Below are 55,970 nucleotides of genomic sequence, written 5' to 3' on the forward strand. Positions count from 1 at the left end.
CGGCTGGGGCAGGCCGGGACGGTGCCCGCGGGCCTCGGCGCGCTCCCGGCCGTCGAGTTCCCGCCGCTGCCCGGCGGCCTGGCCGAGGCACGGGCCCTGCTGCGGGCGGCCCTCGCCGAGGAACTGGGCCCGGCCGGGGGCCTGGGCGCCGCCGGGGCCCTCGGCCCGGCCGCCGTACCGGCCGGCGACGGCGACCGCGGGGAGGCCGGGGACGAGCCGGCCGGGGACCCGGCCGCGCTGGAGGAGAGCGGTCCCGGTCTGCTGGACCTGGCGGTCGCGGCCGAGACCGAGATGGAGGCGATGGCCGAGGACATGGCGATGGTCGAGGCGGCCTTCCTGGACCTGGGGGCGATGGGCGAGCTGTTCACCGAGGACGTGGTGCGGGCCAACATGCCGGGCGCCCCGATGAGCGCCCGGCTGGCCGTCGTCAACCGGTTCGCCAAGTCCATCGAGGGTCCCTCGGACGAACTGGAGGCGGCGGCCTGGCGCCTGGCCTCGCGGATGGAGCTGACGATCGGCGCGCTGCGCGCCTTCCTGGAGTGGGCAGGCAGCACCCCCCGCTCCGAGTGGCCCGACTTCGTGGACGCCCAGCTCGACCAGGTGATCGAGCAGACGCGGGAGATGCGGGAGTCGGCCACCGGCGTCGAGGGATTCGGGCCCATGCTGCTGTTCCTGGGCAGGACCAGCAGCCGGCTGCGCGGGCCGAGCCGGAAGATCGCCACCGCGCTCCGGACGCTGCTGGGCATCCTGTCGCCGATGGAGGAGTGCGCGCGCATGGCCCACACGCTGAAGGAGGCCTGACCGTCCGGTCGCCCGGCCCCCGTGCCGACCGGCGCGACCGACGGGTCCGTGCCGGCCGCGGTGCGGGGCGAGTCGTCCGGTGCGTCCGGGAACACCCCGGCCGGGCCGGACGTTGGTCGTCGTGCGGCAGGAACGGAGGCGCGGGAAGTGCACGGTGAGTACAAGGTGCCCGGCGGCAAGCTCGTCGTCGTGGACGTGGACGTCGAGGACGGCGTGCTGCGGCGGGTGCGCGTGGCGGGGGACTTCTTCCTGGAGCCCGACGAGGCGCTGGACGCGGTGAACGGCGCGCTGGAGGGCGCCCCCGCGGACACGGACGCGGCCGGGCTGGCCGCGCGGATCGACGCGGCGCTCCCCGCGGGGACGGTGATGTACGGCCTGACCTCGGAGGGCGTCGGCATCGCGGTGCGCCGGGCGCTCGCCCACGCCACGGACTGGACGGACTACGACTGGCAGCTGATCCACGAGGCCGCGCAGCCGCCGGCCCTGCACATGGCGCTGGACGAGGTGCTGACCGCCGAGGTCGCCGCGGGCCGGCGGCCTCCGACACTGCGGGTGTGGGAGTGGGGCGCCCCTGCGGTGATCATCGGCAGCTTCCAGTCGCTGCGCAACGAGGTGGACCCGGAGGGTGCCGCCCGGTACGGCATCGAGGTGGTGCGGCGGATCTCCGGCGGCGGCGCGATGTTCGTGGAGCCGGGCAACACGATCACCTACTCGCTGTCGGTGCCCGAGTCCCTCGTCCAGGGCCTGTCCTTCCAGGACAGCTACGCCTATCTGGACGACTGGGTGCTGGGCGCCCTCGGCGACATGGGGATCCGCGCCTGGTACCAGCCGCTGAACGACATCGCCACGGACCAGGGCAAGATCGCGGGTGCGGCGCAGAAGCGGATCGTCGGACCGGACGGCGGTCCGGGCGCGGTGCTGCACCACGTGACCATGTCGTACGACATCGACGCGGACAAGATGGTCGAGGTGCTGCGGATCGGGCGGGAGAAGCTGTCCGACAAGGGGACGAGGAGCGCGAAGAAGCGGGTCGATCCGCTGCGGCGGCAGACGGGGCTGCCCCGGGAGACCGTCATCGACCGGATGATCGAGTCCTTCCGCGCGCGCTACGGCCTGTCGCCGGGCGAGGTGACCGACGCGGAACTGGCCCGCGCGCAGGAGCTGGCGCGCACCAAGTTCACCTCTCCGGAGTGGACGGCGAGGGTGCCGTAGCCGGCTGACGACGGGCAGGGGCGCGGTGGATAAAGGGCAAAGACGGACAGCGGGCGCGGGCCGTCGTGACCGCCCGGGCACGGAGCGCGTTGGCACTTCCGCCCCACAGGCAGGCATGTGACACTGTCGTCCCCGTCCACCCTGCGGACCCCTCCGCACCCCCTCCCCCACGAGAAGTGCGCCGTGCGTTCCCTTCCTCTGCCGCTCACCCTCACCGCGCGTCTGTCGCCGGTCGCGGTGCTCGCCTGCGCCGGCTGGGCGCTGTCGTCCGGCCCGGCCGCGCCGTCGGCCGCGGCCGGGCACCAGACGGCCCCGAAGGTGCCCGCCGCGTCCTCCGCCGCCGCCCCGTCGTCGTCCTCCGGGACGGCGAGGACGTACTCCGCCGCGCCCTCCCCCTGCGCCGCGGTGCCCGCGGCCACGGTCAAGTCGCTGGTGCCGGGCGCGAAGACGGCCGGCAAGGAGATCCCGTCCACCGACACCGCGCTGCGCCGCACCTGCTCCTGGAACGCCCTCAAGGGCTACGACTACCGCTGGCTCGACGTGTCGTACGAGATCGTCGAGTCGGACGAGGCGGCCAGGAAGGAGTACGGGCAGCGGGTCGCCGAGAAGAGCGGCGGCGGGGCCGTGCCGGGGCTCGGGGACGGTGCCTACTCCGTCGTGAACCTCACCACGGAGGACAAGCAGCAGACCCGTGAGGGCGTGGTCATGGTCCGCGCCGCCAACGCCCTCGTCGTCGTCACCTACAACGGCAGCGACTTCGAGACCAGGAAGGCCCCCGACACGGACGAGATCAACAAGGGAGCCATCAAGGCGGCGAAGTCCGCGGTGGCCGCGCTGGGCGGCGGCCAGGGGTGAGTTCGTGAGACGGCCGCGCGGTCAGGGCGCGGCCGGCCTCGGTGGGGCGAGCCGGGTCAGGGTCAGGTACAGCACCAGTGAGGTGGCGAGGCCCACCGCCCAGCCGTAGTCGGCGAGGGGGGCCAGCGCGGGGACGGGGCGTCCGTCGATCAGGGGCCGGAAGCTCGCGCCGCCGACCGCGAGGACTCCGCCCGCCAGGAAGGCGACGACCGCCCGCCAGTTCCAGCCGCCCGCGTACCAGTACCGTCCGCCCTCCCGGTAGAGGTCGGCGAGGTCCAGCCGGGTGCGGCGCAGCAGCCAGTAGTCGGCGACGAGGATGCCCGCGACCGTGCCGAGGAGCCCGCCGACCAGGCCCAGCCAGGTGAAGATGTAGCCCTGCGGGTCGGAGTACAGCTTCCACGGGAGGATCAGCACCGCGAGGACCGCGGTGATCAGGGCGCCGGTGCGGAAACCGACCTTCCGGGGGGCGACGTTGGAGAAGTCGAAGGCCGGGGAGACGAGGTTCGCCGCGATGTTCACGGACAGCGTGGCCACCAGGACGGTCACGAGCGCGTAGAGCAGCCCGGCCGGGTTGTCCGTCTTCGCCGCCAACTGCACCGGGTCCCAGACCGGTTCGCCGTACACGGCCTGCGAGCCGGAGGTGACCAGCACGGAGAGGAACGCGAAGAGGGTCATCGTGGTCGGCAGGCCGAGGGCCTGGCCCCAGGTCTGCGCCCGCTGGCTCCTGCCGTAACGGGTGAAGTCGGGGATGTTCAGCGACAGCGTGGACCAGAAGCCGATCATGCCCATGAGGGAGGGCCAGAACAGCTTCCAGAAGTGGCCGCCCCAGCCCAGCTTCGACGGCTGGTCGAAGAGCGGGCCGAATCCGCCGGCCTTGCTGCTCATCCACCCCAGCATGACGAACGCGCCGACGAGGACGAAGGGCGCGGCCCAGTTCTCGAAGCGGCGGACGGTCTCCATGCCGCGGTGGATGATCGCGACCTGGATCGCCCAGAAGAGCGCGAAGGACAGCCACATGGTCCAGGCGTGTCCGCCGATGTGCGAGGCGTTCCGCCAGCCCTCGCCGATCAGTTTCCCGGCGAGGAAGTAGATCGCCTCGCCGCCGATCCAGGTCTGGATGCCGAACCAGCCGCACGCCACCAACGCCCGCACCACGGCGGGCAGGTTGGCACCGCGCACACCGAAGGAGGCCCGGGCGAAGACCGGGAAGGGGATGCCGTACTTGGGGCCCGCGTGCCCGGTCAGCAGCATCGGCACCAGGACGACCAGGTTGGCGAGGGCGATGGTGAACACCGCCTGCTTCCAGTCCATGCCCACCGCGATCAGCCCGGACGCCAGGGTCCAGGAGGCGGTGTTGTGGGCCATGCCGACCCACAGGGCGGAGAAGTTGTACGTGGTCCAGGTGCGCCCCGCGGCGGGGACCGGGAGGAGGTCCTCGTTGGCGTAGGGGCCGCCGGGCGGGGGTGTGCCGGGGGCGAGTTCCACGCGCCCGTCGGGGAGGGTGACCTGGCCGGATATCGGTACGGCGGGGGGAGCGGTGTCGGTCATGGGCTGGCCAATCGGGGAGAGGGGTCGGGAATGGCCGTGGGGGCACCGGCCCCCTCCCCGGGACGGCGGGGAGGGGGCGTGGGGGGCGTGGGGGGCGCGGGGAGCGGGGTCAGGCGTTGACGGCCGGGATCACCTGCGCGCCGTAGGCGTCGATGGTGGCTTCCTGGGCGTCGTGCATGTCGTACACCGCGAACTGGTCGACGCCGAGGGCGCGCAGCGCGGTGAGTTTCTCGATGTGCTTCCGGACCGGGCCGATGACGCAGAACCGGTCCACGATCTCGTCGGGCACGAACGCGGTGTCCGGGTTGCCGCTGCGTCCGTGGTGGGCGTAGTCGTAGCCCTGCCGGGCCCTGATGTAGTCGGTGAGTTCCCCGGGGACCCGGCCGGAGTGCTCGCCGTACCTGGCGACCAGGTCGGCGACGTGGTTGCCGACCATGCCGCCGAACCAGCGGCACTGGTCGCGGGCGTGCGCGAGGGCCTCGGGCGAGTCGTCCTCGGTGACGTAGGCCGGGGCGGCGACGCAGATCGTCACCTCGGACGGGTCACGGCCGGCGGCCACGGCGGCGTCCTTGACGGCCTTCACCATGTACTCGGTCAGGTACAGGTCGGCGAGCTGGAGGATGAACCCGTCGGCCTCCTCGCCGGTCATCCGCAGCGCCTTCGGCCCGTACGCGGCCATCCAGACGGGGAGTTCGGCACCCTCCCTGATCCACGGGAAGCGGATCTTCGTGCCGCCGAGGTCGGCCTCCTCGCCGCGGCCGAGGGCGCGGATGACCTTCATGGCCTCGCTGATCCGGGCGAGGGTGTTGGGTGTGCGGCCCGCGACGCGCATCGCGGAGTCGCCGCGGCCGATGCCGCAGACGGTGCGGTTGCCGAACATGTCGTTGAGGGTGGCGAACGTGGAGGCGGTGACCTCCCAGGTGCGGGTGCCCGGGTTGGTGACCATCGGGCCGACCTTCAGTTTCTGCGTGTTCGCCAGGATCTGGCTGTAGATCACGAACGGCTCCTGCCACAGCACGGCCGAGTCGAAGGTCCAGCCGTAGCGGAAGCCGTTGCGCTCGGCCCGTTTCATCAGGCTGACGACGCGCGAGGCGGGCGGGTCGGTCTGGAGGACGAGTCCGAAGTCCATGGGGCGTCACTCCTAGTTCAGGTACTGACAGGTGGAGCGCGGGGTGAAGACGCCGTGTCCGGCGCGTCCGGTGTACTCCCGCCGGTCGATGACGGGTTCACCGCGCGACAGCACCGTCTCGACACGGCCGGTGACCCGCTTGCCCTCGTAGGCGGAGTAGTCGACGTTCATGTGGTGGGTCGCGGCGGACATCACCTGTTCGGCGTGCGGGTCGTAGATGACGACGTCCGCGTCGGCGCCCGGGGTGATGGTGCCCTTCTTCGGGTACAGGCCGAACATCCGGGCCGGGGTGGCGCAGGCGATCTCGATCCAGCGGCGGCGCGAGATGTGTCCGTCCACGACGGCCTGGTGGAGCAGGTCCATGCGGTTCTCGACGCCCGGCAGCCCGTTGGGGATCTTCGAGAAGTCCCCGCGGCCGAGTTCCTTCTGGCCGGTGAAGCAGAAGGGGCAGTGGTCGGTGGAGACCACCTGGAGGTCGTTGGTGCGCAGGCCCTGCCACAGCCTGGCCTGGTGGTCGCGGGGGCGCAGCGGGGTGCTGCACACGTACTTGGCGCCCTCGAAGCCGGGTTCGGCGAGGTTGTCGGTGGACAGGAAGAGGTACTGCGGGCAGGTCTCGCCGAAGACGTTCAGTCCCTCGTCGCGGGCCCGCGTCAGCTCGGCGACCGCCTCCATGGCGGAGACGTGCACGACGTACAGGGGGGCGCCGGCGACCTGGGCGAGGCGGATGGCCCGGTGGGTGGCCTCGGCCTCCAGCAGGGCCTTGCGGACCTCGCCGTGGTAGCGGGGGTCGGTCTCGCCCCGGGCCAGTGCCTGTTCCACGAGCACGTCGATGGCGATGCCGTTCTCGGCGTGCATCATGATCAGCCCGCCGTTCCCGGCGGCGCGCTGCATGGCGCGCAGGATCTGCCCGTCGTCGCTGTAGAAGACCCCGGGATACGCCATGAACTGTTTGAACGAGGTCACGCCCTCCTCGATCAGGAGATCCATCTCCTTGAGCGTCTCCTCGTTCACATCGGAGACGATCATGTGGAAGGCGTAGTCGATGGCGCAGGTGCCCTCGGCCTTGGCGTGCCAGGTGTCCAGGCCCTCGCGCAGGGTCTGGCCGACGCTCTGCACCGCGAAGTCGACGATGGTCGTCGTACCGCCCCAGGCGGCGGCCCGGGTGCCGGTCTCGAAGGTGTCGGAGGCGTGCGTGCCGCCGAACGGCAGCTCCATGTGGGTGTGGGCGTCGACGCCGCCCGGGATGACGTACCTGCCGGTGGCGTCGATGGTGCGGTCCGCGCTCCAGCTCTGGGAACCGGGCGTGGCGAGGGCGGCGATGCGGCCGTCCTCGATGAGGACGTCGGCGTGGATCTCGTCGGACGCGGTGATGACGAGTCCACCGCGGATGACGGTACGGCTGCTCATGCTGCTCCCTTGGTCGACGGTGCCGTCAGGGCGCGGTCAGCGGTCCGTAGGCCCCCGGCGCCCGGTCGCGGTAGAACTGCCAGCGGTCGCGGACCTCGCGGAGCCTGGCCAGGTCCAGGTCGCGGACGACGAGTTCGGTCTCCTTGTCGCCGGCGACCTCGCCGACGAACTGGGCCTCCGGGTCCACGAAGTACGTGGTGCCGTAGAAGTCGTTGTCGCCGAGGTCCTCCACGCCGACCCGGTTGATCGCGCCGACGAAGTACTCGTTGGCGACGGCCGCCGCCGGCTGTTCCAGCTGCCACAGGTAGCGGGAGAGGCCGCGTGAGGTGGCCGAGGGGTTGAAGACGATCTCGGCGCCGGCGAGGCCGAGCGCCCGCCAGCCCTCCGGGAAGTGGCGGTCGTAGCAGATGTAGACGCCGATGCGGCCGGCGGCGGTGTCGAAGACGGGCCAGCCGCTGTTGCCGGGCCGGAAGTAGAACTTCTCCCAGAATCCCCGGACCTGCGGGATGTGGGTCTTGCGGTACTTGCCGAGGTAGGAGCCGTCCGCGTCGATCACGGCGGCGGTGTTGTAGAGGACGCCCGGCTGCTCCTCCTCGTACATGGGCAGGACCAGGACGATGCCCAGTTCGCGGGCGAGGGACTGGAAGCGCTGCACGGTCGGGCCCTGCGGGATCCGCTCGGCGTACTCGTAGAACGCCTTGTCCTGGACCTGGCAGAAGTAGGGGCCGTAGAACAGCTCCTGGAAGCAGAGGACTTGGGCGCCCTGGGCGGCGGCGTCGCGGGCCGCCTGCTCGTGCACCCGGATCATGGACTCCTTGTCGCCCGTCCAGGCGGTCTGGAAGAGGGCGGCACGGATCACTCGGCTCATCGGGACCTCCGGTAGCTCGGTGTGCGCTGAGCGTAGGAAGTCCGGACGGCCGGTTGGACGGGCAGCGTGTCACGTTCGCGGGTGGTCGGCGTGCCACCGTGTCACGCGTGCCCGGGCCCATGTTTCACCGCCGTTGTCGCAGGTCGTCGCATGTGTCATCCCTGTTGCGCGTCGTGCGCGAGGAGCGCGATGTGCACGGAGGCCGCCTGTTCGAAGTCGTCCAGGTCGACGCCGAGGCGGGTCTGTATGGCCTCCAGGCGGCGGTAGAGGGCGGGCCGCGAGACGTGGTGGAGCTGGGCGGTGCGGGACTTGTTGCGGCCCGTGGCCAGATAGGTGCGCAGGACGTTCAGCAGCTCCGGTTCGGCCTCGCACAGCAGCCCGTCCAGCTCGCGTTCGGCGAAGGACTGCACCTGGGGGTCGTCGCGCAGCAGCCGGATCAGGCCGCGCAGGTGGACGTCCTTGAGCCGGACGACGGCCGGCAGGTCGAGGGCGGCCGTGGAGCCGGCGACGGCGTCGGCGACGTGCCGGGCCTCGCGCAGTCCGGCCGGCACGTCCTCCCAGGCGGTGCGGGGGTCGGCGGCGGCGACCACGGTCTCGGACCCGGCCCGCAGCCGCGTCGCGAAGTGCGTGGTGAGCGCCCCTGCGTCCTGGTCGCGAGCGAGGCTGAGCAGCACGGCGGCGGTCCCGTCGGCGAGTTCGGCGGCGATGCCGGGCAGCCCCAGCAGGCGCAGCACCCGGTCCAGCTGGTCCGGGCCGCGGCCCTGGACCACGAGCGGCACGAACGTCCGCCGGTTCACCGGCAGTCCGGCCGCGCGGGCCCGGGGCAGCAGCTGCCGGGCCGGTACGACGCCGGAGACGAGGTCGGTCAGCAGGCTCTGCGCGGACTGCTCCTCCCAGCTGTGCGCGGCGGTGCCGCCGAGCATCCGGTGCAGTACCAGGGCCTCGGCGGCCCGGTCGGCGAGCAGCCGCCCGCTGGCCGGATCGCCCCGGTAGCCGCACAGCAGCAGCCGGCCCCAGCGCTCGCCGCGCCCGCCGAGTTCGGCGCGGACCCAGCCGTCGCCCGCGGTGCCGCCGGCCTGCCGGGCGATCCGCTCCCAGTCGCGCAGCACGTCGTCCACCGCGGGGCGCTCGCCCGCCGTGCCGAGGACGCGGTGGGCGAGGTTGGTGACGACGACCGGGCAGCCGCTGTGCCGGGCGATCTCGTCGAGGAGCCGTTGCAGCGGGGCGCCGGCCGTGATCAGTCCGGTGAGCGCGGTGCGCACGGTCTCCGACAGGCTGATCGCGGCGTACTTCCGCCGGACCAGCCGGGACTGGACCTCCTCGGTCAGTTCGGCGAAGGGGAACGGCCGGTGCAGGACGACCAGGGGAAGCCCGCACCGCTCGGCGGCCCGGCGCATCACCTCGGGCGGCGCGGGGAAGGCCCGGCCGAGACCGAGGACGACGGCCGCCGCCTCCGCCCGGTGCAGGGACTGGATGTACTCGGCCTGCCGGGCCTCGTCGCCGGCGAGCAGCACACCGGTGGTGAGGACCATCTCGCCGCCGCTGAGCATCACCCCGACGTCGGCGGCCTCGGCGACGTGCACCCAGCGCACCGGCCGGTCCAGCTGGTCCCGGCCCGCCACCACCTCCGGTTCCCCGGCGAGCACCCGCTCCAGGGTGAGCACCTGGCGCACGGACAGGGCGGGTTCCGGGGCGTGCCGGGACTCCGGGGTGATGCTCATGGCCGTACACCTGTTCTCTCGTACGTGCTCCTCGGCTGTGCTCTCGTACGTGCCCCTCGGCTGTTCTCTAGTACGTGCTCCTCAGGGCGTGTTCCAGGATCGCCGCGCCCTCCTCGGCCTCGGCGACGGTCAGCGACAGCGGCGGGGTGATCCGCAGGGCGGTGGTGCTGTGGCCGCCGCCCTTGCCGAGGAGCAGCCCGCCCTCCCGTGCCGCCTCCAGTACGGCGGCGACGGCCTGCGGATCGGCCTCGTCCGTGCCCGGCCGGACCAGTTCGACGCCGATCATCAGCCCGCGTCCGCGCACCTCGCGCACCCCGGGCAGCTGGGCGGCGACCGCCCGCAGCCGCTCGATGAGCAGCCCGCCGACGCGCCGGGCGTTGCCCTGGAGGTCGTGTTCCAGGAGGTAGGTGAGGTTGGCGAGGCCGGCGGCCATGGTGACCTGGGTACCGCCGAAGGTGGAGATGCTCTGGGCGTCCAGGCAGTTCATGATCTCGGCGCGGGCGACGACCCCGCCGACGGACATGCCGTTGCCGATGCCCTTGGCGAAGGTGACGATGTCGGGCGGGCCGCTGCGGGCGTGTGCCTGCCAGCCCCAGAAGTGGTCGCCGGTGCGGCCCCAGCCGGTCTGCACCTCGTCGGCGATCCACAGGATGCCGTGGTCCCTCAGGACGTCGTGGAAGGCGGCGTAGAGACCGTCGGGCGGGGAGGTGAACCCCCCGACGCCCTGGACGGGTTCGGCGATCAGCGCGGCCGGCGGGCGGATGTGGCCGAGGACGTCCTTGAGGTCGGCGACGCAGGCCTCGACGAACGCGCGGTCGTCGAGGTGGGCGAAGGGTCCGCGGGTGCGCACGCCGCCGTGGACGTAGTGGGTCTGCAGCGGGGACAGGGAGGTCGGGGACCAGACGCGGTTGCCGGTGATGCCGACCGCGCTGAAGGAGCGGCCGTGGTAGCTGTTGCGCATGGCGAGGACGGTGTTGCTGCGCCGGTAGGTGGTGGCAAGCAGCAGGGCGGTGTCGTTGGCCTCGGTGCCGGAGGTCGTGAAGAACACCCGCGGGTCCGGGACGCCGCTCACCTGGGCGATGCGTTCGGCGAGTTCGACCATCGGCCGGTTGAGGTAGAGGGTCGAGGAGTGGATGATCCGGCCGGCCTGCTCACCGACCGCCTTGGTGACCTCCGGCAGCGCGTGCGCGGTGAGCGTGGTGAGGATGCCGCCGAAGAAGTCCAGGTAGCGGCGTCCGGCGGAGTCCCAGACGTACCGCCCCTCGCCGTGGGTGATCTCGATCGGGTCGTCGTAGTAGAGGGCGAGCCAGTCGGGCATGACCCTGCGGTGGCGGGAGTGGAGGTCGGTCACGGCCGTACCAGCCCTTCGTAGGCGTCGGGGCGGCGGTCACGGTAGAACGCCCACTGCTGCCGGACCTCCTCGATGAGGTCGAAGTCCAGGTCGCGGACGAGGAGTTCCTCGCTCTTGTCGTCGGCCACGTCCCCCACGAACCGCCCCCTCGGGTCCACGAAGTACGAGGTCCCGTAGAAGTCGTTGTCGCCGTACTCCTCCTGCCCCACGCGGTTGATGGCGGCGACGAAGTACTCGTTGGCGACGGCCGCCGCGGGCTGCTCCAGCCGCCACAGGTAGGCGGACAGGCCCCGGTGGGTGGCGGAGGGGTTGTAGACCAGCTGGGCGCCGTTCAGTCCGAGTTGCCGCCAGCCCTCCGGGAAGTGCCGGTCGTAGCAGATGTAGACGCCGACCTTGCCGACGGCGGTGTCGAAGACGGGCCAGCCCAGGTTGCCGGGCTTGAAGTAGTACTTCTCCCAGAATCCTCTGACCTGGGGGATGTGGTGCTTGCGGTACTTGCCGAGGTAGCTTCCGTCGGCGTCGATGACGGCGGCGGTGTTGTAGTAGAAGCCGGACTGCTCGACCTCGAAGACCGGTACGACGATCACCATGCCGGTCTCGCGGGCCAGCTCCCGCATCCGGTGCACGGTCGGGCCGTCGGGGACCGGCTCGGCCCAGCGGTAGTGCTCCGGCTCCTGGACCTGGCAGAAGTAGGGGGCGTTGAAGACTTCCTGGAACCCGATGATCCGGGCGCCCCGGCGGGCCGCCTCGCGGGCGTGCTCCTCGTGTTTCGCCACCATGGACTCGGTGTCGCCGGTCCAGGTGGCCTGGACCAGAGCGGCGCGGACGACGTTGGCCATGAGCTGCTCCTTCGACACGACGTCAGAGCCTCTACGCCCGTAGAGCAGACCGTAGAGGGACGAAAGTAAGCCTCCGCGCGGGTCTTGCCAAGACCATCGTCGCCAACCCGCTGAGTCGATCTCGTTTCACACTCCTGCGGGTGACAGGTCCGACCCCTCGCCGTGACATACCCACCCACACCGGGACACTACTCTCCCCCGCCCGTCACGTGCCGTACCCGGCGACGCGCACCGCGTGCACGAGGTCCCAGTGCCGCTCGGCGGAGACCCCGAGCGCGGCCTGGAGCAGCAGCGGGACCAGGCGCCGGGGGTCGGCGGCGGCACACCGGGCGGCCTCCTCCGGCGTACGGACCCGCACACAGGCGTCCAGCAGGGCCCGCGCCTCCCGGCCCCGCCCCTCGCCGTCCAGCCGCAGCACGGCCTCGCCGATCTGCTCCGCGGGCCGCACCACCCCCTGGCGCAGCAACTGCCGCCCGTCGTCGTCGCGGCCCGCCGCGGCGAGCGCGTCGGCGGCGGCGACCAGCTGTTCGGGGGGCAGTGCGGCGGCCTCCCACAGCAGCGTGGCCCAGTCGGCGCCGAGCCCCGCCCGGTGCAGGGCGTCCGCGAACAGGGGCAGCCGCCCCACGGGCCACCGGACCGCCTCCGCCAGCAGCACGTGCGCCTCCCCGCTCCGCCCCTCGGCCCGCAGCCTCGCCAACCGCGCGACCGCGCGCGCGACGGCCTCTGCGCCCCCTCGGTCCACGGCGACCGGCTCCGCCCGCACCGGCTCCCCCGCCTCCTCGACCCCGGCGAACCGGGCCCCCCGCGGGGTACGCCGTCCCGCGCCGGCGTCCGCCCCGCCGCCCCCGCCCGCCCGCGGCACGACGACCGGGGCTTCCCCGTCCCCCTCCCCGGCCCCGGCGAACCGGGCACTGCCCCGACGGCGCTTCCGGGATCCGCCGGAGGTACCCGTCGCCTGCCGGCCGGGGCCGGGGCCGGACCAGGCAGCAGGGCCGACGGGCGGGGCGTCGGCGACCGCTTCAGCCGCTTCAGCCGGTCCAGCCGGTCCAGCCGGAGCGGGACGGCCGGCGGGGGTACCGGCGGGGTGCGCCGGGCCCGCGACGGAGACGGGGTCCCGTGTGCGCGGGGGGCTGCCGGCGGCCGCTCCGGTCCCGGCCCCTCGGTCCAGGCGCCGCAGGCGCGCCTGGAGTTCGGTGCAGCGGGCCGCGGCGCGGCGGTGGTCGTCCTCGGCCCAGGCGAGGTCGCGGTGGAGGGACTCGGCTTGCTCCGGGGAGAGCGGGGCGGAGAGGAGGCGCGTCAGGCCGGCCCGGCGTTCCGCGGCGTAGCGCTGTTCGCGGAGCATGACGTCGAGCCGGTCGGCCAGCGCGTCACGGGCGCCGGGCCGGGCGTCGTACACGGTGAGCGCGGCCGCGTGCAGCGCGCGCACCCGTTCCCGTTCGGCCGCCGCGGCGGCGGTGCCGTACGCCACCCCCAGGTCCTCCAGTAACGCCTCCACCACGTCCCAGGGCGGCACCTCACGCCCGTCCAGGCAGGCGCGCATGCCCTCGGGATCCCGCTGCCAGAACACCGCGCTCCAGCCGCCGCGCGGGTCGAGGCGCGCCAGGAGGGCGTCCAGGTGGTGCGCGAACTCCCGCACCGCCTCGGGGAGTCGATCCACAGCCATCGCCCAGCTCCCGCCCGACCGCCAGCACTCCGACCGGTAGGCAACACCAGTCGTGTTACGGGCTTGCTACGCAGAGTTTTCGGGCAGTGCGCGGACCGCTCAGCACGGGAACCGGGCGGGTGCGCGGCGCGGCGCCGCGCCCGGCTGCCTCAGACGGGCACCAGGGCGCACCGGGCGACCAGCTCGTCCATCGACAGACCGAGGACGCCCGCCAGCGCGGCCACGGTGAAGAACGCCGGCGTCGGCGCCCGCCCCGTCTCGATCTTGCGGAGCGTCTCCGCGGAGACTCCGGCCCGGGCGGCGACCTCGGCCATGCTCCGGGCGCCGCGCGCCTCACGCAACAGCAGCCCGAGCCGCTCGCCGCGTTCGCGCTCTTCCGGGGTGAGGGGGGTGCGCACCATGCGCCCATTCTAATACCGGCCTCCGCGGCCGCACCGAGGTCGACCCCATTTAAATACCGGTATAGTAATTGGCATGACGGAACTGAAGACCACCACGTCGATCGACGCGATGCACGAGGCCGGCCGGGTCGTCGGCCGGGCCCTGACCGCCGTGCGGAACGCCGCCCGCGTCGGCGTCACCCTGCTGGAGCTGGACGAGGTCGCCCGGGAGGTGCTGCGCGAGGCGGGCGCGTCCTCACCGTTCCTCGGCTACCGCCCCTCCTTCGCCCCGACCCCCTTCCCCGCGGTGATCTGCGCCTCCGTGAACGACGCGATCGTGCACGGCATCCCGACCGGCTACCGGCTGCGCGACGGCGACCTGCTCTCCGTGGACTGCGGTGCGGAACTGGACGGCTGGGTCGGCGACTCGGCGATCAGCTTCGTGGTGGGCCGCCCCCGCCCGGCGGACCTCCGGCTGGTCGAGACCGCCGAGCGGGCGCTGGCCGCGGCCGTCGAGGCGGCCGTGCCCGGCAACCGCATCGGCGACATCGCCCACGCCGTCGGCCGGGTCTGCCGTACGGCCGGCTACGGCATCCCGCAGGGCTTCGGCGGCCATGGCGTGGGCCGCCGCATGCACGAGGAGCCGGAGGTCCCGAACGAGGGCCGCCCCGGCCGCGGCCTCCCCCTGCGCCCCGGCATGGTCCTCGCCATCGAGCCCATGCTGATCGCGGGCGGCACGGACGGCTACCACGCGGCGGCGGACGGCTGGACCCTGCGGACCGACGACGGCTCCCGCGCCGCCCACGTCGAGCACACCGTGGCGATCACGGAGTCCGGTCCGAGGATCCTGACGGCCCGAGACACGCCCTGACGGGTCACGGGAGGCGCGCCTCGCGCCGAGCACGGTGAGCGCGCGGGTCCCACCGTCGCCGGCTCCCGGGAGGACCCGGCCCGCCGGCGCCTTCGTGTGATCGCCAGGAACCCCGTCGCCTCCTGTTCCGCCGGTCTGTCCGGGGAGCCCGGTGACGGCCGTTGCCATCGGTCGGGCCCGACACCGAAACCGGTGACGGCCTGGCACCATGGGCCGCTGCCCGCACCCCTCGAACGTCGCGTCATCCCCCGGCGGAACCTGGCCGCGCTGCTGCGCGGCCTGGCGGACAACCCCTCCGCGCGGCCGGAGGTCATCGTTCGCCTCACGGCAGCGGACATCGACCGGAGCCGGCTCGCACGGCGCCGCGACCTGCCCGCTGGCCGCGCTGATCCTCGCCGGCGACGAGGACCCGAACCTGCGGTCGGAGCTGGCTGCTCATCCGGATCTCCTCCGGTACCGGAGCAGGATCGCCGGGCCCGCGACGGGACCCGCGCCGGGGCCCGTGACGGGGCCCGTTCGATGACACCGCACCGTGTCGGCCGCAACCGCTGATCCCCGGCTCCGGTGCCCCGTGGGCGAACATGCCCACCCCCACGGATCGTGTCATCGTGGGCATGAGCAACCCACCCGCGGGTTACCCGGCCGCTCCGCATGTCGTCAGCGAAGGAACCCACGCCATGACCAACGGCTACCCTCCTGACCCGTTCGGCGAATTCCTGGCCCGCTTCTTCGGCGGAGCCACCGGCGGAGCGCCACGGCACATCGACATCGGCCGCCTGCTCAGCCAGCCGGCCCGGGAGCTGGTCAGAGGAGCGGCCCTGTACGCCGCCGAGCACGGCAGCCGGGACCTGGACACCCAGCACCTGCTGCGCGCGGCCGTGTCGACCGAGCCCACCCGGAGCCTGCTCAGCCGGGCGGGCGCGGACCCGGACTCGCTCGCCCACGAGATCGACGACCGGGCGGGCCCGGTGCAGCACCCGCCGGGCGAGGCACCGCCGCCGACCTCGCTGTCGCTGACCCCGGCGGTCAAGCGGGCGCTGCTGGACGCGCACGACATGGCGCGGGCGAGCGGCGCCGGGTACATCGGCCCGGAGCACGTGCTGAGCGCGCTGGCGGCGAACCCCGACTCGGCGGCGGGGCACATCCTGCACGCGGCCCGGTTCTCGGCGGGCGGCCTGCCGCCCGAGGCCCCGGAGAGCACGCAGACCCGCCCGGAGCGGCAGCGGCAGCGGCCCACCGGCACGCCGACGCTGGACAAGTACGGCCGCGATCTGACCGATCTGGCCCGGCAGGGCGGGATCGACCCGGTGATCGGCCGGGACACGGAGATCGAGCAGACCATCGAGGTGCTGTCGCGGCGCGGCAAGAACAACCCGGTGCTGATCGGTGACGCGGGCGTCGGCAAGACGGCCATCGTGGAGGGCCTGGCCCAGCGGATCGCGGACGGGGACGTCCCGGACGTCCTCGCCGGCCGCCGGGTCGTGGCCCTGGACCTCACCGGGGTGGTGGCCGGCACCCGCTACCGCGGTGACTTCGAGGAACGCCTGAACAACATCGTGGAGGAGATCCGCGCCCACTCCGACCGGCTGATCGTGTTCATCGACGAACTGCACACCGTCGTCGGCGCCGGCTCCGGCGGCGAGGGCGGCGCGATGGACGCCGGGAACATCCTCAAGCCCGCCCTCGCCCGGGGGGAGCTGCACATCGTCGGCGCGACCACGCTGGAGGAGTTCCGCCGGATCGAGAAGGACGCGGCGCTGGCCCGCCGATTCCAGCCGGTCCTGGTGCCCGAGCCGACGGCCGCGGACACGATCGAGATCCTGCGCGGCCTGCGCGACCGGTACGAGGCCCACCACCAGGTCCGCTACACCGACGAGGCGCTGGTCGCCGCCGTCGAGCTGTCGGACCGGTACCTCACCGACCGGCGGCTGCCGGACAAGGCGATCGACCTGATCGACCAGGCGGGCGCCCGGGTCCGGCTCGGCGCGAGGACGAAGGGCACGGACGTGCGCGCGATGGAGCGCGAGACGGAGCAACTGGTCCGGGACAAGGACCAGGCGGTCGCCGACGAGGACTACGAGCAGGCCAAGCAGCTGCGGGACCGGGTCGCCGAGCTGAAGCAGCGGATCGCCGAGGCGTCCGGCGGCGACCGGGCCGACGAGGGCCAGGACCTGGCGGTGACGGCGGAGGCCATCGCCGAGGTGGTGTCACGGCAGACCGGTATCCCGGTCAGCCGGCTGACCCAGGAGGAGAAGGAGCGGCTGCTCGGCCTGGAGGACCACCTGCACCAGCGGGTGGTCGGCCAGGAGGAGGCCGTCGCCGTGGTGTCCGAGGCCGTGCTGCGCTCCCGCGCCGGGCTTGCCAGCCCCCGCCGGCCCATCGGCAGCTTCCTCTTCCTCGGCCCGACCGGCGTCGGCAAGACCGAGCTGGCCCGGGCACTGGCGGAGGCGCTGTTCGGCAGCGAGGACCGCATGGTCCGGCTCGACATGAGCGAGTACCAGGAGCGGCACACCGTCTCCCGGCTGGTCGGCGCGCCGCCCGGGTACGTGGGCCACGAGGAGGCGGGCCAGCTCACCGAGGTGGTGCGCCGGCACCCGTACTCGCTTCTCCTGCTGGACGAGGTGGAGAAGGCGCACCCGGACGTCTTCAACATCCTCCTCCAGGTGCTGGACGACGGCCGGCTGACCGACTCCCAGGGCCGCACGGTGGACTTCACCAACACGGTCATCGTGATGACCAGCAACCTGGGCTCCGAGGCGATCACCCGGCGCGGTGCCGGGATCGGGTTCGGGCCCGGGGGCGCGGACGCCGACGAGGAGGCGCGGCGCGAGCAGATCCTGCGGCCGCTGCGCGAGCACTTCCGGCCGGAGTTCCTCAACCGGATCGACGAGATCGTGGTCTTCCGGCAGCTGACGGGCGAGCAACTGCGGCGGATCACCGAGCTGCTGCTGGAGAGCACCCGGCGGCTGCTCGAGGGGCAGGACGTGTCGGTGGAGTTCACGAGCGCGGCCGTCGACTGGCTGGCCGAGCGCGGGTACGAGCCGGAGTACGGCGCCCGGCCGCTGCGCCGCACCATCCAGCGGGAGGTGGACAACCAGCTGTCCCGGCTGCTGCTGAACGGCACGATCACCGCGGGCAGCCGGGTGACGGTGGACGTGGCGGACGGGCGGCTGGCCTTCCGCACCGGGGAAGTACAGCCGCCCGCGCCGGAGTTGTGAGGGCGCACCGTGAGCGTCCGGCGCCTCAGGGCGCCGGGTCCACCACCATCGCCGAGCCGCCGCCGCGCCGTGTCCTCTCGGCGGCGGCCAGCCACTTCCCGTCGGGCAGCCGCTGCACGCCGGTGGCCGCGCCGATCTCGGGGTTCTCCTTGAAGCTGTGCCCGATGGCCTCCAGCTGTTTCCTCAGGCCGCTGTCGTACAGCCCGGGTTCCAGCTCGGTCTGGGCCGCGTTGCGCTGGCTGGCGCGGGGTGCGGCGATCGCGTCGACGAGCGGCAGGTGCCGGTCCAGGAACCCGGTGAGGGTTTGCAGGACGGTGGTGATGATGGTCGCGCCGCCCGGCGAACCGACCGCCACCACCGGCCTGTCGTGCCGGTCCAGGACGATCGCCGGGGAGATCGAGGAGCGCGGACGCTTGCCCGGGCCAGGGAGGTTCGGGTCGTGCACCGCCGGGTTGGCCGGGGCGAAGGAGAAGTCGGTCAGCTCGTTGTTGAGCAGGAAGCCCCGGCCCGGGACGGTGATGCCGCTGCCGCCGGTCTGCTCGATGGTGAGCGTGTAGGCGACGACGTTGCCCCACTTGTCGGCGACGGTGAGGTGGGTGGTGTTCTCCCCCTCGTAGGTCGTCGGGGCGGCCGTACCGCCCTGGCCGCAGCGCGCGGGGTGGCGCGGGTCGCCGGGTGCGAGCGGGCTGCCGAGCACCGCGTCGTCCTTGATGAGGCACGCCCGCGAGTCGGCGTAGCGCTGCGAGAGCAGCTGCCGGGTGGGGACGTCCTCGAAGGCGGGGTCGCCGACCCAGCGCCCGCGGTCGGCGAAGGCGATCCGGCTGGCCTCGATGTAGCGGTGCAGGTACTGCGCCTCGCTCGCCTTGGAGAGGTTCGTGCGCTCCAGGATGTTGAGCGCCTCGCCGACGGTGGTGCCGCCGGAGGAGGAGGGTGCGATGGAGTACACGTCCAGGCCGCGGTACGACGTCCTGGTGGGCGCCTGGACCTTGGCGCGGTAGACGGCCAGGTCCTTTTCGGCCAGCTTGCCGGGGCGGGCCTTCCAGCCGGAGGCGGGGTCCACGGGCGGGTGTTCGGCCGTCCGGACGATGTCGTCGCCGATGTCACCGTGGTAGAGCGCGCCGACACCCTGCCGGCCGAGCTGCTCGTAGGTGCGGGCCAGTTCGGGGTTCTTGAACGTGGAGCCGACGACGGGCAGCCGTCCGCCCGGCAGGAACAGCTTCGCGGTGTCGGGGAAGTAGCGGAAGCGAGTCTCGTTGGCCGCGGTCTGCGCGCGGAAGGTGTCGTCCACCGTGAAGCCGTCGCGGGCGAGCCGCTCGGCCGGCTTCAGCACGGTGCGCAGCGTGCTGCTGCCCCACTCGTCCAGGGCCTTCTGCCAGGTGGCGGGCGTGCCCGGGGTGCCGACGCTGAGGCCGCTGCTGACGGCGTCGGCGAAGGCGAGCGGCCTGCCGTTCTCGGTGAACAGGTCGGCGTCGGCGCTGAGCGGCGCGGTCTCGCGTCCGTCGATGGTGTGCACCGTGCGGGTTCTCGCGTCGTAGTAGACGAAGTAGCCGCCTCCGCCGATGCCGGCCGAGTAGGGCTCGGAGACGCCGAGCGCGGCGGCGGTGGCGACGGCCGCGTCCACCGCGTTGCCGCCGTGCTTGAGGACCTCGATACCGGCGGCGGAGGCGTCCGCGTCGACGCTGGCCACGGCGCCGCCGTAGCCGACGGCCACGGGAACCTTGCCCACCGTCTTGTCCGTTGTGGCGGCGGGTGGCGCCGCCGCCCCCACCGAGACCACGGCGGCCGAGACCGCCAGGACCGCCAGTTTCCGCGTACCAGGACGACCCATCCGAACCTCCCGTCGGGACAGTCCGCGCAGCGTAACCGGATTGCCGGTACTACCGACAGTACGCCTGAGGCCCGTGGTCGTCGCCCGGGCCCGCTACCATGCGCGGCCATGAACGACGACGTGCGCAACATCGTCCTGGGGGTCGTGGCGGCGGGCGTGTCCGCCTCCCTGGGCTGGCTGGCCCGTACCTTCCTCTGGCGGCGCCGACTCCGCCGCAGGCAGGCCTTCTTCGGGCTGCCGGACCACTCCGAGGCGCTGCTCGTGGTCAACCGCAAGGCGGGCGGGCCGGAGCTGACGGTGGCGCGGCACGACATGTTCGCGCTGCTGGAACTCTCCGCGCTCATCAAGGACTGCCGCGCGCGCGTCGAGATCGTGGCGCACGACGCCGCCCGGCGGGGTTTCGGCGGGCGGACGGAGTTCTGCGTCGGGGGGCCCTACTCGAACGACCGGATGGCGGCCCACCTCTCCTCGCTGCTGCCGGGGGTGCGGATGAACGTGGAGGCCGAGAGCGGTCCGGAGCTGGGCGCGCTGCGGATCGGCACGGAGACGTACCGCATGGAGCGCGGCCGGAGCGAGTACGTGCTGCTCGCCCGGCTCACCGTGGACGGGCGGGGAGACACCCGACCGGTGTTCCTGTTCTGCGGCCAGCGCGCCATCACCAACCAGGCCGCGACCCGCTATCTCGCCCGCGAGCACGAGCGGTTGGCCCGCAGACACGGCGGCGGCTCCTTCGCCCTGCTGCTGAAGGTGGTCAACTCCGAGGCGTACGGGCCCGATGTGGTGGAGCTGGTGGCGGACGTGACGCGGGCGGCGCGGACGCCGCTGCCGGAGCCCGCCGCCGACGTCGGGTGAGGCGTCAACAATCTTTACCCGTACGTAACTTACCGACGGGTTACTTACGGTAAGGGGGTGAGGTTACCGTCGGGTCACTTTGCACTGACACACGGGAAACCGACCCACGTGAAGGAGTGACCCATGAGACTCGGTCGCACCGGGCTGCGCGCCTCCGCCGCCACGGCCGTCTCCGCGGCGCTGCTCGCCGGCACCGTCACCGGCCTGGCACCGGCCGCCCAAGCCGCCCCGTCCATCCGCTTCGTGGACATCACCGGCGACGGCGGCACCGTGCTCAAGGCCAACGTCCTCACGCCCCAGGGCACCGACGGCACGCACCGCTATCCGCTCATCGTGCTGCCCACGAGCTGGGGCCTGCCCCAGGTGGAGTACCTGGCCCAGGCCCAGAAGCTGGCCGACTCCGGTTATGTGGTGCTCACCTACAACGTGCGCGGATTCTGGCAGTCCGGCGGCCGGATAGAAGTGGCCGGTCCGCCCGACACAGCGGACGCCTCGAAGGTCATCGACTGGGCCCTCGACCACACCCCGGCCGACCCGGACCGCATCGGCATGGCCGGGGTGTCCTACGGGGCCGGGATCAGCCTGCTCACCGCCGCCCACGACAAGCGGGTCAAGGCCGTGGCCGCGCTCAGCGGCTGGGCCGACCTGATCGACTCGATCTACTCGGGGCGCACCCAGCACCTCCAGGCGGCGGCCGTGCTGGACGGCGCGGGCACCCTCACGGGCCGGGAGAGCCCCGAACTCCGGGAGATCTTCGACAACCTGTACTCCTCGAACCTGTCGAAGGAACAGGACATGATCGACTGGGGGCGGAAACGTTCCGCCGCGACCTATGTCGACCAGCTCAACAAGAACGGCGCCGCCGTCATGCTGGCCAACGCCTGGGGCGACACGGTCTTCCCCGTGAACCAGTACGCCTCCTTCTACGAGAAGCTGACCGTCCCCAAGCGTCTCGAACTGCGTCCCGGCGACCACGCGACACCCGAACTGACCGGCCTGTTCGGGCTGCCCAACGACGTGTGGACGGACACCCGGCGCTGGTTCGACCACTACCTCGGGGGCGCCGACAACGGCGTCGACCGGGAACAGCCGGTCCGGCTGAAGTCCCGTGGCGCGGGGGAGTACGAGGGCTACCCGGACTGGAAGTCGGTCACCGCTACCCGGAAGAAGATCGCGCTCGCGGGCTCCACCACCATCCACGCGAACGTCGACTCCGGCGCCGACGGCGGGATCGTCTTCCTCTCCAGCATCCTGGACCAGATCGCCCAGCTCCCGCCCGTCGCGTCGATGCCGCTGCTGCCGCGCCGCTGGGCGGCCGTGTGGCAGTCGGAGCGCTACGGCAGCGCGCAGCGGGTGCGCGGCACCGCCACCCTGCACACCACGCTCACGCCGACGAAGGAGAGCGGCACGCTCATCGCCTACCTGTACGACGTGGGCCCCCTGGGCTTCGGCAAATTGGTCACGCACGCGCCGTACACCTGGCACGGGCGGACGCCCGGCGAACCGTTCACCGTCGGCCTGGAGCTGTTCTCCACGGCCTACGACGTTCCCGCCGGGCACCGCCTCGCACTGGTGGTCGACACCGTCGACCCGCTCTACGCCGAGCACAACCCGTCCGGCGCGCAGCTGACCTTCTCCTCGCCCGAGGACGACCCGTCGTACGTGTCCGTCCCGCTCGGCGAGCAGTGATCTCCGGCTGCCGCCGGACGAGCATGGCCCGCGTGAACTGCCGCCCCCCTCATGCTCTCGGGGCCGTGGGGGGCACCCCACCCGGCAGCAGCGCCCCCGGCCCGGGTGTGGCGACCGCCACCCCCTTGGCCGTGGGGCTGCGCCGCTCACGCCGGGACACCCAGTCGGCGAACCACGAGAGCAGCATGCACATCCCGGTGTGGATCGGCGAGATCACCTCACCACGGGGATGAACGGCAAAGCGTAGTCGAGATCCGGGGCCATGGGCTTCCCGGTGTGGAGGAACTCCTCGTGGGCGAGGAGACGACCGAGGGAGGTGTCCTTCCGCGCGACCGTCAACTGGCCGGTGAGCGCGGGCAGCAGGACGCGCACCACCGGCGGGAACGGCACGTGCTCCACGACCCGCGTCCCGCGTCAGCCGAACGCGAACATGGCCTGCCGGCGGCCGCGTTCGGCGGCGTTCACCCCGAGCGGAGGGCCTCGGCGAGCACCGAGCCGTCGTCTAAGGCGAGTCCGGCGAACAGGACGGGCAGCGGACCGCGTCCAGGCGCGGGCGGCGGGCCGCGTCCAGGCGCGAGCAGCGGACCGCGTCCAGGCGCAGGCGACGGACCGGACCCAGGCGCGGGCAGCGGACCGCGTCCAGGCGCGAGCAGCGGACCGCGTCCAGGCGCAGGCGACGGACCGGATCCAGGCGCGAGCAGCGACCGCGTCCAGGCGCGAGCAGCGGACCGCGTCCAGGCGCAGGCGACGGACCGGATCCAGGCACGGGCGACGGACCGGATCCAGGCGGGGCAGCGGACCGCGTCCAGGCGCGGGTGGCCAGTGGCCCTCGGCCCGCCTGGTGGTGAGGGAACGTCCTGGCCGGGAGGCCGTTGCCGGGCGGGCCGCCCTCGGGCCGCACTCCCCCGTCACCGGCGTTCCGCGTACGTCCCCGCCGACGGGCTCCCCCGGAGCGGCCGCGCCCCGCGTACGTCCCCGTCGACAGGCTCCCCCGGGGGCGGCTGCGCCGGTGGGCGCAAGCTGTGCGGACGACAGCGGAGTTGACGGGCGGCACGCGCCTTGCGGGCGACAGCCGTGTGCACGTCGGCCGAGGTGCCCCGGGTACACGGGGATCGCCGCCCTCGGCGGACGGATCCCGGGCGCAGGGCACCGCCTCCGGACTCGCCCCGTCTTCCGCCCCGTCTTCCGCGTCGTCTTCCACGCCGGCCTCGGCGGTCAGGTCTCGGCGATCTCCGCGTACAGCTGGGACAGCTCGGGGACCCCGCAGGCCGCCCACTCCTGCCCGGCCGGCACCACCTCCACCGATCGGCCGGAGGCGAGCCGTACGACGGGCTCGCCGTCGGGACGGATCCGCCAGCCGGCGCCGGGCACGGTGCGCACCACGACGGTGCCCAGGTACAGCCCGGCGTCGTGGCCCAGTCCGGGCAGGGTCTCGGGGTCGTCGCGCCAGCGCGGCGCCATCTGGTCCAGGGCCTCCAGGGAGGCCGGGCTGCCGTCCAGGCGGACCCCCGCCCGCTCCGCCTGGGAACGCAGCAGGTCGCACTCGGACAGCAGCGCGGCGAGCGCCCCGGGATCGGAGGAGAACGCCTCGGGGCCGGCGGTGAGGGCCGCGTCACCGTTCTTCTTGTGCCGGGGGCCCAGGAACGGAAGGTGCATGGACCCAGCGTGGCATCACACGTCCAGGTCGACCACCACCGGCGCGTGGTCGGAGGCGCCCTTGCCCTTGCGCTCCTCCCGGTCGACGTAGGCGTCCTTGACGGCCCGCGCGAACGGCTGGTTGCCGTAGACCAGGTCGATGCGCATGCCGCGGTTCTTCGGGAAGCAGAGCTGGCGGTAGTCCCAGTAGGTGAACGGGTGGTCGTACTTCAGCGGGCGCGGCACGACGTCGCCGAGGCCGGCCTCGCGCAGGGCGGCCAGGGCGGCGCGCTCGGCGGGGGTGACGTGGGTGGAGCCCTCGAAGGCGGCCGGGTCGAAGACGTCGTCGTCGGTCGGCGCCACGTTGTAGTCGCCCAGGACGGCGAAGGGGCGGTCGCCCTGCGCGTCGCCGTACACGGCCGCCTTCAGGGCCTCGAACCATTGGAGCTTGTACGCGTAGTGCGGGTGGCCGACCTCGCGGCCGTTCGGCACGTACACCGACCAGACGCGGACCGGGCCGCAGGTCGCCGAGATGGCGCGCGGCTCGGTGACGCCGTCGAAGCCCGGGTCGCCGGGCAGGCCCTTGACCACGTCCTCGATGCCGACGCGGGAGAGCACCGCCACGCCGTTCCACCGGCCGGTCGCGTGGACCGCGGCCTCGTACCCCAGCTCGCGGAGCTGGTCGTACGGAAACTGCTCCTCGGCGATCTTGGCCTCCTGGAGGCAGAGCACGTCGGTGCCGCTGCTCTCCAGCCAGGCCAGCAGCCGGGGAAGGCGGGCGGTGATCGAGTTCACGTTCCAGGTGGCGATGCGCATGCCTCACAACCTACCCGGAGCCACTGACAACGGGCTCAGAGCTCGGTCCACGCCCCCGGGTGGAGCCTCTGGTGCGCCGTGCCGCCCAGACGGCCGAGGTGGCCCTCGTAGATCGGCAGGGCGAGGTCGGTGAGCAGGGCGTCGTGGACGTCGTACGCGCGCCGCGGGCCCACCTCGCGGACGTAGTCGATCACCTCGGAGATCTTGTTCCAGGGGGCCATCACCGGCACCAGCAGCGTCTCCACCGCCCGGCCGGGCACGGTGAGGGCGTCGCCGGGGTGGAAGATCTTCCCGCCGTCGACCAGGTAGCCGACGTTGGTGACGCGCGGGAGGTCCGGGTGGATCACCGCGTGGAGTTCGCCGTGGACCTGGACGTCGAAGCCCGCGGCGGTGAACGTGTCGCCGTGGCCGACGGTGTGCACCCGGCCGGGGAAGGCCGCCGTGATCCGCTCGGCGACGGCCTTCAGCGTCCAGATCTCGGCGGCCGGGTTGTTCTCCATGGCGGCCCGCAGCCGGAACTCGTCGAAGTGGTCCGGGTGCTCGTGGGTGATCAGGATCGCGTCCGCGCCGAGCGCCGCGTCCTCCTCGGAGAAGCCGCCCGGATCGATGACGAGGGTCTGCCCGTCCTTGTCGAGGCGGACACAGGCGTGGGATTTCTTCGTCAGCTTCATGGCTCCCCATCCTGCCGTCCCCGGCCGCCTCGCGGACGCTACCCGGCGGGCGTGGTCTCCTCCCGGATCACCTGCTGGGCCACGCGGAACGCGCTGTTCGCGGCCGGCACCCCGCAGTAGACGGCCGCCTGGAGCAGCACCTCCTTGATCTCGTCCGGGGTGAGCCCGTTGCGCAGGGCCGCCCGCGTGTGGGACGCCAGCTCCTCCAGGTGTCCGCCCGCGACCAGTGCGGTCAGCGTGATGCAGCTGCGGGTGCGGCGGTCCAGGCCCGGCCGCTCCCAGATCTCGCCCCAGGCGTAGCGGGTGACGAAGTCCTGGAAGTCCCCGGAGAACTCGTCGGCCTGGGCGAGCGCCCGGTCCACGTGCGCGTCGCCGAGCACCTCGCGGCGGATCTTCAGCCCGGTCCGGTACCGGTCCGGCGGTCCGACGGGCTGTGCGGGTGCGGGGGCGGGGGCGATCTCGGCGACCGGCGCGGGCTGCGGCGCCGCGGCCGGGACCGCGACCGGGACGGCCGGCGTGCCCGGCAGGACGGTCTGCCCGGTGTCGAAGGGCTGCTGCCAGGCGGTGCCGAAGTGGTGCACCAGCAGGTCGGTGACGGCGGCGGGCTGCTCGACCGGGACCAGGTGGGAGGCGCCGGGGACGACCGCGAGCCGGGCGTCCGGGATGCCGGCGACCAGGGTGCGGGCCTCGGCGGGGCCGGTGACCTGGTCGTCGGAGCCGACCAGCACCAGGGTCGGCACCCCGACCCGGCCCAGCTCGGGCCGCACGTCGAAGGCGGCGAGGGCCTCGCAGGCGGCGATGTAGCAGCCCGGGTCGGTCGTGCGGACCATCTGCACGGCCCACTCGGTGATCGCGGGCTGCGCGGCGGCGAACCCGCCGGTGAACCAGCGGTCGGGCGCGGTCCGGGCGATCGGGTCGAGTCCGTTGGTGCGCACGACCACCCCGCGCTGCCGGAACTCGTCCGCGGTGCCGAACCGGGGCGATGCCGCGACCAGGGCGAGCGAGGCGAGGCGCTCGGGGTGGCGCAGGGCCAGCTCGATGCCGACCGCACCGCCCAGCGCACAGCCCGCGTAGCCGAACCGCTGCACGCCGAGCGCGTCCAGCGTGGCCAGCAGCCGGGCGGTCAGCTCGGCGACGGAGCCGGCCGGGTGGGCCGGGGCGCCGCCGTGGCCCGGCAGGTCGAATCGGAAGACCCGCCACTGCTCGGCCAGCTCCGGCACCTGACGGTCCCACATGTGCCAGGTCGTGCCCAGTGAGGGACCCAGGATCAGAACGGGTGCGTCTTCTCGCCCGTCGAACCGGTATTGCAGGGTGTTCGGTGGTGTCTCGCTCACGCCCCAGACCCTCTCACGTCTCACGACTGCCCCTATAGCGAGGGTTGCGACTGCACAGGTCTGACCCCAAAGACGTGCGGCCTCGGGATATGGAGTAGCGCGACAGCCGCCGTCATCCGCGGCGCCGGGACTCGGAGGTGTCCGTCCTGGTCGTGATTACTCCTCGTTGGCTCTCGTCCTGCGGGACCACGGGGAGCGGGAAGGGCGGTGGTGGTGGAGGACGAGCAGCGCCAGGGCCCCGGTCGCTGCGGACCAGGCGAGGGAGAGCAGGCCGTGGGACCAGGGAGTCTGGGGGGTGAGGGCTGAGCTCAGCGCCAGCTGGTTCACGCCGTACAGAGGAAGCGCGGAAACGCCTGCCACATCCATGAGGGTGTTGAAGACGGGGTTCTGCAGACCGGTGTCGACCAGGCTGAGCATGATGATCAGGAAGAAGCCCTCCAGCTCGCCGCGGACCAGCGAGCCGAGGAGAAGCCCGATGCCGCCGTAGGCGAGGCCGGCGCCCGCAAGGGCAAGCCCCAGCGGGCCTGCGTGGCGTACGGGCAGGGAAGCCCACAGCAGGATCGTGGTGTAAAGGGCCAGCGCGACGGCGGTGAGGGCGATGGCAGTGAGTTTGGCCAGCAGCATCGGCAGCCGGGGGTAGCCGGCCAGCAGGAGACGGCGGTCCGTCTGCCGGGACTGGAAGGTCTCCGTGAAAGTGATGAAGCCGGCGACCATGGTGACGGCGCCCAGCGCGCTGGCCACCTGGCCCAGCTGGCTGGCCGGAGCAGAGACGGGGACGCTGATGGCGTCCAGCCGGATGCGCACCACTTGGTCGGATGTGCACAGGCGTGCCACGGCGATCCAGACGGGAAGGAACGCGACTGCCAGAACCAGGGCCAGCCGGTTGCGCAGGTGGCCCAGCAGAGTGCAGCGCAGGAGCTCGGTGAAAGCCGCGCAGGTGAGTTTCAACGCTCGGTCTCCTCCAAGTGCAGACGGCCCTGGCGCAGATGCGCGATTGCGTCGAAGTGGTGTGCGTCGTGCAGCAGGTGAGAGACCACGATGATCGACCGGCCCTGATCACGCAGGGCGGCGGCCAAGGCCCAGAACCGCTGGTGGGTGTCCCAGTCGAAGCCCTGGTAGGGCTCGTCGAGGACCAGCAGTTGTGGATCGTGCATGAGAGCGATCAGCAGGTTCAGCTTCTGCCGCGTTCCACCACTGAGTTCGCCGACCTTCTGTCGTCGGCAGGCGGTCATCGCCAGCAGCTCCATCAGCTCACCGGCCCGTTCCAGTGCCGGCAGCCGGTAGGCCCTCTGGAACAACCGCAGATGCTGTTCGAGGGTGAACGCGTCGTTCAGTACGGCTTGTTGCGGGCAGTACCCCAGTGCTCCGGTCCGTGTCACCGTGCCGCGGTCGGGTGCAAGGTGGCCTACGGCGATCTGCAGCAGCGTGCTCTTTCCCGCACCGTTCTCGCCGACGATTCCCACCAGCGTCCCGGCAGACACGTCAAGGTCCACATCGCGCAGGACCTGCCGGCCGCCGTACGCCTTGCAGACTCCGCTGATCCGCAGCCGTGGCCGGGGGCGCGTCGTTACTGCTTGCATAGGAACTCCTCGAAGGAATCAGACAGGTGGAGCGAGCCGTTACGGAGGGAGCCCCCGCGGAGGCCGGGGCCGCGCAGGCGCATGACCCGTAGGGGCCGGCGCCGCCTCACCCCCTTGCGGGCCGGCTCTCGGGACGACCGAACCCTCGCGCAACGTCTGCTGCCTGGTGACCAACGAGTCCGCACCGCCGGTGTAACGGCAGTGACCTCCTGCGTCATATCTGGGAGTTGGGCGTGACGTAGGCCGTGGTCTGGCGTTGTAGGAGGTGATGCCCCCCACACCACAGCGAGACTTCTGTGCTCCCACCATCGTGATCGGAGCCGGCCCGCACGGCTTGGCAGCCGCCGCACTGCTGAACCGCTCCGGCGAGCCGACCGTGATCCTGGAACGGTCGGACCGCGTGGGAGCGAGCTGGGCGCAGCGCTATGACCACCTGCGTTTGCACACCACTCCCGGCACGTCGAAACTCCCCGGCCTGCCCATTCCGCGTCAGGCGGGTCCTTGGGTGAGCCGGGACGACTATGTGCGCTACCTGGAGCGTTACGTCACCCATCACCGACTCGACGTCCGGGTGAACACCGAGGTGCAGCGCATCGAACGGGCCGAGCCGGGTTCGAGAGCACGATGGCTGGTGCACACGGCCGACGGTCCGGTACCCACTGGTGCGGTCGTGGTGGCCACCGGCCGCTGCCACACGCCCGACATTCCGCGCTGGCCCGGGCGTTCGACGTTCACCGGCACCCTGCTGCACTCGGCCCACTACCGCTCCCCGGCCCCCTACCTGGGGCGGGACGTGCTGGTGGTCGGCGCCGGCAACAGCGGTACCGAGATCGCAAGCGTCCTGGCCGGGGCCGGAGCCGAACGGGTACGGATCTCAGTTCGCACCCCACCCAACATCCTGCCCCGCTCCAGCGCACGATGGCATGCGGCCGGCCGGCTGACGGAGGTCCTCCCACTGGCGTGGCGTGACCGTACCTCCCTTCTCACGCAACGTCTCGCGGTGCCCGACCTGACCTCACGGGGACTGCCCCGGCCCCGCACCGGTGTGTACACCCGCAATGCCAGAGAAGGGGTCAACCCGGTGCTCGACCACGGCTTCGTGGACGCCGTGCTGTCCGGCCGGGTCGAGCCGGTCGCTGCCGTCCAGGCGTTCGACGGCCCGGACGTGGTACTGGCCGACGGCAACCGGCTGCGGCCCGACACGGTCATCGCCGCCACGGGGTTCCGGTCCGACCTGCACGACCTGGTGGGGACCCTGGGCGTACTCGACGACGCCGGGCAACCCCTCGCCGTAGGCGGGCAGAACCACCCTGCGGCCCCGCGCCTGTACTTCACCGGGTACACCAACCCCCTCACGGGCGTCCTTCGCCAAGCGGGTATCGAGGCACACGCGATCGCCCATGCGTTGCGACGGGAGAAGGCGCGGGCAGCCCTTTGCCTCCCCCGGCCCGGTGGCCGCACGGCCGACGCGCTCGACAACGGGCACCCACCTGTCTGACGAAGGCTGTCGTGCTCGGCTGCCGGTCGACACCAAGGCGCCGTGGCGGAAATCGCCGACGGTCTCCCCGGATGTTCCCCGGATGCGTCCGCACCGGGGGCTCCGCACGACGCATCGGGCCACTGAGAAGGCCCTGTTCCGGTAGCGCGAGGGCGGCTGGTCAAACGTCGCGGTCCAGAAGGCGTCGTCGCACTGCGACCGCCGCACTAGACGGCGTCCTGTACCAGGGCACGGTCACCGGTGCGGTGCGTCGACGGCCTGGCCCACCTGCTTGCGGTCCCGAACGCGATAACCGCCCCATGTGACCGACCTGCTGTGAGACTCGAACACACGCCCTTCATGGACGTCGCGGGAGTGTGAACCGCTCCGCGGGAGGCCGCGCCCGGTCGGTGACGGCGACCGGGCGTCGGCCTTCAGTCGCCCGGTCGGGCACGACACGGACACAGCTGCGGCGGAGGGGTGCGACTCATGGCTGGGCTCAAGTCAGCGGGGTGTTGGCCAGGACCCGCCGCAGGATGCTCCAGGAAAGGTCGGACTCGGTGGCGAACGCACGCCGCTCCTTGGACTTCTCGTCGATGTAGTTGAAGGCGTCGCGGCTGTAGCTGTTGCCGTCGTCGTCCTCGACGCCGGTCTGCTCCGGGTTGAGGTAGACGTGGAAGCTGGCGCCGAAGTCGGCGGAGGCGTTCATGTAGCCGGGGCCGGTGGAGCCGCCACCGCCGTCCATCGGGCAGTACACCCGGTGCACGGCGTAGTTGTCCCTGGACAGCCACGCGCACTGGCCGGGGGTGAGGGTGATCAGCCCGAGTTTGCGGGCGTTCCAGTGGAGGTGCTCGTAGACCATGACGTCGAGCTGGCCGGCGAGGCAGAAGACGATGCCGGTGGTGTGGCCGTGTGAGTGGATGGGCGAGTAGTGCTGAGCGGGCCAGATCTCCAGGACGACGGGCGAGCCGATGTCGCCCTTGGGGTGGTCGTCGGGGTGGAGGTGGCCGTGCTCGGCGGCCAAGTGGTCGTAGTCGCCCCGGCCGGTACAGGCGACACGGATGTACGGCGGGTGAGTCTTGTCATGCTTGTACTTCTCCAGCAGGATCTGGCGCAGCAGGCCCACCTTCTCGCCGGGTGCGGTGGCGGGGGCGAGGTGTTTGCGCATCGCCTCGGTCTCCCACGCCGAAAGACGCAGGTCCTGGGCCTTCCGCGCGAGGTCCATGACGGCCGGTGGGATCATCAGCTGGCGGGCGTACTCGTCGAAGGACGTGGCCTGCCCGATCACAAGGGACGGGGCGGCCTCGGCGCCGCGGAGACGCAACTGCCGTTCTTCTTCCCTGGTGATGTGGAAGGGGTACGTCGCATCGCCGTACTCCGGCTGTCCGGCGGACGTGTGGGCAGTGGAAAGGCTCATAAGTGGGGACTCCTTGGTGTACGGGGGCACCGCGGCTCGGCGCGGCTCCCGATGACGCCACGCGTGTTCGGGACCACGGCTCGAGGCGGGTACCGTGCGGTGTGATCAGTGGCTGGGCAGGCGTGTCGCCCTGAGGCCGTCGAGGGGGTACTCCTGGGGCAGGTGGACAGGGTCGCCCGGCACGGTGATCAGCACGGTGATCGGCCGGGAGGTACCCGCGGCGAGGAACTGGTCGCCCACCGAGCTCAGGTATGCCTTGCCGTCCTGGGCGATGACGTCGACGCCGGAGGCTTCGGCTTTCGCGCCCTTGACCGTGGGCAGGTCGAAGGAGACGCGGAACCTCCTGACGTCCTCCGCCGCGCCGCTGTCCTTGCTGACGGCGGTGAGGGTGAGGTCGAAGCTGTAGACCCGGCCCCGGGGTTCGCCGTTCTCCCAGGTCCCCTTGAACTTCTTCGTCACGACGATCTCGTCGTAACTGGGCGGGACGGGCAGCGGGGTGATGCGCCCGGCCCCGTTCACGATCTCGAGGTCACCGACGGGCACCCTGCCCCGTCCGATGCGCTGCGCGTGGTCGGGGATCTCCGCCGTGGTCAGATCCAGGTGGTGGACGTTGCCCGCCGAGTCGACGGCGTAGAAGTTGCCGTCCTGGTCGAAGAAGGTGGCCGCGTACGCCTTGCGTGAGCCTGCCGCCGTGCTGGCCTGAGCGGGCGGGAAGACACCCCGCTTGAGGACGGTCTTCATGGGCTGCCGGCCCGGGTCGACGAGCAGCAGGTCGCCGTTGTCGCCCTCCACCGAGTACAGCCGCCCGTCCCTGGGGTGGTAGGCGAAGTCGTCCCACCGGCCGCCTCCCGGTGCGTTGCGGGGTGTGGCCGTGCCGGCTGCCACGTCGATGGCGTAGCTGGGGGCGTCGGGGTTGCCGACGACGAAGAGGGCCTTGCCGTCGGGGTCCATGTCGCCGTCGAACCAGGGCCCGTGTGGCAGCCCGTCGATGACCTGCTCCTTCAGGGTGCCGGCCACCACGTCGACAGTGATGAGCTTGTTGCGGCTCACGGCCAGCAACAACGGCTCCTTGTCGTCTCCGCGGTACTGGGCCCCCATGGCGGTGTAACCGCTCTCGTAGGGCGCCACGTTGCCGACGACGCGGGTGTCGCCGTCGATGGGGTCGAAGCGGTGGATCCGGGTGCTGGTCCTGCCGACGGCGAGATACACCTTGCGGTGAGCCATGGAACAAAGCGTCCTTCCACGCGACTGCGGAACGCTTCGACGTCTGCCCTCAGACCCGCCAGGACAAGCACGCTAAGTATTCGTTCGAACACAATGCGCCACATCCCTCGGGCGCTGTGAGGACCCGCCTGCCGATACCAACCGGCACGTCGCACGAAAGGCCACGGCCGAGACGCCCGGCTGGCGGCGGCATTGGCGTTCGGGTGTGTGGTCGACTTAGGCTGCGTCGGTTCGTGCCGTTCACGGCGGCAGCCCATCGACGGAGAGGAAAGCCGACCATGCAGCAGGCATCGGCCACCGACCCGGCTCCCGGGCGCCGCCCCGAGCTGGTCCCCGACCCGGACGCGGAGGCGGCCCGGATCGCGGCGGTGCGCCGCTACGACATCCTTGACACTCCGCCCGACGGGGCGTTCGACCGGGTGGCGGCGATGGCCGCCCGGCTCTTCGACGTGCCGGTGGCGACGGTCACGATCGTGGACACCGACCGCATCTGGTTCAAGGCCGCCCACGGCCTGGAGGGTGTCGCGGAGATCGGCCGTGATCCGGGCCTGTGCGGCTCGGCGATCCTGCGCGATGACACGATGGTCATCCCCGACACCCTCAAGGACCCCGTCGCGGCGGACAATCCGCTGGTCGCGGGAGAGATGGGGGTGCGTTTCTACGCCGCCGCACCGATCATCACCCCCGACGGGCACAAGCTGGGCACGGTCAACGTCCTCGACACCCGGCCGCGCTCGATCACCGAGGAGGACACCGCCACCCTGGCCGATCTCGCCGCGATCGTGCTGGACGAGATGGAGCTGCGGCTGTCGGCGCTGCGCGCCCTGCGCGACGAGCAGGCCCGCCGGGAAGCGGAAAGGCGGCACGCCGAAGCGGAAAGGGCGCGGGCCGAGGCGGAACGGGCGGCGCGGGAGAAAGCGGAGCAGGACAAGGCCGCCATCGCCGCGTTCGCCTCCACCCTCCAGCGCACCCTGCTGCCCCCAGCCCTGCCCGTGGTGCCGGGCCTGGAACTGGCCTGCCACTACCGCACCGCCTCCGCCCACGACGTAGGCGGCGACTTCTACGACGTCTTCCCCGTCGACGGCGGCCGGTGGGCGTTCGTCCTCGGTGACGTGTGCGGCAAAGGCCCCGAGGCGGCGACCGTCACCGCCCTGGCCCGCCACACCCTGCGCGCCACGGCCCAGATCAACGCCGACCCCGTCACCGTGCTGAGCGCGCTCAACACCATGCTGCTCACCGACGTCACCGCCGGCCGCCGCTTCTGCACCATCCTCTTCGGCCTCCTCGAGCCCCGGGAGGACGGCGGTTTCACCGTCACCGTCGCCGCCGGCGGCCACCCGCCGGCCTACCACGTGCGGCCCGACGACAGCGGCGCCGTCTGGGTGCGGGCCGTACGCCCCAAGGGCGGCATGCTCGTCGGCGCCTTTCCCCAGGCACCCTTCGCCCAGACGACGTTCTCCCTGACGGCCGGGGAAAGCCTGTTCCTTTACACGGATGGGCTGATCGAAGCCCGCACCACCGAGGGCGCCATGCTCGGTGAGGACGGCCTGACCGGTTTTCTCCACCAGCGCACCGCGCCCGTCACCGCGGCCTCCCTGGTCGAGGACAGCATCACCTTGCTGGCCTCGCTGCCCGACGGAGCCGGCGACGACGTGGCTCTGCTGGCCCTGTCCGTCCCCTACCCTCACACCATGCCCGACGGCAGTGTCGCTGCCACCGCCCATACCGCCGCCGCGCCCGACCACTTCGGCCAGGAGTGATGACCGACGTGACCGACACGCCGCAGTTGACCGTCGAGCACCCCCGTCCCGGCCTCGCGATCGCCACGGTCGCCGGGGACGTGGACACGCGCACCGCGGACACCCTGCGCCACGATGCCTCGGGAATCATCCAGCGGAGGTCTCCGCACCTCGTTCTGGACCTGTCACAGGTCGGCTTTTGCGACTCCGCCGGCCTGAGCGCGCTCATCGGCCTCTGGCACGCCGCCCAGGCGGCGGGCGGTGCACTCAGACTCGCCCACGTCCCCGACCGCCTGATGCGGATGCTCGTCCTCACCGGTGTCGACACAATCCTGCCGGTCTATGCCACCACCAGCGAAGCAGTCACCGCCATGACCGCCGACGAGCCCACCAGCGCAGGGCCGCAGGGCTCCGTCGACCGTGTGGTCCCCTTCGGCGGGGCTGGTGAGCCGACCGAAGGGGACCACACGGCCTGTGACAGCGCTCATAACCCCTCCGCGAACCTGAGCTGATCGCGCCGACGCGTCCCGATGGGGCGTCTGTACCGGAGATCGAGCCCGGCGCTCTTACCGCAGTACACCCGCGCTGCTGTGGGATGTCGCTCCGCTGCTCCCGCCTCGCCCGTCGCGGCGTCGGCGGTATCCGGGCCAGCTGCCGGCGGATGACCGTGCGGCTCTGCGCGGGATCGTCTACGTGTTCGATCTACGGCCCGACGACGCACCGTGGCTGCGCCGGCAGCCGGCTGTATGGCTGCGCAGCGGCAGCCCCGTCGGCCGCCGGTAGCCGTGCTCGGTCCACTTCGGTGGCCTGGCGGAACGCTACCTCCCGGTTCAGCGCCACCACCTGCTGGCAGAGCGCGACGAACTGGTCGGCCGTCCGGGCCTCGACGAGATGCAGCAGTACGGTCGGCTGCGGGCCGTCCCACCACGTGGTCCGCGCCCCGTTGCAGCGGAAGCGCCGCATGCGGCCTTGGCAGGCCGTCCGCGCCCAGTTGCAACACCTGTACGACCTGACCGACGCCCTGGCTGGAGCAATCACCCTCGCCCAGGTCTCCCGCGTCGTCAGCGAGGCCGCGCCGGCCGCGGACGGAACTACCTGCACTCGGCATGACTGGGGCCGCCCCTGCAGCCGGAGGACGACCGTCTTGCGCACACCGCTCTACGCTCCGAGCACGTGACGGCTGTGGCCCAGCCGATCGCCCAGGCCCTGCGCCGGGCACCACATCCGCACGAGACGACCGGGTACAGGGACGGCAGCCGGATCGGGACGATCGGGAATCGGCCAGGGGCTACCCTTGATGCCCGTGGTCCCGGTACTCGTCCCTGGCCCTCCCACTTGAGGTATCGAGGTGTGCTCAGCGTGCAGGACGTCCGGATCGACCTGTCGGCCTTCGGTCTCAGTGAAGCAGCCCGGTGTACTGCCCATTTGCGGACGTCCGTCGCGCGTGTGCCCTCCCAGGACACGGCGGCACAAGCGATCGCCGACTTCTTCCACAACAGTCTGGTCGACGGGCGGGCCGGACGCGCCTGTGCTGCGGTAGGCGTCTTTCTTGCCGGCCCCCGGGAGGCCGTCACCGCGGCTGGGCGTCCACGACGGCGTATGTCTCTGGCTGGATTCCGCGGACCGTGCGTCCGCTCGCCCGGCGCGGAGGGTGCCGGCCCGGCGGACGTGCCCACGCTGTCGCCCGGCGCCTTCGAGAAGGCGCCGTCGGTGTACCGGCTGCTCGAGCGCCTGAGAGTCACGGCCGAGGACGCGAACGGCGCAGTCCCTCCCGTGAGGGACGCCGACGTCGTGCACCTGCCCGCCGGCCAGGTGGACGGCCTGGAGGAACTCCTCCCGGGGCAGGATGTCCGTTCCACACTCGTCTTCGGGGGAACCCTGGCGCCGGGCGAGCGGTTCGCAGTGGTGCTGTTCTCCCGGGTTCCGCTGTCCGCCGAGGTCGCCACGCTGTTCCGCGCTGTCACCGGCAGCACGCGCCTGGCACTGCTGTCCGCCGGGCAGCCGTCGCCCACCGTGGAGGCGGACGCGGCCCGTTCCGTCCTGGAGAGCATGGAGCATCTGGTCGAACAGCGAGCCGGGCACCTGCAGACGGTGGTGGCGCAGCTGCGCTCGGCCACGACGGAGCTGCGACGATCTCAGAAGGAGCTGGAGCGGCGGGAACACGAACTCCGCGAGGAGGCGGCGATCGTCGAGCTGCTGCAGGAGGTCGGCAGCCTCCTGGCGGCGGAACTCGACCTCGACGCGCTGGTCCAGCACGCGGTCGACGCCGCCACCCGCCTGGCCGGGGCGGCGTTCGGCGCCTTCTTCTACAACGTCCTGGGCGAGACCGGAGAGTCGTACCTGCTCTATGAGATCTCCGGTGTCGACCGGTCGGCCTTCGACAAGTTCCCCATGCCGCGCAACACCCGGGTGTTCGAGCAGACCTTCCGAGGCCTCAGCGTGGTGCGGTCCGACGACATCACGCAGGACCCGCGGTACGGGCACAACGCACCGCACCACGGAATGCCGGAAGGGCACCTGCCGGTGCGGAGCTACCTGGCCGTTCCGGTGATGTCCCGTGGGACCGTGCTCGGCGGGTTCTTCTTCGGCCATCCCGAGCGGGGGATCTTCAAGGAGCGACACGAGCGCCTGGTCACCGGTGTCGCCGCGCAGACCGCCGTGGCGCTGCAGAACGCGCAGACGTACCGCCAGGAACGGGAGGCGGCCACGGAACTGCAACGCCATTTGCTGCCGGCGCTGCCACGCGTCGACGGAGTGGCCAGTACGTGGCGATACCTCCCTGCCGCGCGGGATCGCGGTACCGGCGGTGACTGGGTGGACCTCATACCGCTCCCGGACGGCGAAGTGGCGCTGGTCGTCGGTGACGTGATGGGCAAGGGCGTCAGGGCGGCGGCGGTCATGGGTCAGATCCGCACCGCCTGCCGGGCCTACGCGCAGCTTGGTCTCGCTCCCTCCGATGTGCTGGAGCAGCTGAGCGTCCTGGTGGACGACATCGCCCCCGGCTCCATCGCCACCTGCGTCTACGCGGTGCTCGACACACGCCGGGACCGGCTGCGCGCGGCCGTCGCCGGGCACCTGCCACCGGCCCGGCGCGACCAGGAAGGCACCGTCACGTTCATGGACGAGCAGGTCGGACCGCCACTGGGCGTGGGCAGGCACCGCTACACGGAGCAGGAGGTCCCGCTGCCACCCGGAGCACGGTTGCTGCTGTACACGGACGGCCTGGTCGAACGCCGCGGGCGCCCCATCGACGACGGCCTGCGGCAGCTGCGGGAGCTGCTGGCCGGCCCTGTGGGCGAGATCGAGGCGGACTGCGACTCGTGGCTGGACGCCCTGGCCGGCGGGCAGCACGACGACGACATCGCCCTGCTGTACCTGCACCGGCCGGAGGACGCGTCGCACCAGGTGGTGACGGTCGTTCGGGACTACGCCCCGGTCTCCAGCGCCGTCCCCGACGCCCGCGACCTGGTGGCCGACGTCATGCGCCAGTGGGGTCTGCGGCATCTGGCGAACGACATGATGCTCATCGCGGATGAAATGGTCGCCAACGCCGTCCGCCACGCCAGGACACCGCTGCGCGTCGAGCTGCGGCGAGCCGGTGAACGTGTCGTCCTGGAGGTCACTGACAGCAGCACTGAGGAGCCGCGTCTCATCGTGTCCCAACCCGGCGAGTTCGGACACCGGGGCATATTCCTGATCGACGCCATCGCGACACGATGGGGCACCCGCTGGATCGACGGAGGGAAAGTGGTGTGGGCGGAGATCAAGACCTCGTGACGACCCACCCCGGCCGTTTCCTCGGCCGGCACAGGAACAACCAGCCGACCCGTTCACCCCGGACACGGAAGAGACGCCCTCGATGACCTCTGCCCACGGTCCCGGGGCTCGCAAGCCCTCCGACAGCTCGCCACCGGTCGACTCCCGGAGTCTGGTCCCGCCCGGCCCGACGCTGAGCCTCGCTTCGCACCGCGGCCCACGACACACGGTCGTCGCCGTCGACGGCCCCATCGACTACCACACCGCGCCCCAGCTGCTGGGACACCTCACCACGACGGAGATCCAGAATGTACCCCTGCTGATACTCGACCTGACCCGCGTGGACTTCTGCGACTCCAGCGCTCTGGGAGCCTTCGTCGACATCCACCGCCGCCGTGTGGCCGCGGGGCACCGGTTCGCGTTGATCGGCGTACAACCCGAGGTCAGACGCATCCTCGAGCTCACCCGTCTCGCGTCCGTGCTGCCGCTGCACGAGACGGCCGAGGACGTGCTCTCCGGAGACTGACTCCGTCCGACACTGCGGCTCGCCGGAACTGCCCGGCCACGAGGTCGACATCACCACCGAGCACTCGGCGACCACGCTCACCCGCATGCTCAGCGCCGGGAAGTACGACGCGATCCTGTACGGAGAGGTCGGCGACCACGAAGTACCGCTCCCCGACGGTGTGGCTGCCCGCACCCTCGTCCCGAAGGAACCCGCCTGCGTGCGCCTGTCGGCCACCCACCCCCTGGCCGGGCAGGAGGAGATCGAACTCGCCGACCTGGCGGGCGAAACCTGGACGGCGCTGACCGACGACGACGACGGCGGCCCGGAGGCCATGACCGAGGTCTGCCTCCGGGCCGGCTTCACGCCGAAACTGCGCTACCGGATCGCCGACCGCAAGATGCGCTGGGAACTGATCGCCGCCGGACGGGCCATCTCCCTGTGCCAGCCCACCTCTCCGCATGTCGAGGGGACGGTCCTGCGCCCGCTGGCCGGCGACCCGCTGACCGAACGCATCCGGATCGCCTGGAACCGAGCCGCAGTCACCGAGCAGCGTGCCGGGCTGCTGTACCGGGCGGCGGCACGCGCGTACCTCGCCAGCATCCCCGACAACACCTTCTACCGCACATGGTGGGAAGCCCGCCCCGAACTGCACCCGGTCCTCGACTGAGCGCATTCGCGGACCGCGGCGGGGATGCGTCCTTCGCGGTGCAGGACGGCTCCAGGAGCTTCCGTCCCCGGCTGAGATGTTCCGTCATCCGAGCGTTTCGGCGCAGTGGTCGACGCGTCAGCGGGGAGGCGTCCCATATGAGATTCACAGACTGGTTCACATGAGATCCACAGGCAGCGCTCCTACTGTCCTGCACATGCCGAGACTCTCCCCCGAAGAGCCTGACAACGCCCTCGTCTCCCGACTCGTGTCCCGCCGCCGCATGCTGGTTCTCGGTGGTGCGGCCGGGGCCGTAGCCCTCAGCGGGGCGGGTGCCGCGGCGAGCGCCGCCGACCGCAACGCCGCCGGCGCCGGCACTCTCGCATCAGTGAAGGCGGCCGCCTCCGCGTCCAGCGCCTGCATGTCGCTGACCACGGAGCAGATCGAGGGCCCCTACTACATCGACTACGAACTCTTCCGGAAGAACGTGGTCGAGGACCGCACCGGGATCCCACTCCTCCTCGTGCTGCGCGCCGTGGACAGCGCGACCTGCAAGCCCATCCGCAACTCGGCCATCGAGATCTGGCACTGTGACGCGTCCGGCGTCTACTCCGGCTACACGCAGAACGGCAACGGCGGTGGTGGCGGCACGCCTCCCGGTCCGCCGCCCTCCGGCACGCCGACGGCACCTCCCGACGGTCCGGGTGGTCCGGGTGGTCAGGGCGGCGGGGGCGGTCACGCGACCCCGACCGACGACCTCACCTGGCTGCGCGGCATCCAGATGACCGACCACCAGGGCTTCGTCACCTTCCGCTCCGTCTTCCCCGGCTGGTACGCCGGCCGTGCCGTCCACGTCCACACCAAGGTGCACACCGGCGGCTCCCGCACTTCCGACGGCTACACCGGCGGACGCACCTGTCACACCGGGCAGTTCTACTTCTCCGAGGACGCGGTCAAGGCCACCGCCGGCATCGCTCCCTACTCGGCGAACACCATCACACGGACGACCCTCGACGAGGACTCCATCTACCCGAAAACCGGCGCACAGGGCGGTCTGCTCGAACTCGTCTACGACAAGAAGCACATCGAGCGCGGCGTCATCGGCCACATCACGATGGCGGTCGACCCCAGCGCTACGAACGACGGCGAGGGCGCACCCGGCGGCGGCCCCGCCCCCACCGCTTCCCCGACACCCTCCGCCTGACACGACGACGTCGCCCCGCGCGACAGACAGAGCGGCCCGGACACCATGCGGTGTCCGGGCCGCCGGCTGGTCGCTGATCATCTTGGCCATCTTCAGCTCGGCCTTCTCGGCCGTGCCCTGCGCGGCGGGAATCAGCTCGCGCCGGTCGTGCAGGTGGAGCTTCCAGATGTCCTTCTTTCCGTAGAGCTCAAGCCAGGCCGCGGCCTTCCTCCCCGCCGCCGTGCGGGTCTTCGCGAGCTGCTGGTCCTGACGGAGTTCGGCGGTGCGCTGCGCGGCCGACGGCGGTGCCGGGGCCTGCCGGGCGGCCCAGGCGGCGAACGCCTTGTCGTCGCGGGTGGTGCCGTGTGCCTTCTTCCACTGGGCGAAGAGGGCGTCCGCCTTCTTGCGCTGGGCCGCCGCCTGCTTGCCGATCGTGGCGATCTCGGCGGCGGTGAAGAGCGTGGGCGGCGGGTTCTGCTTGATCAGTGCCGTCGCGCCGGGCTTCTTCTTCGCGGAACCGCCGGTGGCGGCCGAGACCAGCTGCGGTCGCACCACACCGACGGCGACGGCCGCGACGGCGAACAGCGCGATGCTCCGTGAGCGCGATCGCCCGGGCAATGCCGCCGGCGAAGACCGGCACCTCCGGAACGGCCCGCACGCCCTGGCCGGGCGAGAGCGCGCCGATCCGGCGCGGCTCCCGCCAGACCGCCACCCGGTGCCGCGACGGCTCGGCGGCCGGCTTGATCACGAGCACGAGCCAACGGCTCCCCGGTTCCATGTTCGACACATCAGGAAATGCAGCAGGCGTTACATGCAGTCAGCTCAGGCTAACTGGACGATGCGGGTGACGCCGACCGGCAGGCAGGCGGACACGGCGAAGGGGGGTCAGCCCTCGCCCGGATCCTGTACGTCCATGCCGGTGCAGGCCAGTTGTTCGGCCACCTCCGCGCAGGCCTCGACGCCCCGGGGGGAGCGTACAGAGAGCATCGGGCTCGTGTAGCCGGTGGTGTCGTCGGCCGGGTAGGTCGTGGAGAGGACGTCCCGGCCCGCGCGTACCGAGACCTCGCGGGCGTGCGGGGAGCGCACCCGCACCTCCGACCAGGCGGTACCGCAGGCCGGGGAGTAGCGCAGCCGGACGGTGTACGCGGGGTCGGTGACGGTGCTGGTGGTCCGCGCGTCGCGCGCGCAGGCCGTCGCGTCGGGCAACTGGCCCCGGCAGGACGGCCTGTGGCAGTGCGGGACCGCCATCACGACCGGCGCACCGGTCGAACCGCTCTGGTCGTGCGCGGCGACGGCGGCGCCCACCACGGCCGTCACCCCCGCCAGCGCGAGCACACACAGCGGCAGCCACCGCCGCCCGCCCGAACGCCGGGGTCCGATCCCGTCCGGGGTGCTCGCGGGCGACGGCCCGTCGGCGGTGTGCTCGGTGGCCTCCCACAGGGCCAGCACCGCGTCGGGATCGACGCGGGCCAGCCGGGTGAGCGCCTCCACGGCCGGCCTCGGCGGCCTCTGAGCGCCGGTCAGGTAGCGGTGCCAGGCGGACTTGCTGTACGGGGTGCGCGCTGCCAGCGCCGCCAGGCTCAGCCCCGTACCGTCCTTCAGTTCCCGCAGTCTGACCAGCAACGGTTCGTCGGGCGCGGTCGGTTTTTCGGGGTGGGGCATGGTGCGTCCCTCGACTCCTTTTCCACTATGGGCGCTTCGCCCTTGATGCCGGAATGGCTTCCCGAGGGGAAGGCGGTTGCAACACTCAGTGAGGTGTGAGGAGGGTGAGGCACATGAGCGCGTCGAAGGCCCGTTCGGGGACGCGTGGTCCTCGAACAGGCCTCGACGGTTGGGGTGGGCGGTGGTTCAGGGGGTACGGCGGTGAGGGACCGTCAGCACCACGGGAGCGTGGCGTCGGGCCTGACATAGCGGGCGGAGACATAGCCCCTGTGGTGGGGCAGCCGGTACCACGTGTGGTTGCCGAACACCCCGGTGCCGTAGCGCTTGCAGGTGAGGGCCACGAGCCGGTGGTGGTGCCGGTGGCCGACCACCCGGTAACCGGTGCCCGGGCCGGAGCGGACGTTCAGCGTGAGGCGGTGCGTGACCACACGGCCCACGACGGGGATGCCACGCCGGTGCGACGCGGGCTGCGCGATGCCGCTGCGGTGGTGGCGGGCGGTGCGGTGCTTCGCCGACTGGTGCCGGGTCGGAGCGGGCAGCAGCGAGGGAAGGGGGTGCCGCACGCCGGAAGCGGGCGTGGGGTACGGGGTGGTGCCGCCCGCCGGGGCGGCACCGGCCGCCGTGGGCAGGACGGCGAGCACCGCGACCGCGGCCAGCAGGCCGCTCTGCAGGGTCCGTCGGATCATGGAAACCTCCGGGCTGTCGTTCTCGTGACCACGCACCGTGATCACGACAGCCAGCGTTTCCGTGACGTGCCGTCAGAATGCCGTTCCCACGTCCCGTGGGACGCCGGGGACGTCCCCGGGAACGGGCGGGGCCGGGGGGGACGGGGAGCCGGCGAGGCCGAGCCGCCCCGGCCCGCCGACGGCGTCCTGGTGCTGCGGCATTGCTTGCCGTGACCGATGGCCCGTTCAGGGCTGTGTCGGCGCCGTTTGTAGTGGCTGGTGCGGGCCTGGTGTGGTCGTCGGCGCCAGGCCGACCAGTGCCGGAGTGCTCGACGGGTGTGGGCCGGCGGTCGGTGAGGTGGGTGATCAGCCGTCCTGTCTCGGCGAGGCTGAGGTGGACGAGCCGGAAGGTCCGTTTCTGCCTTCCCGGTGTCCGGCTCGCGGGCTCGCAGGACGGTCAGGCAGGGGTGTGGTCGGCCGCCGTCCACCTCCGGCATGCCCGCGCCTACGCGCAGGTGCGCGACACGGCGATGAACCTCCAGCGCACGCTGCTCACCGAGCCCGGCCGACCGCATCCCCCTTTCGTGATCCGGCCGCGTGCCACCTCCCGTCCGGGGGCGGTGTTCTGGTGGGAGGCGACCGGTCAGAGACCGTACGGCTCCACCACGGGCGCACCACGCGACGTCATGGCCGAGGGCTACGGTCTGCCCCCGGACGCCGCCGAGCGAACCCACGCGATGCTGCGCGACCACTTCCACGTGCGGGACCGTCCCGACGCCACGGCATTCGAGGACGGCACGGTGTTCGACCTCGGCGGACGCACCGTGGAGAAGCGTGACGCGACCCTCTTGGCGTTCCTCGACGAGCCGCGCACCGTCGAGCAGATCGCCGGGCACCGGCTGGTCCGCCGCCCGCACGTCGAGGGCCCGCACGTGAAGCCGGTCGAACGACGGACCGCGGTGCGGCACCTGGCCCGGCTGATCGATACGGGACGGGTCACGGAGGTCGATGAGGGAAGGTTCCGGGCGACGTGGCGACCCACGCCGCCCTCGCCGGGCTCCTGGCGGCGAGTGACGGTTTACCGGGAAGCGGGTGCGGTCACTCGGGCACCGGGAGTGACTCCTGCGATGCTCCGGCCGGGCGCATCGGGAGCCGGTCCGGCGGCACGGCCGGGCGGAACAGAGGGCGATCGATGACGACGATCGGTGTCGAAGAGGAGTACCTGCTGCTCGACCCGGTCACGGGTCTGCCGGTGCCCCTGGCGGACAAGGTGCGGGCCGCCGCGGGCCTGGGGCGTCTCGTGGCCGACCGGGAGGTGCAGTGCGAGCTGCTGCAGGCGCAGGTCGAGGTGGCCACGCCGGTGTGCAGCACGCTGGAGGAGGTCGGAGGACACCTGCTGCGGCTGCGGCATGCCCTCGGGGCGGCCGCCGAGGCGCACGGCTGCCGGATCGCGGCCTGCGCCACACCCCCACTGCGCCACGGCCACCCCGTGGCCGTCACCGACCAGGCCCGGTACCGGGCCATGCTCGCCCAGGCGCCCCAGCTCGTGTCGGAGCAGCTGATCAACGGCATGCACGTGCACGTAGGCGTCCCCAGCCGGGAAACCGGCGTGCAGGTCCTGAACCGGATCCGGGTGTGGCTGCCGGCCCTCACCGCCATGTCCGCGAACTCCCCGCTGTGGGACGGCCACGACACCGGCTTCGCCAGCTGGCGCACCGTGATCTTCAGCCGCTGGCCGGTCAGCGGCATGCCCCCGCACTTCGCCGACATCGCCGACCACGACCGGCGCGTCCAGCAGCTGCTGGACAGCGGTCTGATCTCGGACACCGGTCAGCTGTACTGGCAGGCCCGGCTCTCGGCTCGGTATCCCACCATCGAGGTGCGGTGCCTGGACGTGCAGCTGCGCGCGGACGAGGCGGTGATGCTCACGGGCCTGGTCCGTGCCCTGGTGGAGACCGCGCTGGCTCAGGCGGCCGCCGGCGCTCCCCCGCTCGACTGCGACCAGGAACTGCTGCAGGCGAGCATGTGGCACGCGGCCCGCCACGGACTGAGCGGCACCCTGGTCGATCCCGGCGGCCGCCGGCGCCGGGCCGGCGAGATGCTGTACGAGCTGCTGCGCCACGTCGCTCCCGCCCTCGACGCCTCCGGCGACAGCCGGCAGGTGACGTCCCTGGTCCACCGGCTCCTGCAGAGCGGCACCGGCGCGGACCGGCAACGCGCCGCGCTGGCCGAAGGGGGCCTGCCCGCGGTCACCGACCTGGTCACCGGCAGGAGCACCACGCCCTGACCTGCCACCGCCCTTCAGGGGCGTGCCCGTGCGTTTCCCCCGATCGTGTGGGGGGACCCACCGCGTGTGGTGGCGTACGAAGCGGAGCAGCGGGTGGCTCTGCCCGCGTTGCGGGCCGGCTGGCTCACGCAGACCTTCGTCCACTGGCCCTTCCGGCCGGAGGCGGTGCAGGCACTGCTGCCCCGGGAACTGACCGTGGACGAGTACGACGGTGCCGCATGGGTGAGCCTGACGCCCTTCGTCATGGCGGACGTACGCCTGCCCGGCATGCCCGCCTCACTGCCCGGCCTCCCGACCTTCCCGGAGACGAACCTGCGGACCTACGTCCGGCGCCCCGACGGGCGCGACGGGCTCTGGTTCCTGTCCCTCGAGGTCGCCTTCACCCCGATGCTGGCGGCCCGCGCCATCGGTGCGCCGTACCACCCCGGCACCCTGAGCGTCTCCGCGGACGGGGACACCGTCTCCTACTCCGGTGCGAGGCGGAACAGTGACGTCTCCTACCGCCTGAGCGTCCGCCGCGGCGACCCGATGGAGCCGGCGGAGCGCGACGTGTGGCTGACCTCGCGCTGGCGGGCGTACACCCGGCGGTTCGGCATGCTCTGGGAGACGCCCGTGGAGCACGAGCCATGGCCGCTGGCCCACGCCACCGTCGACGTGCTGGAGGAGACGCTGACCACCGCGGCGGGCCTCGGAGAGGCGCCGCTCGACGCACCGGTGGTGCACTTCTCGGAAGGCGTCCGGCGGGTGCGGTTCGGACTCACGACGCCCTGCGTCGCAGTGCGTTGAGCGGATGTGCAGGATTCCGGGTGGAATGACTCGACGGCGGCCCGGGGTCGCACTCGTCCCGCCGGCGGGTCACTTGCCGGCTGTCTTCTCGACGAGGGCGCTGTAGGCGAGTTGCAAGGTGTCCGCGCCGGCGAGAGCGGCCAGCGCGCCCATGGCGGTGCGTGTCGCGCGCGGCCACAGCAGTTGGCCGGCGGTCAGGGTGGACGCCACCCAGACGCTCATGCAGAAGGGGCAGGTGGCCAGTTCGCCGACGGTGTGCTTGGCATTCTCGGACTGTGCCTCCTCGTGCAGTTCGGCGGGGCCCTGAGGTGCGACGTACCGGGTGAAGGGAGCGCGCAGCGGACTGGTCACCGATGCCTTGGTCAGCAGCCGGCTGAGCCGGAAGGTGGCGACCGAGGTCAGGACCACGTCCCACGGCTCGGGCCGGTCGGGCAGGGGCCGGCCGCGAAGCCGTACGGCGGTGGCCCAGGCCGTGGTGTAGGCGGTGAAGCCCGCCATGGCCGCGAGGTAGCCGCCCAGCGGCCGGTCGTGCCCGGCGGCGTACTGCCTTCCGGTCCGCCGCATGAGCCCGCGCAGCCCGTGCAGAGGTCGTGCGAGGCTGCCGTCAGCTGCCGTGTCCATGCGCTTCCGTTTCCTTGTGCCGCTGTCCCGTCCGGACGTCGTCCGGCACCTGACCGTCCCCGTCCTGCCGGCGCAGGCGGATCTCGACATGGCCGTCGGTGATCCGGGTCTCGAAGGACGGCTGGGGTGCGGTGGCCGGACCGCGGACGTTCCAGCCGTCCGAGAGGCGGAAGACGCTGCCGTGCCACGGGCACCGGACGCACCCATCGCTGATCGTGCCCTCGGAGAGCGGCCCGGCGAGGTGGCTGCACCGCTCGGCCAGGGCGTGGACCGCCCCTCCGGATTCCCGGACGACCAGGACCGGGACGTCGTCTACGCTGCGCCGCACCGGCTGGTCCACCGGGAAGTCCGCCACGGCTCCGATCCGGTGCCAGCCCTGGGTGACGACGTGCGGGACCTCTTCGGCGTGGTTCGCGCCGGATGCCTGGCGGTAGGCCAGGTGGCCGCCCAGCATGCCGCCGAGGGCGACGGCCGTCAGCCCCAGGAAACCGTAGGCCCGGCCTGCCGCGTGCCGTCCCCGGACGCGGTGGGTGAGCGAGGTGGCGTACAGACCGACGGCCGTCGAGTTCGCGAGGGCGTGCGCGAGCCCGACGCGCTGTTGCTGGCGGTGGAGTTCCGCCCAGTCGACCCAGCCGGCCAGGGCCGCGGGCGCGGCGGAGGTGAGGCCGACCCCGACGAGGAGGCCCGCCTCGCGGGAGCGGCCGGGGTACAGGTCCAGTACCGCCGCCGACAGCCAGCTGCCGATCGGCACCTGCACCATCAGCGGATGCACCGGGTGCCCCAGCCACCTGCCGTGCAGGAGGTCCCGCCCGTCGCCGAGCGGCAGGGCGCGCACCGCCTTGCGGACCCGGTCGATCACCGCGTCGGCCCTTGGCTCCCGCTCCAGGCGGTCCAGCAGCCGCAGGGCCCGGCTCTGCCGCATCTGGCTGCGGCGGCGTGGCGTAGTGCTCATGGTCGGCCGGGTCCCCGCCCGCTCCGGCGGCAAACAGGAGGCCGGGGGGGTGTTCCGGTGGACCGCGTCGGCGAACACACCGAGGACGAAGACCGTGCCGTCCGCCCGTGCGGCAGGCGTGGACGGCCCTGCCGTACGGCGGTGGGCCGGCTCGGCCGGAGCCGCGGCTCCGGCCGAGCCTCGTTTTCCGCGCTGGGCCGGGGAACCCGGTACGTCCCGGCGGAACCTGAGGGAGGCAGCCATGAGCAGTCCCGGAGAAGCACGGCCGGAGCCCGCGTCGCCGCTGGAACGGGAGACGGGCGAGCAGGACGTCCACCCGGAGGAGGAAGGGCGTACCGAGCCCGACACGTCCGGGGAGGCCACCGACGAGGCCCTGAAGGGACGAGCGGAGTCAGAGGAGGACACTGCCGGGTGACGCCGTCGACGTCCCCCGAAGTGACCGTCGGAGGACGCTGCCGGGTGAGGCCGTCGACGTCCTCCGATGTGCCCGTCGGTCTTGCGCCCAGGACGAGCGGATCAGATTCCGGTTGTCCCTGGTGGCGCGGGCTGATGCCGGTCGTGCCGGTGACGTCCGCGGGCGCGGGCTCAGCCGGCCGTGCCGGCCAGTGCTTCCTCGGCCTGGCGGACGCGCCACTCCTCGATCGTCGCCTGCTGCTGCCGGGCTCGTTCGAGCAGGGTGTCGAGCCGGGCGGGGTCCAGGCGCTCGTCGGTGGCGCCGAGCCGGCGCAGGGTCTGCCAGCCGGCCGCCTTTCCCTCGACGCCCAGCCGCAGGGCTTCGAGATCCAGTAGGGCGCCGAGCGGGGAGGGCCGTACGAGGTGGCCGTTGGGCTTCAGCCGTCCCAGCCTCTCCCCCGCCCAGCCCGCGCACACCTTGTAACGGCGGACGGGGACGCCGAGCTCCCGCATGATGTCCAGCAGCGCCGTCCGGTCCTGGGCGATCTCGGCCGCCACGGGCTCGATCGCACGGCCGAGCGCGGAACCACGGGTGGTGCGCGCCAGGCGGGTGGCGCGTTCGGTGCCCGCGGTGGCGCCCGCGAGGTGGTCGTTGAGATAGATGCCGAGCAGCTTGGTGCCGGGACTCCGTCCGGTGGAGCGGCGTCGGGTCGCGCCGGAAGACGGAAGGGCGTTCATCTGTGGTCTCCTTCGTTCGCCAGGGGGATTCGCCGCGTGCGCGCGACGGACGGCGCGGAGCCGGACGTGAGCGGGCTTCAGTCCGGACCGCCGGGCAGGTAGTAGGTCTGTCTGAGGAACGCGGCCATGTCCCGCAGGGCCTGCGTGTATCCGGCTCTGTAGTGGGCGTCGACATCGGTCCGGCGGCCCTCGGCCTGTGCCCAGGAGTCGAGGTGCTGGGCGATGTGCAGGTGGTTGCGGTACAAGGCGCCGTACCTTCCGCCGAGAGCGGCTCGCGCACGCCGCTCGTCCCAGTCCTCCAGGTCGCTGGTACCGAAGGCGAGCAGTTCGTCGTCGGTCTGCGGGGGCACCGTTTCCCTCCTCGGTCCGGTCTTCCGACGTCACGGGTACCGCGGTGGCTTCCCGGAAACGTCGTCCGGCGTTGTGCCGGGCTGCCTCCGGGTACCCGGCCGGGCGGGGAGACCCCGGGCCACGCCGGCAGGCGTCGTGGCCCGTCTCCGGCGCACGCACGGGAGCGGGGAACATCCCGGAGGAGGAACACGCGGCTCATGCGCATCGCCGGGCGCCGGCAGTTCACACGGGCCCGCCGCCTTCCACGGCAAGCCGACGCACGCGCGTGCGTGTGACACGGCGACTTCCGTGGCACCCGTCGGATGCGGGCGGCCCGCCCCGACCGTGCGGCCCGTCCAGTCCGGGGTGTGCCTGAGCGGAGGACGGTGTGGGGATGACCGAGGACAGTGCTCTTGCCACCTGGGGCGGCGTGTGAAACGCGGCAAACAGTACGTCGTCGCGGCTTCCGGGCAGTGGTCCGACGAGGAGGACGGCCGGCGCAGGTTGCCCGCGGGCGAGGTGCACGCCTGGGAGCCGGGCCGGAACGAGACGGTGTGCGGGCTGTCGCTCAGCCGCTCGCAACTCGTGCGCTTCCCGCACGTCAGCTGGCCCGACACCTTCCCCGAGTCAGGCGGCGCGGCCGACCGTGTACAGCGGGTCTGCCCACGCTGCGCCTCCGTGGCCGGACGCCGCGGCAGCGACGCCCGCCCGCGCTGGCACCGCGTCCGCCCCCGCCCGTGAGCCCATCACGTCGGCTCCGTCTGCCCCCGTCGGAAAGGGGGGCGCTGTGACGCGACGGCCACGAGGGCGGCGGCGAGCGTCCCGGATCGGCCGGGATCAGCTTCCGCGTCGTGAGGCGGAGCCGCCGATGCCCAGGGCGTCCCGCACGCGGTCGTAGACGCTCAGCGGTACACCCAGCAGGGCGTTCCCGGGAGGCCGCCGGGGGATGACGGGATGCGGATGCGTGGGGGCGGTCTGCCGTATCGCCGCCCAGGTGGTGCCGAGGGTGCTAGCCGGGTGGAGTTCATCACGTCCTGCAACCGGGAAGGAGGAGATCCTCCTCGTCCCGGATGTCCCGCCGTGTCAGCGCGAAGGCCCGCCGCACCTTTTCCTCCCGGCCCGGATCGCCGGCGGACAGGCGTTCGATGTCCGCTACGAGATCGTCGATCTGGCCCGTCGGACGCCAGGGCGGCCGTTCTCCTCCGGCGTTCAGGGCCTCATCCCGGCCGGCTCCTCGGTGGCATGGGGCGGGAACAGTTCGGAGGTCTGCGTGATCTCCAGCAGACGTGCGGGCTGGGGCTGCAGCCCGGTGACGGCGAGGAGGCCGCCTTCGGCCTGCCGTTGCAGGCGCAGCTGTATGAGGAGGTTCAGCCCGCTGGAGTCCATGAAGGACACTTCCGACAGGTCGAGGTGGAGCGGCTTGCCGCCCACCGGGGCGGCGGACGCGGCCCGTGCCAGGTCGGAACAGGTCTGGAGGTCCAGCTCGCCGGACACGGCGATCACGGTGCGGTCGGGGTGCTGACGTGTCAGGACGGTGAAGTCGCGCATGGTTCGCCCCTCGCATTCCGGGGGTCGAGCCCATCACGCCCTCCGGCTGGGGAGGGCATCAAGCACGCGGCATGGGGCCGCGTACAGCCGAGCAAGACAACCCGTACCGCGTCCCGGTCACCGGAAATGACCTCCGAGGGCGGCGCGGGGCCTCTCACCAGACCAGGCTGGTTCCCTTGAGCGTCGCACAGACGATCCCGCGTTGGCCAGCCCGCCCACGGCCGCGGCACACGCCGACGACGGCGCCGTGGGGGCACGGGCACATCAGTGGACTCGCATCGCGGAGTCGTCCCCTGCGCGCCGCGGTAGGCCGACGCCCCGCACCGACGCCTCTGGCCGCAGCGGAGGAGCCCGGCGGAAAGCGGGACTCAGCGGAGTCGGGTCTGCGGCTCCTCTTGAGGCGCGTGCACTTCGTGCGGCGACGTGGGTACGGGGAGGTGATCAGGCGGTTCCGGCACAGCGCAGTACCCGCGCTCCGCGAGGGCGTGCGCCACCAGCTTGAGGTACTCGTCGACGGTGATCCATCCGCCGTTCGGGCCGATCGCCAGATCTCCCACGTTCATGACACCGCTGCCTTCCGCTCGCAGGCCCCGACGACCGGCGGGAAGAACCCGGCTGGCCTGGCGCCTGGGCTTGTCCTACACCCTGGGCGGCAGGCCACACGGCAGGCACGCAGTCGATTCGGGCCCGCGCACTTCTTCGAACCCCTCGTGAGCGAACTTCCGGAAAGGTCGTGCTCCGGCTGCCGACCGGAACACCGCGTCATGCGGAAGGGATGCGGAACTCGAACTCGGGACGGTCCCACGGCACGGCGGGCGGGTTCGCGGGTGCGGTTCCGGTCCGTACCGCTCCGGCGCGGTGGTAGAAGCCCTCGGCGGTAACGTGCGAGACGACCTTGACACGGTCGAGGCCGGCGGCCCGGGCCTCTGACCGCATGTGCGCGACGAGCAGTCGGCCGATACCCCGTCCTTGCGCGTCGTCGGCGACGAACAGCAGGTCCAGCTCCGGTGGAGCGAGGACGAGCGAGTAGAACCCGAGGACCCGGCCTCCCTCGTCGTCGCCGACGGCCACGAAGGCGCGGTGGGCCTCGATGTAATCAGGGCCGACCCGGTAGCCCGCGACGGCGGACGCGTACTTGCCCTCGTAGGCGCCTGAGCCACGTACGAGCCGCGTGAGCCGTCTGGCGTCCCGTGCGACGGCCCTCCGTATCGTGACCGGCCGGCTGACCGGGAAAGCGCGTGAACCCATCCAGCGAGTATTCCGCACCGGGGAGTGCCTTCGTGCGGCGGGTCGCCTGCTCGGGCACGCACGTGGAGAACGGAGTGCCCGAGGGCTGCTTCCCGCCCGTGGCCTGCTCTCAGGAGGTGCTGAGCATGCCCTCGCGCAGGCGGGCCAGCAGGCGCGTGATCAGGCGGGAGACGTGCATCTGGGAGACGCCGAGGCGTTCGCCGATCTGGGCCTGGGTGAGTTCCTCGACAAACCGCCAGTGGATGATCTTCCGGTCGCGCTCGTCGAGTTCGGCGATCATCGGGGCGAGGGCGTGGAAGTCCTCCACCAGCCCCAGGGCCGCGTCCTCGTTGCCGATGAAGTCCGCCAGCGCGGCCTCGCCGTCCTCGCTGCCGCTGATCGCCGCGTCCAGGGAGGCCGACTTGTAGCCGTTGGAGGCCAGCTGGGCCTCCACGACCTCGTCCTCCGGCAGGCTCATCAGCTCCGACAGCTCCTTGGTCGTCGGCGTCCGGCCCAGTCGGCTGCGCAGTTCCTCGTTGGCGCGGGCCAGCTGGACACGAGCCTCCTGGAGCCGGCGCGGGACGTGCACCGCCCAGGAGGTGTCCCGGAAGAAGCGCTTGATCTCGCCGACGATGTAGGGGACCGCGAAGGAGGTGAACTCCACCTCCCGCGACAGCTCGAACCGGTCGATCGCCTTGATCAGGCCGATCATGCCGACCTGGACGATGTCCTCCATCTCCTCCGGACCACGGCTGCGGAACCGGCCGGCCGCGTAGCGGACCAGGGACATGTTCATCTCGATCAGCGTGTTCCGCGCGCACTGGTACTCGGGCGTGCCCTCCTCCAGCACCGCCAGACGGTCGAAGAACAGCTTCGACAGCTCCCGCGCGTCCTTCGGCGCCACCTGGGACGGGTCCGCTATCTCCGGAACGTCCACCGTGTGCTCAGCGGTCTGCACGGTCGTCGCCGCCATCTTGCGCCCCTCCTGGTCGATCAGTGCTGCTCACGCGTGTGCCGGTCCTCCGGCAACCCGCGTCTACCCCGGTCGTCCACCGGCATGCATCGACATCACCGAATTTTGTGTCACACCGTGCGCGCGGTGCGCCCGTGGGCCCGGGACTCCGACGGCGGCACGTTCGCGGGCGCGACGGAGGAGGTCAGGACCGGGCGGCGCCGCGCGGCCGGTGCGGGCCGGGCGCAGGCTCGTCGGCGGTGATGACCAGGGCGGCCTGGTCGTCCTCCACGTCCCCGCCGCCCACGAAGCCGCGCACGTCCTCGGCCACCGTCCTGACGATGTCCGCGGCGGCCGGCCGGCGCGGAACGGAGGCCAGGGCCTTGGCCAGTCGTACGTCGCCGTACTGCTCGGTCCCGTCGCTCCGGCACTCGGTGAGGCCGTCGGTGTACAGCAGCAGGCTCTCACCGGGACGCAGGGTGAACCGGCGGGCGGCGAGCCGGGGCGGTATGCCGATGCCGAGCAGCCCGCCGGACGCCTCGACCGTGTCGACCACGTGGTCGGCGTCCAGCAGCAGGGGTGGGGTGTGGCCGGCTCTGACGAGGCGGACGGTGAGTCCGTCGGCCGCCGGTGCGAGGTGGCCGTACACGAGGGTCACGAAGCCGTTGTTCTGATGGGCGTAACGGTCGTTGAGGGCCTTGTCGACGGCCTTGGCTATGTCGACGGGGTCGTCGAGCAGCGGGGCGACGGCGCGGGCGGTGTGGCGGACCAGGGCGGTGGTGGTGGCCGCCTTGGCTCCGCGCCCGCAGACGTCGCCGAGGATGAAGGCCCAGCTGCCGTCGCCGCGGGGGAAGACGTCGTAGAAGTCGCCGCCTATCTCCAGCCCTTCACCGGCCGGGTGGTAGAAGGCGGCGAGCTGGGCGCCGGGGATGTCGGGCAGGTCGGGCAGCAGCAGGCCGGTCTGCAGGTCGCGGGCGAGGGCCGCGCGCTGCTCGTACTGGCGTGCGCTGCGGGCTGCCGAGGCGGCGCGGCGGGCCACCTCCTCCGCCAGGGCGACCCGGTGGCCGTCGAAGCAGTGCTCGTCGGTGGAGAGCAGGGTCAGTGCGCCGAAGGGCCGCCCGCGGTCCAGGAGGGGCACGCAGACGTAGCCGGTGACGCCCAGCTCGCGCCAGGGGCCGGGGCCGGTCGGGGTGCGACGGGCCACCTCGGTCAGCCCGGACGCCAGGACGCGCGCGACGGCGTCGTCCTCGGTGTCGCGGCCGGGGACGTGGCGGGCGAGCAGGTCGCGGGCCCCCTCGGTCGGGCCGGCGGTCGCCACCCGGTGCACGCGTCCGGCCTCCAGCACGTCCACCGCGGCCAGGGGGGCCAGCGTGGGGCTGCACAGCGTGGCCAGCCGCTGCAGCGTCTGCGCCTCGTCCAGCCGCCCGGCCAGAGCGGTGCTGGCGGCCAGCAGGAAGGCGAGGTCGTCGCGGGCCGCCTTCTCCCGGAGGTGAGCCGCCATGCGGGCCTGTTCCGCGTGGTGACGCTCGATGGCGAGGGCCGCCGTGTCGGTGAAGACGCGGGCCAGCGCCAGGTCGGTGTCCTGAGGAGCCCGCGGCCGGCGGTGGTACATCGCGAAGGTGCCCAGCAGCCGTCCGTCGCGGGCGAGGATCGGCGTCGACCAGCACGCGGCGAGTCCGGCCTGGGCGGCGAGGTCCCGGAAGTCGTCCCACAGGGGGTCGGTGGCGATGTCGGTGACGATCACGTTGCGGCGCCGGTGGGCCGCGGTGCCGCAGGAGCCGACGCCCTCGCCGGTGGCGATGCCGTCGATGGCCTGGTTGTAGAAGTCGGGCAGGCTGGGAGCCGCACCGTGGAGCAGGTGACGGCCGTCGTCGTCGGCGAGCAGCACCGAGACGATCACCTCGGGGGACAGCTTCTCTATCGTCCTGCACATGCCGTCCAGCACCTCCGGCAGCGGCGCCTCGCGGGCGATCTGCTCCAGGAGTGCGCGCTGCTCGGCGGCCAGCCGCCGGCCGTGCTTGACCTGTGTGGTCTCCACGCCGATCATGCGTACGCCGATGACGTTGCCGCCGGCGTCGCGGCGGGGCTCGTAGGTGAAGTCGAAGTAGGCCTCGCGCGCCTCCGCGCCGACTCCGAGGAGGACCCGGGCGTCACGGCCGACGTGCCGCTCCCCCGACCGGTACACCTGGTCGAGGAGGCCGAGGAATCCCTGGCCCCTGAGTTCCGGCATCAGCTCGGCGAGGGGCACACCGGTGCGCTCCCGGCGTTCACCCCCGATGGCCGCGAAAAAGGCCGGGTTGGCCGCTTCCAGGACGTGCGCGGGCCCCGCCATGGACGCGAACAGCGCGGTGGACGTGCCGAACAGCAGCGACAGGTCCTCGTCCGTGTCGCGCACCGCCTCGGACCCGCGGATGCCGCTCGTCGGCAGCTGCTCACGCTCGACTGTCATCTCCCCCCCCTCGCCGAACCCCGTCTGCTCCGCTTGCCGGCACGCCATCATGTCACCCGGCGGGGGACGAGGCGTCGTGCGGCCGCGTCGGTGGCTCCGCCACTCAGACCACCGCCATGTGCAGGCGTACGACCAGGCCGGACGGCGGTGTCCGGATCTCCACGAGGTCGCAGAGCTGGTGCATCATCCACACGCCTCTGCCACCGCCCGGGGAGAGCGGGTCGGGGCGCTGCAGGCCGACGAGCGGATCGGTGAGCCGCCCCCGGTCCCTGATCTCGGCGACGAGCGTGTCGGCGCTGCGCCACAGCCGCAGGGTGCCGCGCCCTCCGCCGTGCCGGACCGAGTTGCCGGTGGCCTCGTTGACGGCCAGCAGCCAGTCCGTACGGCGGTGCGGCGGCAGGCCCGCGGCGTCGGCCCAGCTCCCGGCGGTGGCACGGACGTCCGCCAGGCCCCACTCGTCGAAGTCCAGGACGACCGGGGCCGCTGGTTCGGGCAGGGGCGCGTCGCACTCGCGGTACACCTGCTCCGGGCACGCGTAGTCCGGACTGCGCCGATAGCCGCCGGTGTCGCCGACGACGGGATGGGTCCGGTGGGCCTGTGCCAGTACCCGCTCGGGCAGGGCCGTGTCGTAGGAGCACAGGATGGTGGCGGCCCGGTCGGCGAAGGCCAGGTTGATCAGGGCTTCGTGGCGGGTGGCCTCGCGTGCCTCCGCGGAGGTGCGTCCCACCCAGATCGGCTCGCCGACGATGGCCGGGTGCCGGTCCGCGTGCCGGTCGGCGAAGTCCAGCAGCATCGAGAGGATGCGCCCCGGGTTGCGTCCGGCCTGCCGCATGTCGATCCAGGTGATGTCCTCGTGGCCGCCGAGGGCGTCCTGCAGCCGTGTCAGGCGTTCGCCCGGGACGGCGACCAGCAGAGGCCGCCCACGGGCCGCTTCCGTGCGGACGAAGTCGCCGACGCCGGTCAGGTACTCGTCCTCCGTGGCGCAGAAGAGGGCCGGGTGGTGGAAGGTCGTGTCGTACCGGACCGGCTCGGCCGGCTGCGGGGTGTACGTCGTCACCGGTCCGTGACCTCCAGACCATCACCCAGCTCGGGGAAGAGTTCGAGCAGGCGGTGAAGCGTGGGCGGGGCTCCCAGGAGCCGTG

51 protein-coding genes and 2 pseudogenes (2 of these 53 only partly in view) are annotated in these 55,970 nt (G+C 72.4%); 20 read left to right on the top strand and 33 right to left on the bottom strand.

Features of this window, described 5'->3' with window-relative positions; translation table 11 throughout:
- The 3 genes from ACZ4VF_RS04320 to ACZ4VF_RS04330 all read left to right on the top strand — a co-directional run.
- On the top strand, positions 1–801 hold the 3' portion of the coding sequence (locus ACZ4VF_RS04320; protein WP_467923098.1) for a hypothetical protein. Its footprint begins 243 nt before the window's first position; 801 of the gene's 1,044 nt are visible here — the last part of the coding sequence; its start codon lies beyond the left edge, outside the window; it ends in the stop codon at positions 799–801.
- 147 nt (positions 802–948) lie between these two features.
- Positions 949–2,013 carry a lipoate--protein ligase family protein gene (locus ACZ4VF_RS04325; protein WP_467923099.1) on the top strand — a complete coding sequence of 355 codons (1,065 nt, stop codon included), beginning with the start codon at positions 949–951 and terminating at the stop codon, positions 2,011–2,013.
- Between the two features lie 183 nt (positions 2,014–2,196).
- Complete coding sequence (locus tag ACZ4VF_RS04330) at positions 2,197–2,868, top strand: hypothetical protein (RefSeq protein ID WP_467923100.1); 672 nt, start codon at positions 2,197–2,199, stop codon at positions 2,866–2,868.
- Between the two features lie 21 nt (positions 2,869–2,889).
- Here the strand turns inward: ACZ4VF_RS04330 and ACZ4VF_RS04335 are convergent, their stop codons facing one another.
- The 9 genes from ACZ4VF_RS04335 to ACZ4VF_RS04375 form a co-directional block, all read right to left on the bottom strand.
- Positions 2,890–4,416 (bottom strand): NCS1 family nucleobase:cation symporter-1, encoded by a 1,527-nt coding sequence (locus ACZ4VF_RS04335; RefSeq protein ID WP_467923101.1) that lies wholly within the window; start codon positions 4,414–4,416, stop codon positions 2,890–2,892.
- A 109-nt stretch (positions 4,417–4,525) separates the two neighbouring features.
- Positions 4,526–5,545 (bottom strand): TIGR03842 family LLM class F420-dependent oxidoreductase, encoded by a 1,020-nt coding sequence (locus ACZ4VF_RS04340; RefSeq protein ID WP_467923102.1) that lies wholly within the window; start codon positions 5,543–5,545, stop codon positions 4,526–4,528.
- 12 nt (positions 5,546–5,557) lie between these two features.
- Positions 5,558–6,952, bottom strand: coding sequence for a dihydropyrimidinase (hydA, locus tag ACZ4VF_RS04345; RefSeq protein WP_467923103.1), 1,395 nt, complete (start codon positions 6,950–6,952; stop codon positions 5,558–5,560).
- A gap of 25 nt (positions 6,953–6,977) precedes the next feature.
- Positions 6,978–7,820: a nitrilase-related carbon-nitrogen hydrolase gene (locus ACZ4VF_RS04350; protein WP_467923104.1), complete on the bottom strand. Its 843-nt coding sequence runs from the start codon at positions 7,818–7,820 to the stop codon at positions 6,978–6,980.
- Between the two features lie 155 nt (positions 7,821–7,975).
- Complete coding sequence (locus ACZ4VF_RS04355; RefSeq protein WP_467923105.1) at positions 7,976–9,541, bottom strand: PucR family transcriptional regulator; 1,566 nt, start codon at positions 9,539–9,541, stop codon at positions 7,976–7,978.
- A gap of 67 nt (positions 9,542–9,608) precedes the next feature.
- Positions 9,609–10,859 carry an aspartate aminotransferase family protein gene (locus ACZ4VF_RS04360; RefSeq protein ID WP_467923770.1) on the bottom strand — a complete coding sequence of 417 codons (1,251 nt, stop codon included), beginning with the start codon at positions 10,857–10,859 and terminating at the stop codon, positions 9,609–9,611.
- Between the two features lie 29 nt (positions 10,860–10,888).
- Positions 10,889–11,731: a nitrilase-related carbon-nitrogen hydrolase gene (locus ACZ4VF_RS04365; RefSeq protein ID WP_467923106.1), complete on the bottom strand. Its 843-nt coding sequence runs from the start codon at positions 11,729–11,731 to the stop codon at positions 10,889–10,891.
- Positions 11,732–11,936: 205 nt separating this feature from the next.
- On the bottom strand, positions 11,937–13,394 hold the full coding sequence (locus ACZ4VF_RS04370) for a hypothetical protein (protein WP_467923107.1): 1,458 nt from the start codon (positions 13,392–13,394) through the stop codon (positions 11,937–11,939).
- Between the two features lie 149 nt (positions 13,395–13,543).
- A complete protein-coding gene (locus ACZ4VF_RS04375; RefSeq protein ID WP_467923108.1) occupies positions 13,544–13,795 on the bottom strand; it encodes a helix-turn-helix domain-containing protein in 252 nt (83 codons plus the stop codon).
- A gap of 73 nt (positions 13,796–13,868) precedes the next feature.
- On the opposite strand from ACZ4VF_RS04375, the gene map reads away from it, so the two are divergent.
- Together map and ACZ4VF_RS04385 are read left to right on the top strand one after the other, a co-directional pair.
- Entirely contained in the window at positions 13,869–14,645 is a 777-nt protein-coding gene (gene map, locus ACZ4VF_RS04380) for a type I methionyl aminopeptidase (protein ID WP_467923109.1), read from the top strand.
- 677 nt (positions 14,646–15,322) lie between these two features.
- Positions 15,323–17,863, top strand: a complete 2,541-nt coding sequence (locus ACZ4VF_RS04385; RefSeq protein WP_467923771.1) for an ATP-dependent Clp protease ATP-binding subunit — start codon at positions 15,323–15,325, stop codon at positions 17,861–17,863.
- 25 nt (positions 17,864–17,888) lie between these two features.
- Here the strand turns inward: ACZ4VF_RS04385 and ggt are convergent, their stop codons facing one another.
- Positions 17,889–19,691, bottom strand: a complete 1,803-nt coding sequence (ggt, locus tag ACZ4VF_RS04390; RefSeq protein ID WP_467923110.1) for a gamma-glutamyltransferase — start codon at positions 19,689–19,691, stop codon at positions 17,889–17,891.
- A 108-nt stretch (positions 19,692–19,799) separates the two neighbouring features.
- On the opposite strand from ggt, the gene ACZ4VF_RS04395 reads away from it, so the two are divergent.
- Positions 19,800–20,543 carry a hypothetical protein gene (locus ACZ4VF_RS04395; RefSeq protein WP_467923111.1) on the top strand — a complete coding sequence of 248 codons (744 nt, stop codon included), beginning with the start codon at positions 19,800–19,802 and terminating at the stop codon, positions 20,541–20,543.
- Positions 20,544–20,666: 123 nt separating this feature from the next.
- Positions 20,667–22,232, top strand: coding sequence for a CocE/NonD family hydrolase (locus tag ACZ4VF_RS04400; protein ID WP_467923112.1), 1,566 nt, complete (start codon positions 20,667–20,669; stop codon positions 22,230–22,232).
- Positions 22,233–22,281: 49 nt separating this feature from the next.
- On the opposite strand, the pseudogene ACZ4VF_RS04405 reads toward ACZ4VF_RS04400, so the two are convergent.
- From ACZ4VF_RS04405 to ACZ4VF_RS04435, 7 genes and pseudogenes are all read right to left on the bottom strand, one after another.
- Positions 22,282–22,768: pseudogene (locus tag ACZ4VF_RS04405) on the bottom strand (amino acid ABC transporter permease); the annotation flags it as partial.
- A 679-nt stretch (positions 22,769–23,447) separates the two neighbouring features.
- Positions 23,448–23,888 carry a DUF6278 family protein gene (locus ACZ4VF_RS04410; protein WP_467923113.1) on the bottom strand — a complete coding sequence of 147 codons (441 nt, stop codon included), beginning with the start codon at positions 23,886–23,888 and terminating at the stop codon, positions 23,448–23,450.
- A gap of 15 nt (positions 23,889–23,903) precedes the next feature.
- The gene (locus ACZ4VF_RS04415; protein WP_467923114.1) at positions 23,904–24,683 is read right to left on the bottom strand and encodes an exodeoxyribonuclease III; all 780 of its coding nucleotides are present in this window, start codon (positions 24,681–24,683) and stop codon (positions 23,904–23,906) included.
- Positions 24,684–24,718: 35 nt separating this feature from the next.
- Positions 24,719–25,354 (bottom strand): MBL fold metallo-hydrolase, encoded by a 636-nt coding sequence (locus ACZ4VF_RS04420; protein ID WP_467923115.1) that lies wholly within the window; start codon positions 25,352–25,354, stop codon positions 24,719–24,721.
- Between the two features lie 38 nt (positions 25,355–25,392).
- Positions 25,393–26,688 (bottom strand): bifunctional 3-oxoadipate enol-lactonase/4-carboxymuconolactone decarboxylase PcaDC, encoded by a 1,296-nt coding sequence (gene pcaDC, locus ACZ4VF_RS04425; RefSeq protein WP_467923116.1) that lies wholly within the window; start codon positions 26,686–26,688, stop codon positions 25,393–25,395.
- Between the two features lie 156 nt (positions 26,689–26,844).
- Positions 26,845–27,636: a hypothetical protein gene (locus ACZ4VF_RS04430; protein WP_467923117.1), complete on the bottom strand. Its 792-nt coding sequence runs from the start codon at positions 27,634–27,636 to the stop codon at positions 26,845–26,847.
- The gene (locus tag ACZ4VF_RS04435) at positions 27,633–28,268 is read right to left on the bottom strand and encodes an ABC transporter ATP-binding protein (RefSeq protein WP_467923118.1); all 636 of its coding nucleotides are present in this window, start codon (positions 28,266–28,268) and stop codon (positions 27,633–27,635) included. The genes ACZ4VF_RS04430 and ACZ4VF_RS04435 overlap by 4 nt, the downstream gene beginning before the upstream one ends.
- A 268-nt stretch (positions 28,269–28,536) precedes the next feature.
- On the opposite strand from ACZ4VF_RS04435, the gene ACZ4VF_RS04440 reads away from it, so the two are divergent.
- Entirely contained in the window at positions 28,537–29,766 is a 1,230-nt protein-coding gene (locus ACZ4VF_RS04440) for a flavin-containing monooxygenase (protein WP_467923119.1), read from the top strand.
- A gap of 478 nt (positions 29,767–30,244) precedes the next feature.
- On the opposite strand, the gene ACZ4VF_RS04445 is transcribed toward ACZ4VF_RS04440, so the two are convergent.
- Together ACZ4VF_RS04445 and ACZ4VF_RS04450 are read right to left on the bottom strand one after the other, a co-directional pair.
- Positions 30,245–31,162, bottom strand: coding sequence for a cupin domain-containing protein (locus tag ACZ4VF_RS04445; protein ID WP_467923120.1), 918 nt, complete (start codon positions 31,160–31,162; stop codon positions 30,245–30,247).
- A gap of 105 nt (positions 31,163–31,267) precedes the next feature.
- Positions 31,268–32,386, bottom strand: a complete 1,119-nt coding sequence (locus ACZ4VF_RS04450; protein ID WP_467923121.1) for a YncE family protein — start codon at positions 32,384–32,386, stop codon at positions 31,268–31,270.
- 278 nt (positions 32,387–32,664) lie between these two features.
- On the opposite strand from ACZ4VF_RS04450, the gene ACZ4VF_RS04455 reads away from it, so the two are divergent.
- The 7 genes from ACZ4VF_RS04455 to ACZ4VF_RS04485 all read left to right on the top strand — a co-directional run bounded on the left by ACZ4VF_RS04455 (position 32,665) and on the right by ACZ4VF_RS04485 (position 40,818).
- On the top strand, positions 32,665–34,146 hold the full coding sequence (locus tag ACZ4VF_RS04455; RefSeq protein ID WP_467923122.1) for a PP2C family protein-serine/threonine phosphatase: 1,482 nt from the start codon (positions 32,665–32,667) through the stop codon (positions 34,144–34,146).
- Positions 34,146–34,637 (top strand): STAS domain-containing protein, encoded by a 492-nt coding sequence (locus tag ACZ4VF_RS04460; protein WP_467923123.1) that lies wholly within the window; start codon positions 34,146–34,148, stop codon positions 34,635–34,637. The genes ACZ4VF_RS04455 and ACZ4VF_RS04460 overlap by 1 nt, the downstream gene beginning before the upstream one ends.
- Before the next feature lie 1,156 nt (positions 34,638–35,793).
- Positions 35,794–37,902, top strand: coding sequence for an ATP-binding SpoIIE family protein phosphatase (locus tag ACZ4VF_RS04465; protein ID WP_467923124.1), 2,109 nt, complete (start codon positions 35,794–35,796; stop codon positions 37,900–37,902).
- A gap of 82 nt (positions 37,903–37,984) precedes the next feature.
- Positions 37,985–38,407, top strand: coding sequence for an STAS domain-containing protein (locus ACZ4VF_RS04470; protein ID WP_467923125.1), 423 nt, complete (start codon positions 37,985–37,987; stop codon positions 38,405–38,407).
- 28 nt (positions 38,408–38,435) lie between these two features.
- On the top strand, positions 38,436–39,056 hold the full coding sequence (locus ACZ4VF_RS04475) for a LysR substrate-binding domain-containing protein (RefSeq protein ID WP_467923772.1): 621 nt from the start codon (positions 38,436–38,438) through the stop codon (positions 39,054–39,056).
- A 196-nt stretch (positions 39,057–39,252) separates the two neighbouring features.
- The gene (locus ACZ4VF_RS04480) at positions 39,253–40,239 is read left to right on the top strand and encodes an intradiol ring-cleavage dioxygenase (RefSeq protein WP_467923126.1); all 987 of its coding nucleotides are present in this window, start codon (positions 39,253–39,255) and stop codon (positions 40,237–40,239) included.
- Between the two features lie 45 nt (positions 40,240–40,284).
- Positions 40,285–40,818: a hypothetical protein gene (locus tag ACZ4VF_RS04485; RefSeq protein WP_467923794.1), complete on the top strand. Its 534-nt coding sequence runs from the start codon at positions 40,285–40,287 to the stop codon at positions 40,816–40,818.
- A gap of 49 nt (positions 40,819–40,867) precedes the next feature.
- On the opposite strand, the pseudogene ACZ4VF_RS04490 reads toward ACZ4VF_RS04485, so the two are convergent.
- The 3 genes and pseudogenes from ACZ4VF_RS04490 to ACZ4VF_RS04500 form a co-directional block, all read right to left on the bottom strand.
- A pseudogene (locus ACZ4VF_RS04490) lies at positions 40,868–40,996 on the bottom strand (Chromate resistance protein ChrB); the annotation flags it as partial.
- A gap of 107 nt (positions 40,997–41,103) precedes the next feature.
- Positions 41,104–41,880, bottom strand: coding sequence for an XRE family transcriptional regulator (locus tag ACZ4VF_RS04495; protein ID WP_467923127.1), 777 nt, complete (start codon positions 41,878–41,880; stop codon positions 41,104–41,106).
- A 212-nt stretch (positions 41,881–42,092) separates the two neighbouring features.
- Positions 42,093–42,566: an SH3 domain-containing protein gene (locus ACZ4VF_RS04500; RefSeq protein ID WP_467923128.1), complete on the bottom strand. Its 474-nt coding sequence runs from the start codon at positions 42,564–42,566 to the stop codon at positions 42,093–42,095.
- A gap of 341 nt (positions 42,567–42,907) precedes the next feature.
- Here ACZ4VF_RS04500 and ACZ4VF_RS04505 point away from each other — a divergent pair, with 341 nt between their 5' ends.
- The 3 genes from ACZ4VF_RS04505 to ACZ4VF_RS04515 all read left to right on the top strand — a co-directional run bounded on the left by ACZ4VF_RS04505 (position 42,908) and on the right by ACZ4VF_RS04515 (position 45,618).
- Positions 42,908–43,741, top strand: a complete 834-nt coding sequence (locus ACZ4VF_RS04505) for a hypothetical protein (RefSeq protein ID WP_467923129.1) — start codon at positions 42,908–42,910, stop codon at positions 43,739–43,741.
- Positions 43,738–44,832, top strand: a complete 1,095-nt coding sequence (locus tag ACZ4VF_RS04510; protein ID WP_467923130.1) for a carboxylate-amine ligase — start codon at positions 43,738–43,740, stop codon at positions 44,830–44,832. The genes ACZ4VF_RS04505 and ACZ4VF_RS04510 overlap by 4 nt, the downstream gene beginning before the upstream one ends.
- A 66-nt stretch (positions 44,833–44,898) precedes the next feature.
- The gene (locus tag ACZ4VF_RS04515; protein ID WP_467923131.1) at positions 44,899–45,618 is read left to right on the top strand and encodes a YqjF family protein; all 720 of its coding nucleotides are present in this window, start codon (positions 44,899–44,901) and stop codon (positions 45,616–45,618) included.
- 69 nt (positions 45,619–45,687) lie between these two features.
- Here the strand turns inward: ACZ4VF_RS04515 and ACZ4VF_RS04520 are convergent, their stop codons facing one another.
- Both ACZ4VF_RS04520 and ACZ4VF_RS04525 read right to left on the bottom strand, forming a co-directional pair.
- Positions 45,688–46,239: a DUF1360 domain-containing protein gene (locus ACZ4VF_RS04520; RefSeq protein ID WP_467923132.1), complete on the bottom strand. Its 552-nt coding sequence runs from the start codon at positions 46,237–46,239 to the stop codon at positions 45,688–45,690.
- The gene (locus tag ACZ4VF_RS04525) at positions 46,223–47,161 is read right to left on the bottom strand and encodes a Rieske (2Fe-2S) protein (RefSeq protein WP_467923773.1); all 939 of its coding nucleotides are present in this window, start codon (positions 47,159–47,161) and stop codon (positions 46,223–46,225) included. Before ACZ4VF_RS04525 ends, ACZ4VF_RS04520 begins: the two co-directional genes overlap by 17 nt.
- A gap of 271 nt (positions 47,162–47,432) precedes the next feature.
- Here ACZ4VF_RS04525 and ACZ4VF_RS04530 point away from each other — a divergent pair, with 271 nt between their 5' ends.
- Entirely contained in the window at positions 47,433–47,606 is a 174-nt protein-coding gene (locus tag ACZ4VF_RS04530; protein WP_467923133.1) for a hypothetical protein, read from the top strand.
- A 170-nt stretch (positions 47,607–47,776) separates the two neighbouring features.
- Here the strand turns inward: ACZ4VF_RS04530 and ACZ4VF_RS04535 are convergent, their stop codons facing one another.
- Entirely contained in the window at positions 47,777–48,322 is a 546-nt protein-coding gene (locus ACZ4VF_RS04535; protein ID WP_467923134.1) for a hypothetical protein, read from the bottom strand.
- Between the two features lie 77 nt (positions 48,323–48,399).
- On the bottom strand, positions 48,400–48,672 hold the full coding sequence (locus ACZ4VF_RS04540; RefSeq protein WP_467923135.1) for a hypothetical protein: 273 nt from the start codon (positions 48,670–48,672) through the stop codon (positions 48,400–48,402).
- Positions 48,673–49,084: 412 nt separating this feature from the next.
- Here ACZ4VF_RS04540 and ACZ4VF_RS04545 point away from each other — a divergent pair, with 412 nt between their 5' ends.
- Positions 49,085–49,393 carry a hypothetical protein gene (locus ACZ4VF_RS04545; RefSeq protein WP_467923136.1) on the top strand — a complete coding sequence of 103 codons (309 nt, stop codon included), beginning with the start codon at positions 49,085–49,087 and terminating at the stop codon, positions 49,391–49,393.
- A gap of 468 nt (positions 49,394–49,861) precedes the next feature.
- On the opposite strand, the gene ACZ4VF_RS04550 is transcribed toward ACZ4VF_RS04545, so the two are convergent.
- From ACZ4VF_RS04550 to ACZ4VF_RS04580, 7 genes are all read right to left on the bottom strand, one after another.
- Positions 49,862–50,200, bottom strand: a complete 339-nt coding sequence (locus ACZ4VF_RS04550; RefSeq protein WP_467923137.1) for an STAS domain-containing protein — start codon at positions 50,198–50,200, stop codon at positions 49,862–49,864.
- Between the two features lie 368 nt (positions 50,201–50,568).
- A complete protein-coding gene (locus tag ACZ4VF_RS04555; RefSeq protein WP_467923138.1) occupies positions 50,569–50,763 on the bottom strand; it encodes a hypothetical protein in 195 nt (64 codons plus the stop codon).
- 199 nt (positions 50,764–50,962) lie between these two features.
- Complete coding sequence (locus ACZ4VF_RS04560) at positions 50,963–51,448, bottom strand: GNAT family N-acetyltransferase (RefSeq protein WP_467923139.1); 486 nt, start codon at positions 51,446–51,448, stop codon at positions 50,963–50,965.
- 109 nt (positions 51,449–51,557) lie between these two features.
- On the bottom strand, positions 51,558–52,400 hold the full coding sequence (locus ACZ4VF_RS04565; RefSeq protein ID WP_467923140.1) for an RNA polymerase sigma factor SigF: 843 nt from the start codon (positions 52,398–52,400) through the stop codon (positions 51,558–51,560).
- Between the two features lie 184 nt (positions 52,401–52,584).
- Entirely contained in the window at positions 52,585–54,828 is a 2,244-nt protein-coding gene (locus ACZ4VF_RS04570; protein ID WP_467923141.1) for a SpoIIE family protein phosphatase, read from the bottom strand.
- Between the two features lie 103 nt (positions 54,829–54,931).
- Complete coding sequence (locus ACZ4VF_RS04575) at positions 54,932–55,885, bottom strand: anti-sigma factor RsbA family regulatory protein (RefSeq protein ID WP_467923142.1); 954 nt, start codon at positions 55,883–55,885, stop codon at positions 54,932–54,934.
- Positions 55,882–55,970, bottom strand: partial view of an MEDS domain-containing protein gene (locus ACZ4VF_RS04580; RefSeq protein WP_467923143.1) — the end only. The gene runs 784 nt beyond the window's last position; only the last 89 of its 873 coding nucleotides appear in the window; the start codon falls outside the window, past its right edge; its stop codon occupies positions 55,882–55,884. The genes ACZ4VF_RS04575 and ACZ4VF_RS04580 overlap by 4 nt, the downstream gene beginning before the upstream one ends.

Source organism: Streptomyces sp. NPDC029151, assembly GCF_055564315.1.

Bases quoted from the DNA above. Each gene is read 5' to 3' on its own strand.
- ACZ4VF_RS04335 (WP_467923101.1), bottom strand. From the start codon at position 4,416: ATGACCGACACCGCTCCCCCCGCCGTACCGATATCCGGCCAGGTCACC.
- ACZ4VF_RS04340 (WP_467923102.1), bottom strand. From the start codon at position 5,545: ATGGACTTCGGACTCGTCCTCCAGACCGACCCGCCCGCCTCGCGCGTC.
- hydA (WP_467923103.1), bottom strand. From the start codon at position 6,952: ATGAGCAGCCGTACCGTCATCCGCGGTGGACTCGTCATCACCGCGTCC.
- ACZ4VF_RS04350 (WP_467923104.1), bottom strand. From the start codon at position 7,820: ATGAGCCGAGTGATCCGTGCCGCCCTCTTCCAGACCGCCTGGACGGGC.
- ACZ4VF_RS04355 (WP_467923105.1), bottom strand. From the start codon at position 9,541: ATGAGCATCACCCCGGAGTCCCGGCACGCCCCGGAACCCGCCCTGTCC.
- ACZ4VF_RS04360 (WP_467923770.1), bottom strand. From the start codon at position 10,859: ATGCCCGACTGGCTCGCCCTCTACTACGACGACCCGATCGAGATCACC.
- ACZ4VF_RS04365 (WP_467923106.1), bottom strand. From the start codon at position 11,731: ATGGCCAACGTCGTCCGCGCCGCTCTGGTCCAGGCCACCTGGACCGGC.
- ACZ4VF_RS04370 (WP_467923107.1), bottom strand. From the start codon at position 13,394: ATGGCTGTGGATCGACTCCCCGAGGCGGTGCGGGAGTTCGCGCACCAC.
- ACZ4VF_RS04375 (WP_467923108.1), bottom strand. From the start codon at position 13,795: ATGGTGCGCACCCCCCTCACCCCGGAAGAGCGCGAACGCGGCGAGCGG.
- map (WP_467923109.1), top strand. From the start codon at position 13,869: ATGACGGAACTGAAGACCACCACGTCGATCGACGCGATGCACGAGGCC.
- ACZ4VF_RS04385 (WP_467923771.1), top strand. From the start codon at position 15,323: ATGACCAACGGCTACCCTCCTGACCCGTTCGGCGAATTCCTGGCCCGC.
- ggt (WP_467923110.1), bottom strand. From the start codon at position 19,691: ATGGGTCGTCCTGGTACGCGGAAACTGGCGGTCCTGGCGGTCTCGGCC.
- ACZ4VF_RS04395 (WP_467923111.1), top strand. From the start codon at position 19,800: ATGAACGACGACGTGCGCAACATCGTCCTGGGGGTCGTGGCGGCGGGC.
- ACZ4VF_RS04400 (WP_467923112.1), top strand. From the start codon at position 20,667: ATGAGACTCGGTCGCACCGGGCTGCGCGCCTCCGCCGCCACGGCCGTC.
- ACZ4VF_RS04410 (WP_467923113.1), bottom strand. From the start codon at position 23,888: ATGCACCTTCCGTTCCTGGGCCCCCGGCACAAGAAGAACGGTGACGCG.
- ACZ4VF_RS04415 (WP_467923114.1), bottom strand. From the start codon at position 24,683: ATGCGCATCGCCACCTGGAACGTGAACTCGATCACCGCCCGCCTTCCC.
- ACZ4VF_RS04420 (WP_467923115.1), bottom strand. From the start codon at position 25,354: ATGAAGCTGACGAAGAAATCCCACGCCTGTGTCCGCCTCGACAAGGAC.
- ACZ4VF_RS04435 (WP_467923118.1), bottom strand. From the start codon at position 28,268: ATGCAAGCAGTAACGACGCGCCCCCGGCCACGGCTGCGGATCAGCGGA.
- ACZ4VF_RS04440 (WP_467923119.1), top strand. From the start codon at position 28,537: ATGCCCCCCACACCACAGCGAGACTTCTGTGCTCCCACCATCGTGATC.
- ACZ4VF_RS04445 (WP_467923120.1), bottom strand. From the start codon at position 31,162: ATGAGCCTTTCCACTGCCCACACGTCCGCCGGACAGCCGGAGTACGGC.
- ACZ4VF_RS04450 (WP_467923121.1), bottom strand. From the start codon at position 32,386: ATGGCTCACCGCAAGGTGTATCTCGCCGTCGGCAGGACCAGCACCCGG.
- ACZ4VF_RS04455 (WP_467923122.1), top strand. From the start codon at position 32,665: ATGCAGCAGGCATCGGCCACCGACCCGGCTCCCGGGCGCCGCCCCGAG.
- ACZ4VF_RS04460 (WP_467923123.1), top strand. From the start codon at position 34,146: ATGACCGACGTGACCGACACGCCGCAGTTGACCGTCGAGCACCCCCGT.
- ACZ4VF_RS04470 (WP_467923125.1), top strand. From the start codon at position 37,985: ATGACCTCTGCCCACGGTCCCGGGGCTCGCAAGCCCTCCGACAGCTCG.
- ACZ4VF_RS04480 (WP_467923126.1), top strand. From the start codon at position 39,253: ATGCCGAGACTCTCCCCCGAAGAGCCTGACAACGCCCTCGTCTCCCGA.
- ACZ4VF_RS04485 (WP_467923794.1), top strand. From the start codon at position 40,285: ATGCGGTGTCCGGGCCGCCGGCTGGTCGCTGATCATCTTGGCCATCTT.
- ACZ4VF_RS04495 (WP_467923127.1), bottom strand. From the start codon at position 41,880: ATGCCCCACCCCGAAAAACCGACCGCGCCCGACGAACCGTTGCTGGTC.
- ACZ4VF_RS04500 (WP_467923128.1), bottom strand. From the start codon at position 42,566: ATGATCCGACGGACCCTGCAGAGCGGCCTGCTGGCCGCGGTCGCGGTG.
- ACZ4VF_RS04510 (WP_467923130.1), top strand. From the start codon at position 43,738: ATGACGACGATCGGTGTCGAAGAGGAGTACCTGCTGCTCGACCCGGTC.
- ACZ4VF_RS04520 (WP_467923132.1), bottom strand. From the start codon at position 46,239: ATGGACACGGCAGCTGACGGCAGCCTCGCACGACCTCTGCACGGGCTG.
- ACZ4VF_RS04525 (WP_467923773.1), bottom strand. From the start codon at position 47,161: ATGCGGCAGAGCCGGGCCCTGCGGCTGCTGGACCGCCTGGAGCGGGAG.
- ACZ4VF_RS04530 (WP_467923133.1), top strand. From the start codon at position 47,433: ATGAGCAGTCCCGGAGAAGCACGGCCGGAGCCCGCGTCGCCGCTGGAA.
- ACZ4VF_RS04535 (WP_467923134.1), bottom strand. From the start codon at position 48,322: ATGAACGCCCTTCCGTCTTCCGGCGCGACCCGACGCCGCTCCACCGGA.
- ACZ4VF_RS04550 (WP_467923137.1), bottom strand. From the start codon at position 50,200: ATGCGCGACTTCACCGTCCTGACACGTCAGCACCCCGACCGCACCGTG.
- ACZ4VF_RS04555 (WP_467923138.1), bottom strand. From the start codon at position 50,763: ATGAACGTGGGAGATCTGGCGATCGGCCCGAACGGCGGATGGATCACC.
- ACZ4VF_RS04560 (WP_467923139.1), bottom strand. From the start codon at position 51,448: ATGGGTTCACGCGCTTTCCCGGTCAGCCGGCCGGTCACGATACGGAGG.
- ACZ4VF_RS04565 (WP_467923140.1), bottom strand. From the start codon at position 52,400: ATGGCGGCGACGACCGTGCAGACCGCTGAGCACACGGTGGACGTTCCG.
- ACZ4VF_RS04570 (WP_467923141.1), bottom strand. From the start codon at position 54,828: ATGACAGTCGAGCGTGAGCAGCTGCCGACGAGCGGCATCCGCGGGTCC.